The sequence below is a fragment of the Roseateles sp. P1_C1_2 genome (assembly GCF_056406535.1).
The window spans coordinates 109,863-164,255 of the sequence record NZ_JBFUAB010000014.1 but is presented as its reverse complement, the minus strand read 5'-3'; the positions used below and the strand labels follow the sequence as shown (position 1 = coordinate 164,255).

Annotated in this window: 53 protein-coding genes (1 of these 53 cut by a window edge); 24 read left to right on the top strand and 29 right to left on the bottom strand. The window is 69.3% G+C overall.

What is annotated here, in order from left to right:
• Window positions 1–1,564 carry the 5' portion of an alkaline phosphatase family protein gene (locus tag AC1D2H_RS15660; RefSeq protein ID WP_478011596.1) on the bottom strand. The gene continues 182 nt to the left of window position 1, outside the view, so only the first 1,564 of its 1,746 coding nucleotides appear in the window; it begins with the start codon at window positions 1,562–1,564; its stop codon lies off the left edge, out of view.
• A gap of 61 nt (window positions 1,565–1,625) precedes the next feature.
• Here AC1D2H_RS15660 and AC1D2H_RS15655 point away from each other — a divergent pair, with 61 nt between their 5' ends.
• From AC1D2H_RS15655 to AC1D2H_RS15645, 3 genes are all read left to right on the top strand, one after another.
• Window positions 1,626–2,801, top strand: a complete 1,176-nt coding sequence (locus AC1D2H_RS15655) for a hypothetical protein (RefSeq protein ID WP_478011595.1) — start codon at window positions 1,626–1,628, stop codon at window positions 2,799–2,801.
• Window positions 2,798–3,559: an enoyl-CoA hydratase/isomerase family protein gene (locus tag AC1D2H_RS15650; protein ID WP_478011594.1), complete on the top strand. Its 762-nt coding sequence runs from the start codon at window positions 2,798–2,800 to the stop codon at window positions 3,557–3,559. The genes AC1D2H_RS15655 and AC1D2H_RS15650 overlap by 4 nt, the downstream gene beginning before the upstream one ends.
• Window positions 3,560–3,654: 95 nt before the next feature.
• Window positions 3,655–3,891 carry a hypothetical protein gene (locus tag AC1D2H_RS15645; RefSeq protein ID WP_056266878.1) on the top strand — a complete coding sequence of 79 codons (237 nt, stop codon included), beginning with the start codon at window positions 3,655–3,657 and terminating at the stop codon, window positions 3,889–3,891.
• Between the two features lie 81 nt (window positions 3,892–3,972).
• Here AC1D2H_RS15645 and AC1D2H_RS15640 read toward each other — a convergent pair whose 3' ends face one another.
• Complete coding sequence (locus tag AC1D2H_RS15640; RefSeq protein WP_478011593.1) at window positions 3,973–4,533, bottom strand: thymidine kinase; 561 nt, start codon at window positions 4,531–4,533, stop codon at window positions 3,973–3,975.
• A gap of 167 nt (window positions 4,534–4,700) precedes the next feature.
• Here AC1D2H_RS15640 and AC1D2H_RS15635 point away from each other — a divergent pair, with 167 nt between their 5' ends.
• From AC1D2H_RS15635 to AC1D2H_RS15625, 3 genes are all read left to right on the top strand, one after another.
• The gene (locus AC1D2H_RS15635; protein WP_056266871.1) at window positions 4,701–4,904 is read left to right on the top strand and encodes a hypothetical protein; all 204 of its coding nucleotides are present in this window, start codon (window positions 4,701–4,703) and stop codon (window positions 4,902–4,904) included.
• Between the two features lie 171 nt (window positions 4,905–5,075).
• Window positions 5,076–5,552, top strand: a complete 477-nt coding sequence (locus AC1D2H_RS15630) for a MarR family winged helix-turn-helix transcriptional regulator (RefSeq protein WP_478011592.1) — start codon at window positions 5,076–5,078, stop codon at window positions 5,550–5,552.
• The gene (locus AC1D2H_RS15625) at window positions 5,549–6,217 is read left to right on the top strand and encodes a GNAT family N-acetyltransferase (protein WP_478011591.1); all 669 of its coding nucleotides are present in this window, start codon (window positions 5,549–5,551) and stop codon (window positions 6,215–6,217) included. The genes AC1D2H_RS15630 and AC1D2H_RS15625 overlap by 4 nt, the downstream gene beginning before the upstream one ends.
• Here AC1D2H_RS15625 and AC1D2H_RS15620 read toward each other — a convergent pair.
• The 4 genes from AC1D2H_RS15620 to AC1D2H_RS15605 form a co-directional block, all read right to left on the bottom strand.
• A complete protein-coding gene (locus AC1D2H_RS15620) occupies window positions 6,204–7,571 on the bottom strand; it encodes an efflux transporter outer membrane subunit (protein ID WP_478011590.1) in 1,368 nt (455 codons plus the stop codon). The two genes, AC1D2H_RS15625 and AC1D2H_RS15620, sit on opposite strands and share 14 nt — an antisense overlap.
• A gap of 8 nt (window positions 7,572–7,579) precedes the next feature.
• Window positions 7,580–10,804, bottom strand: coding sequence for an efflux RND transporter permease subunit (locus AC1D2H_RS15615; protein ID WP_478011589.1), 3,225 nt, complete (start codon window positions 10,802–10,804; stop codon window positions 7,580–7,582).
• 75 nt (window positions 10,805–10,879) lie between these two features.
• Entirely contained in the window at window positions 10,880–12,085 is a 1,206-nt protein-coding gene (locus AC1D2H_RS15610; RefSeq protein ID WP_478011588.1) for an efflux RND transporter periplasmic adaptor subunit, read from the bottom strand.
• Window positions 12,086–12,112: 27 nt separating this feature from the next.
• Window positions 12,113–12,898 (bottom strand): alpha/beta hydrolase fold domain-containing protein, encoded by a 786-nt coding sequence (locus tag AC1D2H_RS15605; RefSeq protein ID WP_477930159.1) that lies wholly within the window; start codon window positions 12,896–12,898, stop codon window positions 12,113–12,115.
• Window positions 12,899–12,981: 83 nt separating this feature from the next.
• Here AC1D2H_RS15605 and AC1D2H_RS15600 point away from each other — a divergent pair, with 83 nt between their 5' ends.
• Window positions 12,982–13,917: a LysR family transcriptional regulator gene (locus AC1D2H_RS15600; RefSeq protein WP_477930161.1), complete on the top strand. Its 936-nt coding sequence runs from the start codon at window positions 12,982–12,984 to the stop codon at window positions 13,915–13,917.
• A 5-nt stretch (window positions 13,918–13,922) separates the two neighbouring features.
• On the opposite strand, the gene AC1D2H_RS15595 is transcribed toward AC1D2H_RS15600, so the two are convergent.
• The 7 genes from AC1D2H_RS15595 to trpE all read right to left on the bottom strand — a co-directional run bounded on the left by AC1D2H_RS15595 (window position 13,923) and on the right by trpE (window position 20,125).
• On the bottom strand, window positions 13,923–14,081 hold the full coding sequence (locus AC1D2H_RS15595; RefSeq protein ID WP_477930163.1) for a hypothetical protein: 159 nt from the start codon (window positions 14,079–14,081) through the stop codon (window positions 13,923–13,925).
• A gap of 398 nt (window positions 14,082–14,479) precedes the next feature.
• Window positions 14,480–15,181, bottom strand: a complete 702-nt coding sequence (locus AC1D2H_RS15590) for a uracil-DNA glycosylase (RefSeq protein WP_478011587.1) — start codon at window positions 15,179–15,181, stop codon at window positions 14,480–14,482.
• Window positions 15,178–15,969, bottom strand: coding sequence for an indole-3-glycerol phosphate synthase TrpC (trpC, locus tag AC1D2H_RS15585; RefSeq protein ID WP_478011586.1), 792 nt, complete (start codon window positions 15,967–15,969; stop codon window positions 15,178–15,180). Before trpC ends, AC1D2H_RS15590 begins: the two co-directional genes overlap by 4 nt.
• Window positions 15,969–17,003 carry an anthranilate phosphoribosyltransferase gene (gene trpD, locus AC1D2H_RS15580; RefSeq protein WP_477930168.1) on the bottom strand — a complete coding sequence of 345 codons (1,035 nt, stop codon included), beginning with the start codon at window positions 17,001–17,003 and terminating at the stop codon, window positions 15,969–15,971. The genes trpC and trpD overlap by 1 nt, the downstream gene beginning before the upstream one ends.
• Before the next feature lie 3 nt (window positions 17,004–17,006).
• Window positions 17,007–18,056, bottom strand: a complete 1,050-nt coding sequence (gene ltaE / locus AC1D2H_RS15575; RefSeq protein ID WP_478011585.1) for a low-specificity L-threonine aldolase — start codon at window positions 18,054–18,056, stop codon at window positions 17,007–17,009.
• Window positions 18,053–18,637 (bottom strand): anthranilate synthase component II, encoded by a 585-nt coding sequence (locus AC1D2H_RS15570; RefSeq protein ID WP_477930171.1) that lies wholly within the window; start codon window positions 18,635–18,637, stop codon window positions 18,053–18,055. Before AC1D2H_RS15570 ends, ltaE begins: the two co-directional genes overlap by 4 nt.
• The gene (trpE, locus tag AC1D2H_RS15565) at window positions 18,638–20,125 is read right to left on the bottom strand and encodes an anthranilate synthase component I (protein ID WP_477930173.1); all 1,488 of its coding nucleotides are present in this window, start codon (window positions 20,123–20,125) and stop codon (window positions 18,638–18,640) included. It lies immediately after the preceding gene.
• Between the two features lie 273 nt (window positions 20,126–20,398).
• Between trpE and AC1D2H_RS15560 the strand changes: the two genes are divergently transcribed.
• The gene (locus AC1D2H_RS15560; RefSeq protein WP_477930175.1) at window positions 20,399–21,001 is read left to right on the top strand and encodes a chalcone isomerase family protein; all 603 of its coding nucleotides are present in this window, start codon (window positions 20,399–20,401) and stop codon (window positions 20,999–21,001) included.
• On the opposite strand, the gene AC1D2H_RS15555 is transcribed toward AC1D2H_RS15560, so the two are convergent.
• The 3 genes from AC1D2H_RS15555 to AC1D2H_RS15545 all read right to left on the bottom strand — a co-directional run bounded on the left by AC1D2H_RS15555 (window position 20,979) and on the right by AC1D2H_RS15545 (window position 24,202).
• The gene (locus AC1D2H_RS15555) at window positions 20,979–21,647 is read right to left on the bottom strand and encodes an HAD-IA family hydrolase (RefSeq protein WP_478011584.1); all 669 of its coding nucleotides are present in this window, start codon (window positions 21,645–21,647) and stop codon (window positions 20,979–20,981) included. The genes AC1D2H_RS15560 and AC1D2H_RS15555 overlap by 23 nt on opposite strands.
• A gap of 41 nt (window positions 21,648–21,688) precedes the next feature.
• Window positions 21,689–23,302, bottom strand: coding sequence for a DUF3455 domain-containing protein (locus AC1D2H_RS15550; RefSeq protein WP_478011583.1), 1,614 nt, complete (start codon window positions 23,300–23,302; stop codon window positions 21,689–21,691).
• 66 nt (window positions 23,303–23,368) lie between these two features.
• Complete coding sequence (locus tag AC1D2H_RS15545) at window positions 23,369–24,202, bottom strand: class I SAM-dependent methyltransferase (protein WP_478011582.1); 834 nt, start codon at window positions 24,200–24,202, stop codon at window positions 23,369–23,371.
• 141 nt (window positions 24,203–24,343) lie between these two features.
• Between AC1D2H_RS15545 and AC1D2H_RS15540 the strand changes: the two genes are divergently transcribed.
• On the top strand, window positions 24,344–25,354 hold the full coding sequence (locus AC1D2H_RS15540) for an AraC family transcriptional regulator (RefSeq protein WP_478011581.1): 1,011 nt from the start codon (window positions 24,344–24,346) through the stop codon (window positions 25,352–25,354).
• On the opposite strand, the gene alaC is transcribed toward AC1D2H_RS15540, so the two are convergent.
• The gene (gene alaC, locus AC1D2H_RS15535; protein WP_478011580.1) at window positions 25,351–26,574 is read right to left on the bottom strand and encodes an alanine transaminase; all 1,224 of its coding nucleotides are present in this window, start codon (window positions 26,572–26,574) and stop codon (window positions 25,351–25,353) included. The two genes, AC1D2H_RS15540 and alaC, sit on opposite strands and share 4 nt — an antisense overlap.
• A 91-nt stretch (window positions 26,575–26,665) precedes the next feature.
• On the opposite strand from alaC, the gene AC1D2H_RS15530 reads away from it, so the two are divergent.
• The 5 genes from AC1D2H_RS15530 (at window position 26,666) to AC1D2H_RS15510 (ending at window position 33,590) form a co-directional block, all read left to right on the top strand.
• The gene (locus AC1D2H_RS15530) at window positions 26,666–27,358 is read left to right on the top strand and encodes an alpha/beta hydrolase family protein (protein WP_478011579.1); all 693 of its coding nucleotides are present in this window, start codon (window positions 26,666–26,668) and stop codon (window positions 27,356–27,358) included.
• Window positions 27,359–27,375: 17 nt separating this feature from the next.
• Window positions 27,376–28,284: a carbohydrate kinase family protein gene (locus AC1D2H_RS15525; RefSeq protein WP_477930188.1), complete on the top strand. Its 909-nt coding sequence runs from the start codon at window positions 27,376–27,378 to the stop codon at window positions 28,282–28,284.
• A 6-nt stretch (window positions 28,285–28,290) separates the two neighbouring features.
• Window positions 28,291–29,199 (top strand): pseudouridine-5'-phosphate glycosidase, encoded by a 909-nt coding sequence (locus tag AC1D2H_RS15520; protein ID WP_478011578.1) that lies wholly within the window; start codon window positions 28,291–28,293, stop codon window positions 29,197–29,199.
• A gap of 105 nt (window positions 29,200–29,304) precedes the next feature.
• Window positions 29,305–30,492, top strand: coding sequence for an efflux RND transporter periplasmic adaptor subunit (locus AC1D2H_RS15515; protein ID WP_478011577.1), 1,188 nt, complete (start codon window positions 29,305–29,307; stop codon window positions 30,490–30,492).
• Window positions 30,489–33,590 (top strand): efflux RND transporter permease subunit, encoded by a 3,102-nt coding sequence (locus AC1D2H_RS15510; RefSeq protein ID WP_477930194.1) that lies wholly within the window; start codon window positions 30,489–30,491, stop codon window positions 33,588–33,590. The genes AC1D2H_RS15515 and AC1D2H_RS15510 overlap by 4 nt, the downstream gene beginning before the upstream one ends.
• 11 nt (window positions 33,591–33,601) lie before the next feature.
• Here AC1D2H_RS15510 and AC1D2H_RS15505 read toward each other — a convergent pair whose 3' ends face one another.
• The 5 genes from AC1D2H_RS15505 to AC1D2H_RS15485 all read right to left on the bottom strand — a co-directional run bounded on the left by AC1D2H_RS15505 (window position 33,602) and on the right by AC1D2H_RS15485 (window position 36,730).
• The gene (locus AC1D2H_RS15505; RefSeq protein WP_477930195.1) at window positions 33,602–33,967 is read right to left on the bottom strand and encodes a hypothetical protein; all 366 of its coding nucleotides are present in this window, start codon (window positions 33,965–33,967) and stop codon (window positions 33,602–33,604) included.
• Between the two features lie 4 nt (window positions 33,968–33,971).
• A complete protein-coding gene (locus AC1D2H_RS15500) occupies window positions 33,972–34,445 on the bottom strand; it encodes a low molecular weight protein-tyrosine-phosphatase (RefSeq protein ID WP_477930197.1) in 474 nt (157 codons plus the stop codon).
• Window positions 34,446–34,447: 2 nt separating this feature from the next.
• Window positions 34,448–35,140, bottom strand: a complete 693-nt coding sequence (gene rpe, locus AC1D2H_RS15495) for a ribulose-phosphate 3-epimerase (RefSeq protein ID WP_478011576.1) — start codon at window positions 35,138–35,140, stop codon at window positions 34,448–34,450.
• A gap of 11 nt (window positions 35,141–35,151) precedes the next feature.
• Window positions 35,152–35,772: a DNA-3-methyladenine glycosylase I gene (locus AC1D2H_RS15490; protein WP_478011575.1), complete on the bottom strand. Its 621-nt coding sequence runs from the start codon at window positions 35,770–35,772 to the stop codon at window positions 35,152–35,154.
• A gap of 211 nt (window positions 35,773–35,983) precedes the next feature.
• Complete coding sequence (locus AC1D2H_RS15485; protein ID WP_478011574.1) at window positions 35,984–36,730, bottom strand: substrate-binding periplasmic protein; 747 nt, start codon at window positions 36,728–36,730, stop codon at window positions 35,984–35,986.
• Window positions 36,731–36,791: 61 nt separating this feature from the next.
• On the opposite strand from AC1D2H_RS15485, the gene apaG reads away from it, so the two are divergent.
• From apaG to mltA, 3 genes are all read left to right on the top strand, one after another.
• The gene (gene apaG / locus AC1D2H_RS15480) at window positions 36,792–37,166 is read left to right on the top strand and encodes a Co2+/Mg2+ efflux protein ApaG (RefSeq protein WP_478011573.1); all 375 of its coding nucleotides are present in this window, start codon (window positions 36,792–36,794) and stop codon (window positions 37,164–37,166) included.
• 151 nt (window positions 37,167–37,317) lie between these two features.
• Window positions 37,318–39,294 carry a site-specific recombinase gene (locus AC1D2H_RS15475; RefSeq protein ID WP_478011572.1) on the top strand — a complete coding sequence of 659 codons (1,977 nt, stop codon included), beginning with the start codon at window positions 37,318–37,320 and terminating at the stop codon, window positions 39,292–39,294.
• Between the two features lie 102 nt (window positions 39,295–39,396).
• Entirely contained in the window at window positions 39,397–40,494 is a 1,098-nt protein-coding gene (gene mltA, locus AC1D2H_RS15470; RefSeq protein ID WP_478011571.1) for a murein transglycosylase A, read from the top strand.
• On the opposite strand, the gene AC1D2H_RS15465 is transcribed toward mltA, so the two are convergent.
• On the bottom strand, window positions 40,478–40,759 hold the full coding sequence (locus AC1D2H_RS15465; RefSeq protein ID WP_478011570.1) for a DUF427 domain-containing protein: 282 nt from the start codon (window positions 40,757–40,759) through the stop codon (window positions 40,478–40,480). The two genes, mltA and AC1D2H_RS15465, sit on opposite strands and share 17 nt — an antisense overlap.
• Window positions 40,760–40,785: 26 nt before the next feature.
• Between AC1D2H_RS15465 and AC1D2H_RS15460 the strand changes: the two genes are divergently transcribed.
• The 3 genes from AC1D2H_RS15460 to AC1D2H_RS15450 all read left to right on the top strand — a co-directional run bounded on the left by AC1D2H_RS15460 (window position 40,786) and on the right by AC1D2H_RS15450 (window position 42,143).
• Window positions 40,786–41,025, top strand: a complete 240-nt coding sequence (locus AC1D2H_RS15460) for a hypothetical protein (RefSeq protein WP_478011569.1) — start codon at window positions 40,786–40,788, stop codon at window positions 41,023–41,025.
• A complete protein-coding gene (locus AC1D2H_RS15455; protein ID WP_478011568.1) occupies window positions 41,022–41,669 on the top strand; it encodes a glutathione S-transferase family protein in 648 nt (215 codons plus the stop codon). Before AC1D2H_RS15460 ends, AC1D2H_RS15455 begins: the two co-directional genes overlap by 4 nt.
• A gap of 99 nt (window positions 41,670–41,768) precedes the next feature.
• Window positions 41,769–42,143: a zf-TFIIB domain-containing protein gene (locus tag AC1D2H_RS15450; RefSeq protein WP_457351238.1), complete on the top strand. Its 375-nt coding sequence runs from the start codon at window positions 41,769–41,771 to the stop codon at window positions 42,141–42,143.
• Here AC1D2H_RS15450 and AC1D2H_RS15445 read toward each other — a convergent pair.
• The 4 genes from AC1D2H_RS15445 to AC1D2H_RS15430 all read right to left on the bottom strand — a co-directional run bounded on the left by AC1D2H_RS15445 (window position 42,140) and on the right by AC1D2H_RS15430 (window position 46,661).
• Complete coding sequence (locus tag AC1D2H_RS15445; protein WP_478011567.1) at window positions 42,140–43,840, bottom strand: NAD(P)/FAD-dependent oxidoreductase; 1,701 nt, start codon at window positions 43,838–43,840, stop codon at window positions 42,140–42,142. The two genes, AC1D2H_RS15450 and AC1D2H_RS15445, sit on opposite strands and share 4 nt — an antisense overlap.
• A gap of 85 nt (window positions 43,841–43,925) precedes the next feature.
• Entirely contained in the window at window positions 43,926–44,090 is a 165-nt protein-coding gene (locus AC1D2H_RS15440) for a hypothetical protein (protein ID WP_477930219.1), read from the bottom strand.
• 71 nt (window positions 44,091–44,161) lie between these two features.
• The gene (locus AC1D2H_RS15435) at window positions 44,162–46,270 is read right to left on the bottom strand and encodes a putative bifunctional diguanylate cyclase/phosphodiesterase (RefSeq protein WP_477930221.1); all 2,109 of its coding nucleotides are present in this window, start codon (window positions 46,268–46,270) and stop codon (window positions 44,162–44,164) included.
• A 22-nt stretch (window positions 46,271–46,292) separates the two neighbouring features.
• A complete protein-coding gene (locus tag AC1D2H_RS15430) occupies window positions 46,293–46,661 on the bottom strand; it encodes a methylglyoxal synthase (RefSeq protein ID WP_477930222.1) in 369 nt (122 codons plus the stop codon).
• Between the two features lie 191 nt (window positions 46,662–46,852).
• Here AC1D2H_RS15430 and AC1D2H_RS15425 point away from each other — a divergent pair, with 191 nt between their 5' ends.
• Complete coding sequence (locus AC1D2H_RS15425) at window positions 46,853–47,647, top strand: isocitrate lyase/PEP mutase family protein (protein WP_478011566.1); 795 nt, start codon at window positions 46,853–46,855, stop codon at window positions 47,645–47,647.
• Here AC1D2H_RS15425 and AC1D2H_RS15420 read toward each other — a convergent pair.
• Window positions 47,638–48,258 carry a hypothetical protein gene (locus tag AC1D2H_RS15420; protein ID WP_478011565.1) on the bottom strand — a complete coding sequence of 207 codons (621 nt, stop codon included), beginning with the start codon at window positions 48,256–48,258 and terminating at the stop codon, window positions 47,638–47,640. The two genes, AC1D2H_RS15425 and AC1D2H_RS15420, sit on opposite strands and share 10 nt — an antisense overlap.
• Before the next feature lie 10 nt (window positions 48,259–48,268).
• A complete protein-coding gene (locus tag AC1D2H_RS15415; RefSeq protein WP_478011608.1) occupies window positions 48,269–49,156 on the bottom strand; it encodes an EamA family transporter in 888 nt (295 codons plus the stop codon).
• A 52-nt stretch (window positions 49,157–49,208) separates the two neighbouring features.
• Between AC1D2H_RS15415 and AC1D2H_RS15410 the strand changes: the two genes are divergently transcribed.
• The 3 genes from AC1D2H_RS15410 (at window position 49,209) to AC1D2H_RS15400 (ending at window position 54,233) form a co-directional block, all read left to right on the top strand.
• Window positions 49,209–50,822: a response regulator transcription factor gene (locus tag AC1D2H_RS15410; protein WP_478011564.1), complete on the top strand. Its 1,614-nt coding sequence runs from the start codon at window positions 49,209–49,211 to the stop codon at window positions 50,820–50,822.
• 184 nt (window positions 50,823–51,006) lie between these two features.
• Entirely contained in the window at window positions 51,007–51,642 is a 636-nt protein-coding gene (locus AC1D2H_RS15405; RefSeq protein WP_478011563.1) for a hypothetical protein, read from the top strand.
• Entirely contained in the window at window positions 51,642–54,233 is a 2,592-nt protein-coding gene (locus AC1D2H_RS15400; protein ID WP_478011562.1) for a hypothetical protein, read from the top strand. Before AC1D2H_RS15405 ends, AC1D2H_RS15400 begins: the two co-directional genes overlap by 1 nt.
• Window positions 54,234–54,393 lie beyond the last annotated feature (160 nt).

Below are 54,393 nucleotides of genomic sequence, written 5' to 3'. Positions count from 1 at the left end.
GGGTGCTGCCGCCGGCGCGGTAGCTGAAGATCCAGCCACGCTTCAGCACGATCTGCAGCTGGGCGGCGCGCGTCGGGTCGAAGGACTTGCGCATGGCTTCCAGGTAGGGCGTCGTCTTGTCATTGCCGAGCAGTTGCTCGCGCGTGAAGACGGCCGCAACGCCGSGCAGCTTCAGCAGCTCCTCACGCGCCGTGGCCTGCACGTCGGCGAACTTCAGGCCCTTGTCGGCGGCGAGCTTCTCGTTGAGCAGCAGGCCAGAGGCGGAGAAGCTCCAGGCCAGCTTGTCGACGCCGAACTTCGCGGCCAGCGCGCCATTCACGGCCGCCAGCGACGGGGCGTTGGTGAAGCGGCCGGCATCGCGGCCCTGGGTGACGGCCCATTCCGGCGTGTCGGTGAAGCCATGGTCGGCCGTCAGCGCGAGCACGTAGTTGCCGGCGCCCACTGTCTTGTCGAGGAACTGGAAGAAGGCCTGCAGATGGCGGTCCAGGTGCAGGGTGTGGTCCTGCGACAGGCGCGACTCGGGGCCGAAGGCGTGGTTGATGTAGTCGTGGCTGGACAGGCTGACGGACAGGATGTCCTGCACGCCGCGCTGGCCCAGCTTCTCGTTCGTGACGGCCGCGCGCGCAAAGGCCAGCGTCAGCTCGTCGCCGAAGGGCGAGGCCAGCAGGCCGCCGTAGAAGCGCGGGCCCGGGCCGTCCATCTTGTCGCCGATGACGGCCGGCAGCTTGTTGCCGTTGCCGCTGGCGATCTGCCAGGACTGGCCATCCGGCACCGAGCGGGCGTAGGCGCACGCCGGCGACGGGCCGCCCCTAGCCGGTGTAGCCCCCTCGGGGGGTTGGAGCGACGAAGTCGCGAACTGGGGGCAGTCGTAGCCTTGCAACAGCGGCGCCCAGGTCTTCTGGAAGAAGGCATCGGCGGGCCTGGCGGCGTTGAAGTCCGTCACCCACTGCGGATGGGCCTGCATGTAATAGGTGCTGGACGCGAAACGGCCCGTCTCGGTCATATACATATAGGCCGTGCCCTTGTGGCCGGCCGGCAGGATGGCGCCGCGGTCCTTGCCCGAGATGCCGATGACCTTGGACGTGGGCGAGCCCGTGCGCAGCACATCGCCCAGCGTCTCGACCTTGAGGTTGCGCGGGCTGGTGCCGGACAGTGGCGCGGTCGGGCTGTCGATGTACTGGTAGTCCGGATCGCCGGTGTTGTAGACCTGCTCGCCCGTGACCGGGTTGCGCCACTCGTTGCTGATGATGCCGCTGCGCTGTGGATAGGCGCCCGACAGCATCACCGAGTGGCCCGCCGCCGTGACGGTGTGGCCATGGCCGTAGTGGGCGTCGGCGAACCAGCGGCCGCGGTCCAGGAAGCGGGCGAAGCCGTCCGGTGCGAGCTGGTCCCGGTAGCCCGTCACCTGGCGCATCGGCAGGCCGTCGATGACGACGAGGACGAGGAGCTTGGGCTTGGTCTGCGGCGCCGCGGCGGGCGGCGGCGTCGTGCTGCAGGCGCTGAACAGGGGCGAGGCGGCGGCGGCGAAGGCCAGGCTCAACAGGCGACGGCGAGTGTGCAACATGACGTTTTTGTGACAGTGAGTCCGCGAGCTTACGTCGTCACAATGTCTGGCTTGTAAAGCCATGGCCGAGCCCGACGCATTCGATCCCACCCACGCGCTGGACGGCTGGCGCCCACCCGCGCGCGCGCCGCTGCAGAGCCTGGACCTTGGCGCGCTGCTGCATGACGGCAGCCAACCGGCCCGGCTGCCGGTGCTCGGCGCCGAGCCGGGCGCCTTCGACCCCACCCATCTGCTGGACGGCTGGCGTCCCCCCACGCCGGCGCCGCTGGACCTGGAGCTCGGGTCGCTGGCGCGTGCCGGCCGCAGCGGGCCGGACGAGGCCAAGAAGGCGCGGCTGAAGGCGCGTGGCTACGAGATGCATGACGTCGAGGACATCGAGCTGTCCGAGGTGCCGCCGCCCGCGCCACGGCCTGCTGTCGAAGTCATCGAGCCAGCCGTTGCGCCGCCGCCCGAAGTGCCCTGGCCCCTTTTCACGGCGGAGGCGCAGGTCCTGGATGCCGGAGCTCCCTCGCTCGCCGAGTCCGGGCCTGAAGCCGGGCGCGGGTCGCCTGCGCACCCGCCGGAGCTGCAGCAGTTCTTCGACGACATCAAGCTGCCCCAGGTGCCACCTCCGCCCGCGGTCGTCGAAGCGCCGGTGCTGGACTTGCGGGTGGCGCCCCCACCGCCCACGCCCGATCCGCAGCAGGTCATCGCCGACATCGAACTGCCCGAGGTGCAGCCCGTGCCGGCTGTCGCCGAGGCACCCGTGCTGGATGTCCATGCCCGCGCGCCGCGCGCCGATCCCGACCCCAGGCTGGTTGCCGGCTGGCAGCCGCAGGCATGGACGGCGCTGACTCGCCGGGTCGCGGACGCGAGCACGGAGGTGTCGCAGGCGCCGGATGGCCCGCAAGTCGACAGCCACGCGCCGCAATGGCTGTGCGCGATCTGGCCGCCGCAGCAGGCCGACCTGCCCCTGGGCCGCTGGCCGGAACTCGCCGCCCTGGTGGCTGCCGAAACCGGCGCTGCAGCCTTGCAGCAGTTGCTCGTCGAGCTGCCGGGCGACGACCCGCTGTGGTTCACCGAGCTGGAGGCGGACTGGGGCCTGGTGGCCGAACTCGTGCTGCGCCAGGACACCGGCCTGAGGCCGACGCAAGCCCGTGCGCTGCACGCGCTGGTGGCGGCGGAGCGCGATGCCCACCTGGCGCGGCTCGACGCGGCCTATGCGCTGCAGGGGCACGTGGCGAGGCGGCGCGAGTGAGCAGCGGACAGGCGCCGCTGCTGGAGGTCGACGCCGGTGTGGCGCGCATCACGCTGCGCCGGCCGCGCCAGGCCAACCGGCTGGCCGTCGACGACCTCGGTTGCCTGCACCGCCTCATCGACGAGGTGAACGCGAACGAGGCCGTGCGCGTCCTCGTGCTGGCCGGCGAAGGCAAGCACTTCTGCAGCGGCTTCGATCTCGTCGCGCTGGGGGCCATCGACGCCGGCGCCCGCTTCGGGGAGCTGGCCGATGCGCTGGAAGCCGCGCGGCCCATCACCATCGCCCGCCTGCATGGTGGCGTCTATGGCGGCGCGGCCGATCTCGCGCTGGCCTGCGACTTCCGGCTCGGCGCGCCGGCCGTCGAGATGTTCGTGCCGGCCGCGCGCATCGGCCTGCACTTCTATGCCGGCGGTCTGCAGCGTTTCGTCGACCGCCTCGGCCTCGCGACGGCCAAGCAGGTGCTGCTGGCCGGGCGCACGCTGGATGCCGCGGCCCTGCTCGGCTGCGGCTACCTGGACCAGTTGCTGCCGGACATCGAAACGCTGGACGCCGCCTTGCAGGCGCTGACCCGGGAACTGCTGGGCATGGCGCCGCTGGCGCTGCTGCCGATGAAGCAGCATCTGAACGCGATTGCGGCCGGACGGCTCGACGCGGCGCAGCTTGCGCAGGACGTTTTGCGTGCCCGTGATTCGGCCGATCTCGCCGAGGGCCAGGCGGCCTGGGCGGGCAAAAGACCGGCGCAATTCAAGGGGGGTTGAAAGCCCTAGGCCGGGGCTTTCGCCACATCGTGGAAAATACGAGGCTTGCGCCTCTGCCCGGCGCCCCTTTTCACACACTCTTCGACAGGACCAGCGTGGCCAAAGAAACCACCAAGACCACCATCGAAGCGGATGGTCTGCGCTACCGCTCCAAAGCTCCCGGTTCGCCCTTCGCGGCAACCTCTTCTTTCGGCGCAGCAACGATGTCTTGCTTCCTCTGCGGCAAGCACCGCCCGCGTGCGATGCTCAAGTCCAAGAAACTGCTGGGCAAGTCCCAGCCGGTCTGCTCGCCGTCCTGCAAGGAACTCGACGCTCAGATCGCCGCCAAATAAGGCTTCGCCGCCTCGCCACGCGCGAGGTTCATGAACGACAAGTGCCGCCACCGGTCCCGTGCCCGTGGCGGCGCTTTGCATTCACCCCTGGCGAAAGCAGCGGCCGCAGACGGACCGGTAGCGGGCATTGCCGCCGATCTCGACCTGGGCGCCCTCGGTGACCTTGCGGTTGTTGGCGTCCACCCGCATGTTCATCGTCGCCTTGCGACCGCAGTCGCAGATGGTCTTCATCTCGTCCATCTCGTCGGCCAGGGCCAGCAGCCTGGCCGAGCCGGGGAAGAGCTCGCCCTGGAAGTCCGTGCGCAGGCCGTAGCAGATGGCCGGCAGATTGCGCAGATGCGCCAGCTCGTGCAGCTGCTGCACCTGCTGCTTGGACAGGAATTGCGCCTCGTCGACCAGCAGGCAGGCGATGCCGGGGGTCTCGGCGACCAGGGACAGGAAATCGGTGCTGGCATCGAATTGCTCGGCCTGGCGCTGCGGCCCCAGGCGTGACGTGACGAAGCCATGGCCATAGCGGTCGTCCAACCGCGCCGTGAAGATGCGCACCCGGTGGCCGCGTTCCTCGTAGTTGTGCGCCACCTGCAGCAGGGCGGTGGACTTGCCGGCGTTCATCGCGGCGTAGCGGAAAAAGAGCTTGGCCATGTCGTGTTCTCGAGCGGAGCGGCATTGTCCTCGTTCGCTCACCCCGCAGATCGAGGTAGGGAAAGCCCGCGTTTTTGCCTTCTGGAGGCGGCAACCTCGGGCTTGCGAGATGGCGCTGTCATCTTCGCCATGAGTCAATTCACGTTTCGTCCCGACCTGTCTGAAGAATGAGCAAAGACACCGTCACCGCGGTCCGCCAGGATGGCTTGCGCTACCAGTCGAAAATCGGCGGTTCGCCCTTCCTGGGCAGCGGGCACACCCGCTCCTGCTTCAAGTGCGGCAAGCACCGCGCGCCGGCCAGCCTGCAGTCCATCCGGCTGCTTGGCCGCAACGAGGTGGTCTGCAAGCCCAACTGCAAGACGCTGCCCTGATCGCAGCGCCTAGGCGGCGCTGAGGCGCCGCCGCCTTGGGAAGACCGCTGAAAACCGCGCGCGCCGCGGTTGCGGTCTCGTCTCCACCCGAATTCCCGCTTTTTGGCCCGCCCTGGACAAGTTGCGACGTCATGCATAGCATGGTATGCATATCGGATGGCAGGAGTTGCCGTGGTCGAAGACGTTGTCAGGGAGTTGGGCCATCTGAGCCTGGGCACGCGGCTCAAGCGCATCGGCGAGACGCTGCAGGCGCAGACCCAGGTGGTGCTCGCCGCGCATGGCTTCGAGCAGCCGGCGGCCTGGTTCCCACTGCTGGCGGCACTGGACCGGCTCGGGCCCTTGAGCGTCGGCGAGCTGAGCCAGGCCGTGGGCGTCAGCCAGCCCGTCGTGACGCGCTCCCTGCGGGGGCTGGAGGACGAGGGCCTGGTGGCGTCGGAGGCTTCGGAACAGGACCGGCGCGTGCGCCGGGTGGCGCTGAGCGGCAAGGGCCGGGGGCTCGTCGAGCGCTCGCAGCGTGAGGCCTGGCCGGCCATCGCGGCGGCCGTGGCCGAAGCCTGTGCGGGGCTGGAGGGCGATCTGCTCAGGCAGCTGGCGATGCTGGAAGACGCGCTGGTGGCGACGCCGCTGCCGCAGCGGGTGAAGCCATGAGCGACCTCGACCGACCCGTCTGGGCCAGCCTGCTGCACCAGCCGCAGTGGGCGCTGGGCGACCCGCGTGCGCGGCGCTTCAAGGCCGACATCAACCGCTTCGCCGCCGCGCGTGACGACAGCGCGGAAAGCCTGGCCGCCCTGGCTGCGCTCGTGCAGCCCGGCGATGACGCGGTCTACCTCGCCCAGGTGCCGCCCATCGCCGTGCCGCCGGGGCTGGTCGCCGTGAAGGAGGCATTGGGCGTGCAGATGGTGGCGATGCAAGCACTCGAGCCCGACGAGGACGTGCAATTGCTCGGCGACGCCGATGCGGCCGACATGCTGGCCCTGGCCACGCTGACCGAGCCGGGGCCCTTTCTGCCCCGCACCCACACCATGGGCCGCTTCATCGGCGTCCGCATCGGCGGGCGCCTCGCCGCGATGGCCGGCGAGCGCATGCGCTTCCCCGGCCACGTCGAGGTCAGCGCCGTCTGCACCCATCCCGATTTCCGCGGCCGGGGCCTGGCACGCCGGCTGTCGGCCGCGGTGACGGCCGACATCCAGCGGCGCGGCGAGCAGGCCTTCCTGCACGCCTGGACGGCGAACACCGCCGCCATCGCGCTCTACGACAGCCTGGGCTTCGTGCAGCGCGCGACGCTGAACATCGCCGTCCTCAAGCGGGGCTGACCCAGCCCCCACCCAGCGCGCGGATCAGGCCGACCGTGGCCTGGTACTGCGCCGAGCGCACCTGCAGCGCGGCGCGCTTGTTGGCGAGTTCGCTGCGGCGCGCGTCCAGCAGTTCGAGCTGGCTGACCAGGCCGTTGCGGTAGCGCGTGTCCGACAGCTTCAGGGCTTGGCTGGCCGCGCTGACCGCGCGGGCATTGGCCTCGCCCTGTTGCTGCAGCAGCGTCAGCGCACCGAGCTGGTCCTCCACGTCCTTCAGCGCCAGCAGGAACTGCTCGCGGAAGGCGATGGCCGAGCCGTCGAGCTGGGCCTTGGCCGTGTTGACGCCGGCCTCGCGGCGGCCACCGTCGAAGATCGGCAGCGCCGCCAGCAGGCCGATACCCCAGGTGCTGGCACCGCTCTTCAGCAGGTTGGACACCTCGTTGGACACGCCACCGCCCTGGGCCGTCAGCGACAGGCTGGGCCACCAGGCGGCCTGCGCCACACCCACCCGTGCCTGCGCGGCCTGCAGCTGGCTGCGCGCGGCGGCGAGGTCGGGGCGACGTTGCAGCAGCTCGCTCGGCAGGCCGGCGGGCACGCTGGGCAGGGCCGTGGCCCATGCGGTGGGCGCGAGGCGGAAGTTGGAGGCCGGCTCGCCCAGCAGCACGGCCAGCGCCGTTTCCAGTTCCAGGCGACGGCGGTCCAGCGCCAGCGCTTCGGCTTCGTTGGCGGCCAGCTCGGCGCGCACGCGAGCCAGGTCCAGGTCGGCGACGTCACCGGCGCGGGCGCGCTTCTCGGTCAGAGACAGCGTCTCGCCATAGGCAGCGACGGTGCCCCTGACGATCTCGCGCTCGGCATCCAGCGCACGCAGCGCCAGATAGCCGCGGGCGACATTGGCTTGCACCAGCAGGCGGGCGTCGGCCAGCAACTGCTCGCGAGCCCTGACGTCCAGGGCGCTGGCATCGCGCTCGTGCAGCAGGCGGCCGCCGAGGTCCAGCTCATAGGCCAGGTTCAGGCCGGCGCTGTATTGGTTGGCGCCGCGTGCGCCAGGATCGGCGAAGCGACCTGCGCCTGCGGAGGCGCCGAGCTGCGGCAGCCGCGAAGCCTCGGCACCGCCCAGCGCAGCGCGGGCCTGGGCCAGGCGATTGGCCGCCGCCTGCACGCTGGTGTTGGCCGCCATCGCGCGGCCGACGAGATCGTCGAGCACCGGATCGGCGAAGGGCTGCCACCAGCTGGCGGTCAGCGCAGCTGCGCCGTTCGCGGAGGTCGTCTTGTAGGCCGCAGGTGCCTGCGGCAGCTGGGCCGGGTCGACGCTGCCGACCGAGGCGCAACCGGCCAGCAGCAAGGCTGCAAAAAGTGGGGTCAGGTTCAATTTCATGGGGAAGCTCACTTTCCTCGTTGCGGCAGGGCGTCGATGACGGGCCGCGCGGGAGCTGCGGGGGCCGCAGGCGATGCCACCTGGCCACCGTGGTGGCGCAGCGGTGCATTGCCGGTGACGCGGCGCACGATGACGTAGAACAGCGGCGTCAGGAACAGGCCGAACAGCGTCACGCCGATCATTCCGGCGAACACCGCGATGCCCATGGCCTGGCGCATCTCGGCGCCGGCGCCGGTGGACAGCACCAGGGGCAGCACGCCCATGACGAAGGCCATCGACGTCATCAGGATGGGGCGCAGCCGCAGCCGCGCCGCCTCCAGTGCCGCCTGCATCGGCGTGCGGCCGGCGAACTCCAGCTCGCGGGCGAACTCGACGATCAGGATGGCGTTCTTCGCACTCAAGCCGACCAGCACGATCAGCCCGATCTGCGTGAAGACGTTGTTGTCGCCGTGGCTGAGATACACGCCGGTCATCGCCGCCAGCAGGCCCATCGGGACGATCAGCAGGATGGCGATGGGCAGGGTCAGGCTCTCGTACTGCGCGGCCAGCACCAGGAAGACCAGCAGGATGGCCAGCGGGAAGACCCACGCACCCGAGTTGCCGGCGATCTTTTCCTGGTAGGTCAGGTCGGTCCACTCATAGCCGATGCCCGGGGGCAGGGTCTCGGCGGCGATGCGCTCGACGGCGGCCTGCGCCTGGCCCGACGAGAAGCCGGGCGCGGCGCCGCCGTTGATGTCGGCGGACAGGAAGCCGTTGTAGCGCAGCGCGCGCTCGGGGCCGAAGCTGGGCGTGACCTTCATCAGCGCGGACAGCGGCACCATCTCGCCGGCGGACGAGCGCACCTTCAGCGCGCCGATGTCCTCGGCACGGGCGCGGTAGGCGGCATCCGCCTGCACGCGGACCGAGTAGGTGCGGCCGAACTTGTTGAAGTCGTTCACATACAGGCTGCCGAGGTAGATCTGCATGGTGTCGAACACGTCCGTCACGGCGACACCGAGCTGGCGGGCCTTGGTGCGGTCGAGGTCGGCGAACAGCTGCGGCACATTGACCTGGAAGCTCGAGAACAGGCCGGCCAGTTCGGGCGTCTTGTAGGCCTTGGCCATGAAGGCCTTCAGCGCCTGGTCCAGCGCCTCGTAGCCGAGGCCGCCGCGATCCTGCAGCTGCAGCTTGAAACCACCCGTCGTGCCCAGGCCCTGCACGGGCGGCGGCGGGAACATGACGATGAAGGCGTCCTCGATGGCGCCGTACTGGGCGTTCAGCTTGCCTGCGATGGCATCGGCCGACAGGTCCTTGCTCTTGCGCTCGTCGAAGGGCTTGAGCGTCGCGAAGACGATGCCCGAGCTGGCGCTGTTGGTGAAGCCGTTGATCGACAGGCCGGGGAAGGCGACCGCGTGTTCGACACCCGGCGTCTTCAGCGTGATGTCGGTCATGCGGCGGATGACGTCCTCGGTGCGGTCCAGCGTCGCGCCGTCGGGCAGCTGGGCAAAGCCGATCAGGTACTGCTTGTCCTGGCCCGGCACGAAGCCGCCCGGCACGGCCTTGAACAGACCGGCCGTCGCCGCGACGAGCACGAGGTAGACGACCATCATGACGGCCTTGCGCGACATCAGCGTCTTCACGCCGCTGCCGTACTTGGCGGAGCCGCTCGAGAACAGCCGGTTGAAGCCGCCGAAGAAGCGGCCCAGCACGGCGTCCATGCCGCGGGTCAGCGCGTCCTTGGGGGCGTGGTGGTCCTTCAGCAGCAGGGCGGCCAGGGCCGGCGACAGCGTCAGCGAGTTGATCGCCGAGATCACCGTCGAGATGGCGATGGTCAGCGCGAACTGCTTGTAGAACTGGCCGGTCAGGCCGGTGATGAAGGCCAGCGGCACGAACACCGAGATCAGCGTCAGTGCGATGGCGATGATGGGGCCGGACACCTCGCGCATGGCCTGGTAGGTCGCTTCACGCGGACTCAGGCCCGCGGCGATATTGCGCTCCACGTTCTCCACCACCACGATGGCGTCGTCCACGACGATGCCGATGGCCAGCACCAGGCCGAACAGGCTCAGTGCGTTGATCGAGAAGCCGAAGCCGTGCATGACGGCGAACGTGCCGATGATCGACACCGGCACGGCCAGCAGCGGAATGATGGAGGCGCGCCAGGTCTGCAGGAACAGGATGACGACCAGCACCACCAGGGCGACGGCTTCCAGCAGCGTGTGGATGACCGACTCGATGGAGGCGCGCACGAACTGCGTCGGGTCATAGACGATGGTGTATTCCACGCCCTCGGGCATGCCGGCCTTCAGCTCGGCCATGGTCTCGCGGACGTTCTTGGAGATGTCCAGCGCATTGCCGCCCGGGGCCTGGAAGATGGGCACGGCCACGGCGGACTTGTTGTCCAGCAGCGAGCGCAGCGCGTATTCGCTGGCACCCAGCTCGACGCGGCCGAGGTCGCGCAGGCGCGTGACGGCACCGGTCGAGCCCGTCTTGACGATGATGTCGCCGAACTCCTCCGCCGTCTGCAGGCGGCCCTGCGCATTGACGGACAGCTGCAGGTCGATGCCCGCCAGGCCCGGGGAAGCGCCAACGACGCCGGCCGCGGCCTGCACGTTCTGGCCGCGGATGGCTGCCACCACGTCACTGGCCGACAGGCCATGCTCGGCGACCTTCTGCGGGTCCAGCCAGACGCGCATCGCGTAGTCGCCCGAGCCGAACATCAGCACCTGGCCCACGCCCGGGATGCGCGCGAGGCGGTCCTTGACGTTGAGCAGCGCGTAGTTGCGCAGATAGGTCATGTCGTAGCGGTCGTTGGGCGAGGTCAGGTGCACGACCATGGTCAGGTCGGGGCTGCTCTTGACCGTCGTGACGCCCAGGCGCTTGACCTCCTCGGGTAGGCGCGCCTCGGCCTGGCTGACGCGGTTCTGCACCAGCTGCTGGGCCTTGTCGGGGTCGGTGCCGAGCTTGAAGCTGACGGTCAGCGTCATCAGGCCGTCGGTGGTTGCCTGGCTGCTCATATAGAGCATGTCCTCGATGCCGTTGATGGCTTCTTCCAGCGGCGTCGCCACCGTCTCGGCGATGACCTTGGGATTGGCGCCGGGGTACTGGGCGCGCACGACGACCGAGGGCGGCACGACGTCGGGGTATTCCGAGATCGGCAGCGCGCGGATCGACAGCAGGCCGCCGATGAAGATCAGCAGCGACAGCACGCCCGCAAAGATGGGGCGGTCGATGAAGAATTTGGAGAGATTCATGAGGTGCTCCGGCAGCACACCGCCCGCAGGCCGGCTGAACCGGCCCGCCGAGCGGGGTTTCTGTGAGGGAAGGGCTTAGGAGTTCTTGGCCGCGGCTTGCTGGGCCGCGAGTTCAGGCTTTGCATCCATGGCGACGTCCTTGGGCGCAAGGACCGAACCCGGTCTGACGCGCTGCACGCCGCCGACGACGATGCGCTCGCCGCCCTTGAGGCCACTGGTCACGACACGCAGGCCGTTGACGTTGGCGCCCAGCGTCACGCCGCGCCATTCGGCCTGGTTGCCCGCGCCGACGACGATGACATAACGCTTGTCCTGGTCGGTGCCGACAGCGCGCTCATTCACCAGCAATGCCGGCTCGTTCTTCGCCTGGCCCATGCGCAGCTTGGCGAACTGGCCCGGCAGCAGGCGGCCGTCCTTGTTGTCGAAGACGGCGCGCACACGCAGCGTGCCGCTCTTGGCGTCCACCTGGTTGTCGACCAGTTGCAGGCGGCCGGTCATCGCGTCCGCACCATTGCTCATCTCGACCGGAATGCGGTCCAGGCCGCGGCGGTCAGCGGGAAGGGTTGCCAGCGCGCTGCTGACGATCTTCTCGTCGGCGTCGAAGCTGGCGTAGATGGGGCTGACCGACACCAGGTTGGTCAGCACCGGCGCACCGGCGCCCGCGGCAACGAGGTTGCCCGTCGTCACCTCGATCCGGCCGACGCGGCCGGCCACCGGGGCGCGCACCTGGGTGTAGCCGAGGTTGAGCTGGGCCGACTGCAATGCGGCCTGCGCAGCGCGCAGGTTGGCGGCGCCTTCACGCGCGGCGTTGTCCTTCTCGTCGAACTCGCGACGGGCCACGGCGCGCTCTTCCAGCAGGGACTTGGCGCGCTGGGCCTCGCTCTGCGTGTAGGTCACGCGGGCCTGGGCGGCGGCCACCTGGGCTTCCAGGCGCTGCACCTCGGCCTGGTAGGGCGCGGGGTCGATGGTGACCAGCAGATCGCCCGCTTTCACGAGGCTGCCCTCGCGGAAGTGCACGGCCTGCACGGCGCCCGACACGCGGGCCCGCACGTCGACGCGGTCCACGGCTTCGAGGCGGCCGGAGAACTCGTTCCAGGCCGAGACCTCCTGGCTGACGACCTGGGCCACGGACACCGGCGTGGCCGGTGGCGCCGCGGGACCGGAGTTGGCCTGGGCCGCGCCCGAGCCGAACTGGGCGAAGCCCACGGCGCCCAGGGCGACGAGGGCGGCGGCACCGGCAATCAGGCCGGCACGACGGTTGAAACGAGGGGTGGACTGCATTTCTATTTCTCTCCGAAGGTCAATCAATCAAGCGGGAAGCGACAGCGCACGGCGGGCCGCCTCGCGCAGGAACTCGTGGATGGGATTCAGCGCATAGCCGGGCGCGATGGCGGGCAGCGTCAGTTCCTTGGCGGCACCACCCTGCTCGCGCAAGGCGATGGCATAGCGGCGCGACTCGTCGTTCAGCGGGTGGCCGGCAGCGCTGAGGATCAGCGCGGGCGCCAGGCCTCCCAGGCGGCTGGCGTTCAGCGGCGCCGCGTAGGGGTGGTCGGCGCGTGTGCTGCCACCCAGATAGGCCTGCCAGCCCTTGGCGTAGATGCATTCACAGCCACCGCATTCGCCTTCGCGCATGGAGGCGCTGCCGAGGTGGGGATCCAGCATCGGCGAGATCAGCAACTGGCCGGCGAGCTTGGGCGCATGCTGGTCACGGGCCATCAGTGCGAGCGCGGCGGCAAGGTTGCCGCCCGCTTCCTCGCCGGCGACGAAGAGAGCGGTGTGCGGGCTGCCCGTCAGCTTGGCCGGCTTGGCGGCCAGGGCCTGCAGGGCCTCGAAGGAAGCGCTCAGGCCGGCGGGGAAGGGGTGTTCAGGGGCCAGCGGGTAGCTCAGCGCGACGACGTCGGCGCCGGCCGCGGCCAGCATCTCGCCGCGCGCCTGGGTGGCTTCCAGCGAACCGTCAGTGAAGCTGCCGCCGTGCAGCCACAGCAAGAGGGCGCGGTCGCCACCTTCCAGCGGGCGGCGTGCCGTGTAGACCTGGGCCACCAGGCCGGGCGCGGGGCCGAGGCGCAAAGTGGCAGGGGAGGCGATCTTGTCCATGGACCGAAAGATAGGGATCAATGGCTTTGGGATAAACGCCCCTTCAGGTGACTCACTTTTCCTTCACATGGAACAATGAGGGTATGGACCGACTCTCCGCGATGCAAGCCTATGTCCGGGTCGTCGAGGCCGGCACCTTCACCAAGGCCGCCGACTCCCTGGACCTGCCCAAGGCCACCGTCACCCGCCTGATCCAGACGCTGGAAGGCCATCTGCGCACCAAGCTGCTGAACCGCACGACGCGGCGCGTGACCGTGACGCCCGATGGCGCCGCCTACTACGAGCGCGCCATGCGTTTGCTGGGGGACCTGGAGGAGCTGGAAGGCAGCATGAGCCAGGCGCGCATGACGCCGCGCGGGCGCATCCGCATCGACGTCCCCGGCGTCGTGGGCCGCGAAATGATCATTCCGCACCTGCCGGACTTCTATGCGAAGTACCCGGACATCCAGATCGAACTGGGCGTCAGCGACCGCACGGTGGACTTGATCAGCGACAACATCGATTGCGTGATCCGCGGTGGCGAGCTGACCGACCAGAGCCTGGTGGCGCGGCGCATCGGCGAGTTCCGTTTCATCACCTGCGCGACGCCCGAATACCTGCGCCGCCACGGCATGCCGGCCCACCCGCTGGAGCTGAGCCAGGCGCCGCACCGCATGGTGGGCTATTTCTCGGCGCGCAGCGGCAAGGTCATGTCAGACACCTTCCGGCGCGGCGACGAAGAGGTGGAGGTGGTGGGCAACCATGTCATCGCCGTCAATGACGCCAATGCCTATCTGAACGCCGGCCTGGCCCATCTGGGCGTGGTGCAGGTGACCTGCTTCATGGCCGGGCCGCTGCTGAAGAAGGGCGAGCTGGTGCGGGTGCTGGAGGAGTGGGACGCCGACCCGGTGCCGGTCTACGTCGTCTACCCGCCCAACCGCCACCTCAGCAGCAAGCTGCGGGTGTTCGTCGACTGGGTCGTCGAGCTGATCGGCCGCGAGGCGCTGGGCGGCGTCAAGATGCGCTGTACGACGAGCTGAGGGTTTCAGGCCTCGTCGGCCGCGCTGCTGGCCACCAGGGCCGCCGGACCGAAGTCGGAAGCCGTGGGGGCAGGCGCACTGATCGCCAGCAGCATGCCCGCCGCCAGCGCTGCGACGGCCGTCGCGGCGGTGATCAGCGTGAAGAGGTTTCGGGTGGTGTTCATGGTGACTCTCCTGGTCGGCATCCTCTTGTTGGAATGGGGTGTGCCGATAGGTTGTCACTGTAGGAATTGCGCGCCTCGAGAAAAAGCGGGCCAGGTAGAACGGCGAGTTGCTGTCAGCGGAACAATCGCCGGCGCGGAAGGAAGTCTCCGCGGGGCCGTCTGGAAGCCTCCGGGGCAGATTTGGACACTGGGTTCGACTCAACAACCCGGTCAATCAATGTCTCCTCGCCGTTGGACTGTCGCCCTCGCCGTTGCCTTGGCTTTGGTGCTTGCCTTTGTGACGCTTGGGGCCAGCGCCCATGCTTTTGAACGCTACCGGTCGATAGGCGCCGCGGCCACGGAACAGACTGATTGAGTCTCTGCGGCAGTCGCCCTCGGCTGCTCAGACGGCGCTGACGTCAGTGGCCGTCTTCGCTGCGGGGCGACCGGGGCGCGCCGCGGCCGCGCTCTTCGAGCCAGGCCTTGGCGGTCGAGAAGTGGCCACAGCCGATGAAGGGCCGCGGCGGCTTCAGCGCCGACAACGGCGAAGGGTGGTTGGACTTCAGCACCAGGTGATCCCGGCGCGCGGCCTCGATCAGCGGCGCCTTGGCCTGGGCATAGGCGCCCCAGAGCATGAAGACCTTGGGGGCCGGGTCCATGGCCGCGGCCTTGATCAGGGCGTCGGTCAGCACCTCCCAGCCGCGGTTGGCGTGGCTGGCGGGCTGGCCGTCTTCCACCGTCAGCACGGCGTTCAGCAGCAGCGTGCCGCCTTCGGCCCAGCGCACCAGGCTGCCATTGGGCGGGAAAGGCTTGCCGAGGTCGCGCTGGATCTCCTTGAAGATATTGCGCAGGCTGGGCGGGAAGGGCACGCCCTCCGGTACGCTGAAGCTCAGGCCCTCGGCCTGGCCCGGGCCGTGATACGGGTCCTGGCCCAGGATGACGACGCGGGTCGCGGCCAGCGGCGTCAGCGTCAAGGCGCGCAGCGGCTCGGGCGGGTAGATGGTGGCGCCGGCGGCGGCGCGCTCTGCCAGGAAGGCTTGCAGCTTCTGGCCGACCGGCGAATCAGCCCAGGCTTCGACGACAGGTCGCCAGTCCGTGTCGGGGAGAGCCAGCGGCTTCATGCGAACAGCGTGGCCAGCGCCTGACCCGGGTCGGGCGCGCGCATGAAAGCCTCGCCGACGAGAAAGGCGTTGACCTTGGCGTCACGCATGCGCTTCACGTCGGCCGCGCCGAGGATGCCGGATTCGGTCACCAGCAGCTTGTCGGCCGGCACGCGCGGCAGCAGGGCTAGCGTCGTGTCCAGCGTCACGTCGAAGGTGCGCAGATTGCGGTTGTTGATGCCGACCAGTGGCGTCTTCAGTTGCAGCGCGCGGTCGAGTTCATCGCCGTCGTGCACTTCGACGAGCACGTCCAGGCCGAGGGCATGGGCCGTGGCCTCGAGATCGGCCATCTGCGAGTCGGCCAGGCAGGCAGCGATCAGCAGGATGCAGTCGGCGCCCATCGCGCCGGCTTCCATGACCTGGTATTCGTCCACCATGAAGTCCTTGCGCAGCACCGGCAGCTCGCAGGCGGCGCGGGCTTCGCGCAGGTAGGCGGCCGAGCCCTGGAAAAAGCGCTCGTCGGTCAGCACGCTGAGGCAGGCGGCGCCATTGCGGGCATAGCTCTCGGCGATCAGCCCCGGCTTGAAATCCTCGCGCAGCACGCCCTTGCTGGGGCTGGCCTTCTTGATCTCGGCGATGACGGCCGCATGGCCCGCCGCGATGCTGGCGCGCAGCGAGCGCTCGAAGCCCAGGCGCTCGGCCTTGCGGGCTTCGGCCTCTTCACGCTGCGAGGCCAGCGAGCGCTTCAGCTTGGCCGCAGCAATCTCTTCCCACTTGACCTCGACGATGCGGTTCAGGATGTCGCTCATCACTTCGCCCCAAGGCCTTGAGTCTGCTTCACGAAGGCATCGAGCTTGGCGCGCGCCGCGCCGCTGTCCAGGGCCACGCGGGCGCGGGCGATGCCGTCGCTCAGCGTCGGCGCTACGTTGGCCGCATACAGCGTCGCGCCGGCGTTCAGCAGCACGATGTCGCGCGCCGGGCCGGGGTTGCCGTCGAGCACGCCGACCAGCATCTGGCGCGACTGCTCAGGGTTGTCGACCTTGAGGCTGCGGTTGCTGGCCATGGCCATGCCGAAGTCCTCGGGGTGGATCTCGTACTCGCGCACGGCGCCGTCCTTGAGCTCGCCGACCAGCGTCGTCGCGCCCAGCGAGATCTCGTCCATGCCGTCCTTGCCGTAGACGACCAGCGCATGCTCGGCGCCCAGGCGCTGCAGCACGCGCACCTGGATGCCGACGAGGTCGGGGTGGAAGACGCCCATCAGGATGTTGGGTGCGCCAGCCGGGTTGGTCAGCGGGCCCAGGATGTTGAAGATGGTGCGCACGCCGAGTTCGCGGCGCACCGGGGCGATGTTCTTCATCGCCGGGTGGTGGTTGGGCGCGAACATGAAGCCGATGCCGCACTCGTCCAGGCAGGCCGCCACGGCGCGAGGTGCCAGCTGGATGTTGGCGCCCAGCGCCTCCAGCACGTCGGCGCTGCCGGTCTTGCTGCTGACGCTGCGGTTGCCATGCTTGGCCACCTGGGCGCCACCGGCCGCGGCGACGAACATCGAGCAGGTCGAGATGTTGAAGCTGTGCGCGCCGTCGCCACCGGTGCCGACGACGTCCACCAGATGCGGCAGCGGACCCAGCGGCACCTTGTTGGACAGCTCGCGCATGACCTGGGCCGCGGCGGTGATCTCGCCGATGGTTTCCTTCTTCACGCGCAGGCCGGTCAGCAGCGCGGCGGCGATGACGGGCGACATCTCGCCGGCCATGATGCGGCGCATCAGCGTCAGCATCTCGTCGTGGAAGATCTCGCGGTGCTCGATGACGCGCGTCAGGGCTTCGGTGTCGGTGATGGCCATGGGTCAACCCTTCAGGAATTCGGCAGCGGAGGCAATCGCGTGGTCGATGCCGGCGGCGTCGACATCGAGATGGGTCACGAAGCGCAGGCCGATGAGGCCGGTGGCCAGCACGCCACGCGACTTCAGATGCTCCAGCAGCGCCGGCGTGCGGCCGCCCTCGACCTGGGCAAAGACGATATTCGTCTGCGGTGGCGTGACCGTGACACCCGGCAGGGCCGCCAGGCCCTCGGCCAGGCGCCTGGCCAGTGCATGGTCGTCAGCCAGGCGGTCGACGTGATGCGTCAGCGCATGGTCCGCCGCGGCGGCCAGCAGGCCGACCTGGCGCAGGCCGCCACCCACCATCTTGCGCACGCGGTGGGCCCGGGCGATCAGCTCCCTGGAGCCGACCAGCATGGAGCCGATGGGCGCGCCCAGGCCCTTGCTGAAGCAGATGGAGACGGAGTCGAAGGTTCGCGTGAGATCGGCCACCGTGCGACCCGAGGCGACGGCGGCGTTGAAGAGGCGGGCGCCGTCCAGATGCGTGGCCAGGCCACGCGAGTGAGCCAGTTCGCAGGCATCTCGCACATAGCTGGCCGGCAGCACATTGCCGCTCCAGGTGTTCTCCAGCGCCAGCAGCCGCGTTCGCGCGAAATGCGGGTCGTCGGGCTTGATGGCGGCAGCGATGTCTTCGAGCCTGATCGAGCCGTCGGGCTGATTGGGCAGCGGCTGCGGCTGGATGCTGCCCAGCACCGCGGCACCGCCACCTTCGTAGCGGTAGGTGTGGGCGAGCTGGCCGACGATGTACTCGTCGCCACGGCCGCAGTGGGCCAGAAGGCCGCAGAGATTGCTCTGCGTGCCGCTGCTCATGAAGAGGGCGGCTTCCTTGCCGAGCAGCGCGGCGACGCGCTCCTGCAAAGCATTGACGGTGGGGTCGTCGCCGAAAACATCGTCGCCGACCTTGGCGGCCTTGATCGCCTCCAGCATGGCCGGCGTCGGCCTGGTGACGGTGTCGCTGCGCAGGTCCACGACGGCGTCACCGCCGCTGCCACCGGACCCAGGTGCGTAGTCGCTCATGCCTTCAGCTCCAGGAAGTTGCGCAGCATCGCGTGGCCATGCTCGCTGAGGATGGACTCGGGGTGGAACTGCACGCCCTCGCACGGCGTGGCCGTGCCGGCCAGTTCGCGGTGGCGCACGCCCATGATCTCGCCGTCGTCGCTGCGCGAGGTGATCTCCAGCACCGCCGGGCACGTCGCTTCCTCGATGACGAGGGAGTGGTAGCGGATGACCGAGAAGTCCTTGGGCAGGCCGGTGTAGACGCCACGTCCGTCCGTGGTGATCGTGCTGGCCTTGCCGTGCATCTGGCGCTGGGCCCGGATGATCTTGCCGCCCAGGGCCTGGCCCATGGACTGGTGGCCCAGGCACACGCCCAGCAGCGGCTTCTTGCCGATGAAATGCTGGATGGCTTCCACGCAGACGCCGGCCTCGTTGGGCGTGCAGGGGCCGGGCGAGAAGACGATGTGATCGGGGTTCAGCGCCGCCATCTCGGCCACGGTGATCTCGTCGTTGCGCACCACCTTCACGTCGGCGCCCAGTTCACCGAAGTACTGGACGAGGTTGAAGGTGAAGCTGTCGTAGTTGTCGATCATCAGCAGCATTTAGAAGCCCTCCTCGACGAGTTCGGCGGCGCGCAGCAGCGCTCTGGCTTTGGCTTCCGTCTCTTGCCATTCAAGTTCCGGCACCGAGTCGGCGACAACGCCGGCGGCGGCCTGCACATACAGCATGCCGTTCTTGATGATGCCGGTGCGGATCGCAATCGCCAGGTCCATGTCGCCGGCAAAGCTGAGGTAGCCGCAGGCGCCGCCATAGATGCCGCGCTGCACGGGCTCGAGTTCGTCGATGAGCTCCATCGCGCGCACCTTGGGTGCGCCGGTCAGCGTGCCGGCGGGGAAGGTGGCCTTGAGCACGTCGAGCTGGCCGACCTCGGGCCGCAGCACGCCTTCGACGTTGCTGACGATGTGCATGACGTGGGAGTAGCGCTCGATGGTGAAGGCCTGCGTGACCTTGACGCTGCCGGTGCGCGCGATGCGGCCGATGTCGTTGCGGGCCAGGTCGATCAGCATCAGGTGCTCGGCGCGCTCCTTGGGGTCGGCCTGCAGCTCGGCTTCCAGCTCGAGGTCGCGCTCAGGCGTCGCGCCGCGCGGGCGGGTGCCGGCCAGCGGGCGGATGGTGACCTTGCGGCTGCCGTCGCCAATGTGTTCCTCGCGCACCAGGATCTCGGGGCTGGCGCCGACGATCTGGAAGTCGCCCAGATCGTAGAAATACATATAGGGGCTGGGGTTCAGCGCCCTGAGTGCCCGGTACAGCGCGATCGGCTCGGCCTTGTAGGGCTTGGAGATGCGCTGGCCCACCTGCACCTGCATCAGGTCGCCAGCGGCGATGTATTCCTTGGCCTTGGCGACGGCTTCCAGGTAGTCGGCCTTGGCGAAACCGCGCGTGACCGGGTGGGCCTCGCTGCGTTGCACCCGGGGCACGCTGACGGAGTAGGTCAGCTTGTCGCGCAGCTGCGAGAGCTTCTTCGTCGCACGGAAGTAGGCCTCGGGCTGGCGCGGGTCGGCCCAGACGATGAGGTAGAGGCGGCCGGACAGGTTGTCGATGACGGCGACCTCTTCCGACAGCAGCAGCACGATGTCCGGCGTGCCCAGGGACTCGCCCTTGTGCTCGCGGTCCAGGCGCTTCTCGATGGCGCGCACGGCCTCGTAGCCGAAATAGCCGGCCAGGCCACCGCAGAAGCGCGGCAGGCCGGTCGGGATCTTGGGCTTGATGCGCTCCTGGTAGGCCGCGATGAAGTCCAGCGGGTTGCCCTCGTGCGTCTCGATGACGGCGCCGTCGGTGACGACCTCACTGAGGTGGCCGCTGGCCCGGATCAGCGTGCGCGCCGGCAGGCCGATGAAGGAGTAGCGCCCGAAGCGCTCGCCGCCGACGACGGATTCGAGCAAGAAGCTGTTGCGGCCATGGCCGGAGCCTGAGCAGAGCTTCAGGTAGAGGGACAGCGGGGTTTCAAGATCCGCAAAGGCCTCGCTGATGAGCGGGATGCGGTTGTAGCCTTCGGCGGCGAGGCTCTGGAATTCGAGTTCGGTGATCACGTCTCAAACCTTGAAAAAGCAAGTTTCAGGGCTTGGCGTGCAGCCCGTGGAGAACGGGCAACGCAGGAAACAAGCGCGTCAGGGCGCGCCAAGCAGCATCAGTCGGCAGTGACCCAGCGACGCCAGGGCCAGGCTCCCCGGTCGCTCGACCCCGTGATGTACTTCCGCGTGATGAACATGATCGGATCAGTGTATCAGCGGGTTTTTGAGCATGTCGCGCCATACTTCGGCTCACGAAGATGCCGCCATCGCGGCACAGCAACGGAGCGAGACATGCGCGCATTCATCGTCGCGGCCCTGGTGGCCGTGGGGAGTCTGGGGGGAGCGGCAGCTTGGGCGGAAACCGTCGAAGTGGCCAATGTGAAGTACGAGACGGCCATGGACCTGGCCGGCCAGAAGCTGGTCCTCAACGGCGCCGGCGTGCGCTACAAGGCCATCTTCAAGGTCTACACGGCCGGGCTTTACCTGACGCACAAGGCCAGCACGCCGCCGGAGGTGCTGAGCGCCGCCGGCCCCAAGCGCATCCACATCCAGATGCTGCGCGACATCGACGGCAATGAACTGGGCAAGCTCTTCACCAAGGGCATGGAAGCCAACTCGCCGCGCGAGGAGTTCATCAAGTGCATCAACGGCGTGCTCAAGCTCAGCGAAGTCTTCGCCAGCCGCAAGCAGCTGAACAGTGGCGACAGCTTCTCGGTGGACTATGTGCCGGGCTTGGGCTCGACGCTGTTGCTCAACGGCAAGCCGCTGATGACCGAGCCCATCAAGGAACCCGAGTTCTTCACGGCCCTGCTGCGCATCTGGCTGGGCGACAAGCCGGCCGACGACGCGTTGAAGGACGCTCTGCTGGGCATCAAGAAGGAACGTCGACGCTGATCTGGTCGAGCCGGCCCAGGTGCTGCAGGGCCGGCACGGCGCGGGTGTCCTCGCCGTGGTTGTAGCCATAGGTCATCAGCACCAGCGGGCAGCCGGCTGCGCGCGCGGCCTCGGCGTCGTTGCGCGAGTCGCCCACCATCCACGTCGCTGAAGGCGGCGTGCCCAGCGCTTCGCAGGTCTTGACCAGCGGCAGCGGGTCGGGCTTCTTGCGCGCAAAGTCGTCCCCGCCGAAGACGTGGCTGAAATACCCGTCCAGGCCCTTGCGCCTGAGCAGCTCACGGGCCGGCGCGCCGGGCTTGTTGGTCAGCACGGCCAGCGGCAGGCCGTGGCCGCGCAGCAGCTCCAGCCCCTCGACCACGCCTGGGTAGATGACGGCGTGCTCGCCATTCAAGGCCGCGTAGTGTTGCTGATAGAGCGGCCAGGCGCGGTCGAAAAGGGCGGGATCGGCGCCCACATGGGCCAGCGTCGTCCGCACCAGATGCTCGCTCCCGCGTCCGATGGTGTGCTCGATGAAGTCGCGCGTGACGCCGCGCAGGCCCAGGTCGGACAGCACGCTGCCCAGCACGGCGACGAAATCGCCCAGGGTGTCGATCAGCGTGCCGTCGAGATCGAGGATGCAGGCCTGGGGCGGCAGAGGGGCGGGCATGGTATTCAATGGCGGGGCGGAGTTCCCCGCCATTGTCATGGTCAGGACGCCAGCATCAGATAGTCCGCCGTGTAGGGCACCTTCTCCAACTGTCCCACCTCGGCGGTCGAGCAGGCGCGTTGCGGCGCAGCGCCGCCCTGGGTGTTGACGCGCTGGATGGCCGTCACCGCGGCGAAGCGGCCGTTGGCGCCGACCGAGCTGGCCGACAGCAGCAGCCACGGGATGGCGCCCGGCTGGGTGGCATCCGCCTTGGCCTGCACCGCGCCGCGCACACGGCTGCCGTCGACGGCTTGCCAATGCGGACCGGCGTCATGGCTGCCGATCTGTTTGCCGCTGGCGTCGAACAGCGTCGCCTGCGGTGCGACGAACTGCCAGGCGTCGGCGCGGCATTCGTAGATCTGCACACCGCGGGCGCTGATGCGCTCCAGCACCTTGGCGCCGCCGCCCGCCGCGATCGCCACCGGCAGGCCGGCGTCGACGGGCGCCGCGGCGACCCGCTGCGCCGCCAGCGCCCCGACACGCCGGCCCATGGCCAGGCCGACCTCGGTCGAGGTCCGGTAGTGAATGCCCGCCCAGATGCGCGCCAGGGACACCTCTTCGCTGAAGGCCTCCACGGAGGGCCAGCGGTGCGTCGCGCCGCCGGCCGTCGGGCTGCTCGTCGAGAGTTCGGGCCGGCGCCGGCCGGCGCTGTCGGCCTTCAGCACTTCGCCCATGGATGCCGCCAGGACGCTGTGGGCGCTGGGGTACTCGGGATGCATCGGTGTGTCGATCAGCGGCGCCCAGCCGCCTTCGATCGCGGTGTCTTCGCGGCCGTCGCGGTCGCCATTGCGGATGGCCGTGACGGGGCGCCAGAAGCCGTAGTGGTATTTGGCGTCCATGATGGCGATGAGACCGTCGTCCATGGCCTGGGTGGCGGCGGCGAACAGCCTGGCGTTCTGCGCGACGCTGCGCCCGGGGGCGTCCGCGACCGAGCGCAGCACGCCCATATAGATGGGCGGCAGCGAGAACTCCCAGAACTTCGCCACTTCGGTCTGCGCGGCCGTGCGCTGCGCACTGGTCTTGCCGCCCAGGGCCTTGACCTCGTTGAAGTCGCGCGCCCAGGCTTCGCTGTCCAGGGCCGGCGGCGGCGCCGGGCGGAACTGAGCGCCATCGTTCATCAGCCAGGGCTTGCGCTGGCCCCAGTGCGGCGTGGCGACCGATGCGGTCGGCACGTACTGGCCTGAAGTGGTGTGGGGACGGTAGGCGTCCTTGGCCGGGGCGCCGTCGCTGGCGCGCCAGGCCAGCACGCGGCGAGCGGCATGTTCGCCGGCGGCAGCGCCTTCAGCCACCGCAGGCGCGTTGCCGAGCTTGTCCATGGCCTTGCGGTAGGCCGCGTTGATGTCGGCCTCCTGCTGGGGCATCAGTTGCAGCAGCGTGGCGCGGTTGGCGGCTGCCACCGCGGCGTCGGGGTTGGCCTGCAGGCGCTGAGCGTCGGCGACGGCTTCGTGGACGGCGGTCTGCACGATGGCCATGGCGCGCACGGCGGGCGGCGTGCCCATGCGGGACTGGATCAGCAGCTCGCCGGCGGTCAGGTTCCAGGCGGTGACGACGTCGGCGTGTACCGGCAGGGCGGCCGCGAGAGCCGCGAGGGTGCAAATCGAGAAATAGGTTTTCATGGTGGGGAGTCGATGAGCCATGCAGCGGCCCGGCCCGGAGGCACGGACTGCATGGCAGAGAAGGGATCAGGCAGTGGTGACGACGATCTCGGCGTATTCGCTGGGCACGACCAGGCCGCGTCCGCCGCCGATGTCGTGCTCATTCGTCAGCGCGAGGATGTCGCGCTCCAGCGCGGCTCCGGCTTCGGCGTCGAGCGCCGCGAAGGCCTTGTGCGTGGGGCCGTAGAAGGTCTTGAACACCTGCAGGAAGTGCTCCGCCGAGCGGTAGCGGAAGTTGAAGTGCTTGCGCATCACCTGAAGGTCGCTGGCCGACGGGCCGAACAGCGCGGTGATGTGGGCCTCCGAGCCCCACAGCGCCGGTGAGCGCAGGCCGGCGGGCGGCGGCAGATGCTTGCCCAGGGTCTTGAACAGCTGGCCGATGAAGCCCTCGGGCGTCCAGTTGGCCAGCGCGATGCGGCCGCCCGGGCGCACGACGCGCAGCATCTCGCGCGCCGACGTCGCGTGGTCAGGAGCGAACATGACGCCGAAGGTCGACATGACGACGTCGAAAGTGCCGGCCTCGAAAGGCAGGGCTTCCACGTCGGCGACTTCGAAATGCACGGCCAGGCCCTCGGCCTCGGCGCGCTGGCGGCCCTTGTCGAGCAGGCCGGCCACATAGTCGGTGGAGGTCACGCGGGCGTAGCGGCGCGCGGCGGCCAGCGTCGCGTTGCCGTTGCCGGCAGCGACATCGAGCACGCTTTCGTCGGCACGCACATCGGCAGCCTCGGCGAGCTGCTCGCCGACGATCTGCAGCGTGGTGCCGACGACGGCATAGTCGCCGCTGGCCCAGGTGGCCTGCTGGCGTTGCTTGATGGCGGCATAGTCAGGGGTTGCCGGGGTCGGGGTGCTGGGGGTGGTCATGACAGGTATTTCCTTGGTGGTGAAGAGAGCCCGATGTCATCTGCATCGGTGCCTGCATGTTTCGTCTTCAGGGCTTTTTGCGCTTCACCCGGCGTCGCCGGCGTTTGCTCGAGCGTCCGTGCAAATTACCGGCGGGCCGGCATGAGTGGCATGGACCCGCTGTCCGACGTGCTGCGCAGCGTGCGGCTGCGCGGTGGCGTGTTCTTCCATGTCAGCTGCCGGGACGAGTGGTCCGCCCAGGCCGCCTCGGCGAGCGAACTGGGCCCGGCGGTGATGCCGGGCGCCGAGCACCTCATCGAGTACCACCTGTTCGTCAAGGGCGCCGGCTGGGTGGCCGTGGACGGCGAGCCGCCGATGCGCCTGGAACCGGGCGACCTCATCATGCTGCCGCATGGCGACGCGCATGTGGTGTCGAGCGCGCCCGGGCTCAAGCCTGTCGAGGATGACGGCGGCTGGCTGCTGGAGATGCGCGATGCGCCCAAGCCGATTCCCATCACCTACCGTGGCGGCATGTTCCTGCCGGGCCAGGGGCTGCCGAGCGAGGACGCCTCCACCGTGCTGCTGTGCGGCTTCGTGGCCTGCGACCTCAAGCCCTTCAATCCCCTGATCGACGCGCTGCCCCGGCTGCTGCGGCTGCGGGCGGCCGATGTCGGCGCCTGGGTCGCGCCCATCATGGAGCAGGCGGTGGCGGAGTGGGACACGCCCCGTGCCGGTGGTGGCGCGCTGCTGCAGCGGGTCAGCGAAATGGTGTTCGTGGACGCCACACGCCGCTACCTCGACTCGCTGCCCGCGCAGGCCCAGGGCTGGCTGGGCGCCCTGCGCGACCGCCAGGTCGGCCGCGCCCTGTCGCTGATGCACGCGGAGCCCGGGCAGCCCTGGACCATGGACGAGCTGGGGCGCCGCGCCGGGCTGTCGCGCTCGGCCCTGCACGAGCGCTTCGTCGCCTTCACCGGCCTGCCGCCGATGCAATACCTGACCAACTGGCGCATCCAGTGCGGCGCGCGGCTGCTGCGCGAGAGCCCGGCCAACGTCGCCGACGTGGCGGTGCAGGTGGGCTATGAGTCGGAAGCGGCGTTCTCGCGTGCCTTCAAGCGGGCGACGGGTTTGCCGCCCGCCGCGTGGCGCCGAGAGCAGGCCGCGGCGGCGAACTAGGCCTTCAGCAGCCCATCCGCCTTGAACATGGCCTTGATGCCGCGCACCGCCTGGCGGATGCGCGACTCGTTCTCGATCAGCGCGAAGCGCACATGGCCGTCGCCGTGGTCGCCGAAGCCGATGCCGGGCGACACGCAGACCTTGGCCTTCTCCAGCAGCTGCTTGGCGAACTCCAGCGAGCCCAGCTCGCGGTAGGGCTCGGGGATAGGCGCCCAGATGTACATGCTGGCCTTGGGGCAGTCGACCTGCCAGCCGGCTTCGATGAGACCCTTGTAGAGCACGTCGCGGCGGCGCTGGTAGCTGGCGCAAATGTCCAGCACGCATTGCTGGTCGCCCTCCAGCGCGGCAATGGCCGCGACCTGCAGCGGCGTGAAGGTGCCGTAGTCGTGATAGCTCTTGATGCGGGCGAGTGCTGCGACGAGGTCGGGGTTGCCGACCATGAAGCCGACGCGCCAGCCGGCCATGTTGTAGCTCTTGGACAGCGTGAAGAACTCGACCGCCACGTCCTTGGCGCCGGGCACCTGCATGATGGACGGCGCGACATAGCCGTCGTAGACGATGTCGGCATAGGCCAGGTCGTGCACGACGAGGATGTCGTGCTTCTTGGCCAGCGCCACGACGCGCTCGAAGAAGCCCAGGTCCACGCACTGCGCCGTCGGATTCGACGGGAAGCCGAAGACCATCATCTTGGGCTTGGGGTAGCTGCCGCGGATGGTCTTCTCCAGCTCGGCGAAGAAATCCACCTCGCTGCTGACCGGAATCGCGCGGATGTCGGCGCCGGCAATGACCGCGCCGTAGATGTGGATGGGGTAGCTGGGATCGGGTACCAGCACGGTGTCGCCACGGTCCAGCGTCGCCAGCATCAGATGCGCCAGGCCCTCCTTGGAGCCGATGGTGACGATGGCCTCGTTGTCGGGGTTGATGTCGACGCCATAGCGGCGCTGGTACCAGTGCGAGATGGCGCGGCGCAGGCGCGGGATGCCCTTGCTGGCCGAGTAGCCGTGGGTGTCGGGCCGTTGCGAGACCTCGTTGAGCTTGGCGACGATGTGGGCCGGCGTGGCCCCGTCGGGGTTGCCCATGCTCATGTCGATGATGTCCTCGCCACGCCGGCGGGCCGCGAGCTTGAGCTCGGCCGTGATGTTGAAGACGTAGGGCGGGAGGCGGTCGATGCGCGCGAAACGGCGCTTGCCGCCGGAGGCGGAAGAGGAAGAAGAAGTCATTGCAGTGTCACGTGAGCGCCCGGAACCGTCCGAGCGACGTGGGCGGCTCGGCGCCGCACCGCGGTCGACTCTAGCGCACTAAGCTCGCGATATGAGCGAAGCCGAGCCCCTCAAGTTGAAGGTCGACGACGACACCACCGTGTCCGCGCTTTGGCTGCAACCGCCACAGCCGCAGGCGGTCTATGTGTTCGCCCACGGCGCGGGGGCCGGCATGCACCACAGCTTCATGGCGGAGGTGTCGCAGGCCTTGTTCGACCACTCGGTGGCGACGCTGCGCTATCAGTTTCCCTATATGGAGCGAGGCTCCAAGCGGCCCGACGCCCCCGCCGTCGCGCATCCGGCCGTGCGCGCCGCGGKCGCCGCGGCACGCAAGCGCCTGCCCGACACGCCGCTGTTCGCGGGTGGCAAGTCCTTCGGTGGCCGCATGACGTCTCAGGCCCAGGCCACCGAGCCCATGCCCGGCGTGTGCGGGCTGGCCTTCGTCGGCTTTCCGCTGCATCCGGCCGGCAAGCCGGGCACCGAGAGGGCGGCGCACTTGGCGCAGGTGCAGCGGCCGATGCTGTTTCTGCAGGGCACGCGCGACGAGCTGGCGGAGCTGGCCTTGCTGCGGGGCGTTGTCCAGCAGCTGGGCGAGCCGGCCACGTTGCATCTCGAGGACGATGCCGACCATGCCTTCCATGTGAGGGCGCGCAGCGGGCGCAACGACGCGCAGGTGGTGCAGGCCTTGGCGCAGACGATGGCGGTGTGGTTCCTAGCGCAAGCCCGCGCACGCGCGGCGGGGTGACTTCCTAGAATCGGGCGATGAACACCACCGCCGCCCCCATCGTCTGCATCGGCGGCCTCAACATCGACCGCAAGCTCAAGCTGCTGGCGAGCTCCTGGGGAGGATCGTCCAACCCCTGCGAATCGCATGAGACGCCAGGCGGCGTCGTGCGCAACGTGGCCGAGAACCTGGCGCGCCTGGGCCTGCCCGTGGCCCTGGTCGCGACCGTGGGCGACGACGCTGGCGGCCGCATGCTGCTGGAGCAGGCCGCCGCCGTCGGCATGGACACCCGCGCCGTCATCCGGCTGCGGCGGCACGCCAGCGACAGCTACACGGCCGTGCTGGCGCCCGACGGCAGCCTGGAGCTGGGCCTGGCGGCCATGCCCCTGGTCGAAAGCCTCAACCCCTGGGCGCTGGAGGCCAGCAAGGCGCTGCGGGCCGGCGCGGCGCTGGTCATCGCCGACGGCAACCTGCCGACCGACGCCTGGCCGCTGCTGCTCGGCGAAGCCCGGGCCAATGGCATCCCCCTCGTTTGCGTCGCCGTGTCCGAGGCCAAGATGGGGCGCCTGCCCGAGTCGCTGGCCGGCCTGCACCTGCTGATCCTGAACGTGGGCGAGCTCACGACCGTGGCCGCAGATCCGCTGGAGGCCTTCGCGGCCCTGCATGCGCGCGGCGTCGCCCGCGTGCTCGTGTCCAAGGGCGCGGAAGGCCTGCTGCTCAGCGAGCCCGACCACGCACCGCGGCATTGGCCGGCGCCCGACGTGCATGTCGTCGACGTGACCGGTGCCGGCGACGCGCTGTCGGCCGGCGTCTGCGCGGCCCTGCTGCGCGACTGCGACGACTTCGACGCCGCCGCCCGCCTGGGCCTGGACCTGGCCGCGCTGACGCTGCAGACCACGGACAGCGTCCACCCCGAACTGACCCCCCGTTTCCTGGAAGAACGATAGAAGAAGATGAACGAACTGATCCAGCTCTCGCCCGAAGTCGCCGCCGCCAAAGCGGAGGGCCGGCCCGTCGTGGCCCTCGAATCGACCATCATTGCCCATGGCATGCCCTGGCCGCAGAACCTGGAGACGGCGCGCGAGGTCGAGGACGTCATCCGTGCCGAGGGCGCCGTGCCGGCCACCATCGCCGTCATCGGCGGGCGCATCCGTGTCGGCCTGACGGATGACGAGCTGAAGCAGCTCGCCCAGGCGCCGGATGCAATGAAGCTCAGTCGCCGTGACCTGCCCTTCGCCATCGCCACCGGGCGCCTGGGCGCCACGACGGTGGCCGCCACGATGATCTGTGCCCACCTGGCCGGCATCGAGGTCTTCGTGACGGGCGGCATCGGCGGTGTGCACCGCGGCGGGCACGAGAGCTTCGACATCTCGGCCGACCTGCAGGAGCTGGCGCGCACGCCGGTGGCCGTCGTCTGCGCCGGTGCCAAGTCCATCCTCGACCTCGGCCTGACGCTGGAATACCTGGAGACCCATGGCGTGCCGGTGCTGTCCGTCGGCCAGGACAACTTCGCCGCTTTCTTCACGCCCGACAGCGGCCTCAAGGCTGACTTCCGCATGGATGACGCCGACACCCAGGCCCGTTTCATCCGCGCCAAGTGGGCGTTGGGGCTGTCCGGCGGTGTCGTTGTCAGCAATCCCGTGCCGGCAGCCCAGGCCATGCCGCGTGAGGAGATCGACGCCATCACGGCCCAGGCCCTGACCGAGGCCGATGCGCAAGGCATCGCCGGCAAGGCCATCACGCCCTTCCTGCTCGCCCGCATCAAGGCACTGACGGGCGGCCGCAGCCTGGCCACCAACATCGCTCTGGTGAAGCACAACGCCGTTGTCGGGGCGCGGCTGGCGGGCGCGTTGCAGAACTGAAGACGAAAAACGCGCAAGCGGGGCCGGGCCAGCAATCTGCGAGCAAAACGGCCCAGGTAAGCTGACTCGTTTTTGCCGTCAATCCCCATTACTTTTGGCAGCCTCATGCGCTCGACTTCTTCCTTGATCCTCTGCAGCCTGGCCATCGCGGCTGGCCTGGGCGGCTGTGGCCGCAAGGCCGATGCCGATGGCGCAGCCGCGGCGGGCGCCTCCGCTCCCGCCGGCGCCCTGCCGCCGCAGAACGTCAGCGTCATGCCCGTGAAGCAGGCCGATGTGCCCATCACCGTGGAAGCCAGCGGCACGGTCACCGCCTTGCAGAGCGTGGATCTGCGTGCGCAGACGAACAGCATCGTGTCCCAGGTGCTGGTCAAGGACGGCCAGAACGTCAAAAAGGGCGAGCTGCTGTTCCGCTTCGACGACCGCGCCGACCGCGCCGCACTGGAAAAGGCGCGCGCCCAGGTCGCCCGCGACCGCGCCAGCCTGAGCGATCTGGAGCGCCAGCTGAATCGCGCCAAGGAGCTGAAGGCGCAGAACTTCATCGCCCAGAACGCCGTCGACACGGCCCAGGCCAACTTCGATGCCGGCCAGGCCCTGATCCGCAGCGACGAGGCCGCCGTGCAGGCCGCCCAGGTCACCACGGGCTACAACGAGTTGCGCGCGCCCATCAGTGGCCGCGTGGGCATCGTCAGCGTCTTCCCCGGCAGCCTCGTGCAGGCCAATGCCTCGGGCCTGCCCCTGGTCAACATCGCGCAACTCGATCCCATCGGCATCGCCTTCACGGTGCCCGAAACCCAGCTGGCCTCGCTGCTGACTGCCGTGCGGGCCGGTGAGCTGGATGTCGAGGCCCTGCCGCCCCCGGGTTCGCCGCGCGGCGCTGCCTCCATCAAAGGCCGCGTCTCGGCGGTGGATAACCTCGTCGACTCGGCCACCGGCACCATCAAGGTCAAGGCCGAGTTCGCCAACAAGGCCCAGTCGCTGTGGCCCGGCCAGTACCTGCGCGTGCGCGTCACGCTGCGCACCCTCAAGGGCGTGACGGTGGTGCCGCAGGCTGCCATCATCATGCGCGGCAACGAGCGCTCGGTCTACGTCGTGGCCGCTGACAACACGGCCAAGCTGGTGAGCGTGCAGGTGCGCCAGGCCATGGGCGAGCAGGCCGTCGTCGAAGGCCTGGATGCCACGGCCCAGGTCGTCATGGACGGCAAGCAGAACCTGCGTCCCGGCACGCCGCTGCGCATCACGATGCCTGCTGCGGGCGCATCGGCGTCGGCACCGGCTTCGGGCGCCAGCAAATGAGGCTCACCGAGGTCTTCATCCGGCGGCCGGTCATGACCGTGCTGCTGAACCTGTCCCTGGTCATCGCCGGCCTGGCGGCCTGGAGCAAGATCCCGGTCGCGGCGCTGCCGTCCTACAACACGCCCATCATCAATGTGGGCGCTTCGCTGCCGGGCGCGTCGCCCGAGACCATGGCTTCGTCCGTGGCCCTGCCGCTGGAGAAGCAGTTCTCCACGATTGCCGGCCTGCAGACCATCTCGTCGACCAACACGCTGGGCAACACGTCCCTCACGCTGGAGTTCGACCCCTCGCGCAATATCGACGACGCCGCCGTCGACGTGCAGGCGGCGCTGTTCCGCTCGCTGCGCGCGCTGCCGGCGGAGATGACCTCGCCGCCCAACTACCGCAAGGTCAACCCGGCCGACGCGCCGGTGCTGCTGGTGGCGCTGACCTCGCCGTCCATCGACCTGACCGAGCTGAACGACTACGCCGAGAACCTGCTGTCGCCGGGCCTGTCCACCATCGACGGCGTGGCCCAGGTGTCCATCTTTGGCCAGAAGCGCTATGCCGTGCGCATCAAGGTGCGCAACGACCTGCTGAACCAGCGCAACATCACGCTGGAAGAGCTGCAGACGGCGGTGCGCACCGCCAATGCCAACACGCCCGTCGGCGTGCTGGACGGCTCGCGCCAGACGCTCACCATCCAGGCCAACCGCCAGCTGCGCAATGCCGCCGAGTTCGGCCGCATCGTCGTCGCCTCGCGCAATGGCGCGCCGGTGCTGCTGCGCGACGTGGCCGAGGTGCAGGACAGCGTCGAGACGAGCAAGACCTACTCCACCTACCAGGGTGAACGCTCCATCGTGCTGGCCATCCAGCGCCAGCCCGACGCCAACACCGTGCAGGTGGTGGACAAGGTCAAGGCCCTGCTGCCGCGCTTCGCGGCGCAGATGCCGGCCTCGGTGCAGATGAGCACGCTGAACGACCGCTCGGTGTCCATCCGCGAATCGCTGCACGACGTCTATGTGACGCTGGCCCTGACCGTGGGCCTGGTGGTGCTGGTCATCTTCATCTTCCTGCGCCGCGCCGTGGCCACGCTGATCCCGACGGCCTCGCTGCCGATCTCGCTGATCGGCGCGCTCACGCTGTTGTTCGCGCTGGGCTATTCGCTGGACAACATCTCGCTGCTGGGCATCACGCTGGCCGTGGGCCTGGTGGTGGACGACGCCATCGTCATGCTGGAGAACATCGTCCGCCACGTCGAGGACGGCATGAAGCCCTTCGACGCGGCCGTGCGCGGCGCGCGCGAGATGGCCTTCACCATCCTGTCCATCTCGGTGTCGCTGGTGGCGGTGCTGATCCCCATCTTCTTCATGCCGGGCGTCATCGGCCTGCTCTTCCACGAGTTCGCCGTCGTCGTCGGCCTGGCCATCATGGTGTCGGCCGTCGTGTCGCTGACGCTGGTGCCCATGCTGTGCAGCCGCCTGCTCAAGCCCGACGCGCATCACGAGGACGGCCCCATGGGGCGTCTCTTCGAGCGCGGCTTCACCGCCACGCTGAACTTCTACACCCGCACGCTGGACCTGGCGCTGCGTCATCGTCCCTGGGTGCTGGGCGTGGCGCTCTTGAGTTTCGTCGCGACGATCTGGTTCTACACGACCATCCCCAAGGGTTTCTTCCCCGAGGAAGACATCGGCCAGATCCAGGCCAGCACCGAGTCCGCCGAGGACACGTCGTTTGCCGCGATGACGCTGCTGCAGGACCGCGTGGCCGCCATCGTGCGCAGCGATCCGAATATCGCCGCCGTCAGTTCCGCCGTCGGCGGCGGGCCTTCGGGCAGCGCGAGCAACACCGGTCGCATGTTCATCAACCTGAAGGCCCGTGGCAGCCGCGAGCCCATGCCCAAGGTGCTGGAAGGCCTGCGCAAGAAGCTGCGCGCCGTGCCGGGCATCGCCGTCTACCTGCGCCCGGTGCAGAACCTGCAGCTCGGCGGCCGCCAGAGCAAGAGCCGCTACCAGTACACGCTGCAGTCGGTGTCGGCCGGCGAGCTCAACACCTGGGCCCTCAAGCTGCAGGAGAGGCTGCGCAGCGACGAGCGCTTCCGCGACATCACCAGCGACTCGCAATTGCGCGGCCTGCAGGCCAGCCTCATCATCGACCGCGAGCGCGCCGCCATCCTGGGCGTGCAGATGCAGGACCTGCGCAATGCGCTGTACGGCGCCTTTGGTGAGCGCCAGGTGTCCAGCATCTATGCCGAGAGCAACACTTACCAGGTCATCATGGAAGCGGGCGAGGAGGATCGCAGCAGCGAGGCCGCCTTCGACAAGATCTATCTGCGCGGCAAGAGCGGCGCCCAGGTGCCGCTGACGGCCTTCGCCACCGTGCAACGCACGCTGGGGCCGACGGCCGTCAACCACCAGGGCCAGTTGCAGGCCATCACCATCAGCTTCAACCTCGCGCCCAATGTGCCGCTGGGCGACGCGACCAAGCAGATCGAGGCCTTCACCGAAGAGATCAAGCTGCCGCCCAGCGTCATCACGAGCTACGGCGGCGATGCGGCGGTGTTCAAGGATTCCCAGGGCGGCCAGCTGCTGCTGATCGGCCTGGCCGTGGCGGTCATCTACGTGCTGCTGGGCGTGCTCTACGAGAGCTATATCCACCCCATCACCATCCTGGCCGGCCTGCCGTCGGCGGCGGTCGGTGCGCTGCTGACGCTGCAGCTCTTCGGCATGGAGCTGACCATCATCGCGACCATCGGCATCGTCATGCTGATCGGCATCGTGAAGAAGAACGCCATCATGATGATCGACTTCGCGCTGGACGTGCAGCGCAGCCAGGGGCTGCCGCCCGCCGAGGCGATCCGCCAAGCCTGCATCCTGCGCTTCCGGCCCATCATGATGACGACGCTGGCCGCGTTGATGGGCGCCTTGCCCATCGCCCTGGGCCTGGGCGCCGGCGCCGAACTGCGCCAGCCACTGGGCCTGGCCGTGGTGGGGGGGCTGATCCTGTCGCAGGCGGTGACGCTCTACATCACGCCGGTCATCTTCCTGGCGCTGGACCGCTTCAGCGGCAAGGGGCCGGATGTGCGCGAAGTGGCCGACTTCGAGAGCAAGACGGCTTGATCAGTAGCGCTTCACTTGGCGATGTGCTCGACGAGCACGCCGTCGCATGACTGGCTCAGCGAGCCGACCGGGACGTTTGACGAGTGGGTGACGGCCAGGCGATTTGCGCCAAGCCACTCGACAGACACGGTGTTGCGCTCCAGCGGCGCCTGAAAGACCAGGCCGCTCGCCTTGTTGTCGGGCTGCACGCTGCGGATGTGCACTTCGATGGCTGGAGTCTCTCCGCCCAGGTGCGGCCCGTAGATGTGTTGCTCGACCGTGGCCTCGCGAAGCCCGTCGGGCGAGCGTGCCCGGCTCAAGACTTCGACCTCCGTGGCGCGGCCGCAGGAGACCAGCAGGGCGGCCAGCGCAACGAGCGACAGCCTGCGGGCTGACATGGCCTCAGCCCAGCCTGAGGCGGCCTTCGCGGCTCTCGGTGAGCAGCCGCTGGGCCGCGCGCTCGATCATGCCGATGACGGCATCGAAGCCCGCGACCGGGCCGAAGTAGGGGTCGGGAATGTCTTCACCGGCCATCTCCGGCACGAAGTCGGTCAGCAGCAGGATGCGGGCGTGGTGCTCGGGCGCTGCCTTCTTGCGCAGGGCCTCCACGTGCTCTACCTCCATGGCCAGCACCAGGTCGTACTGGCCCAGCTGCTCGGGCTCGACGCGGCGTGAGCGCCATTTGCGCTCGAGGCTGTATTTGTGCCGCTCCAGCGCCGCAGCGGCGCGCGCATCCACCGGGCCGCCGCGCGGGTCGGCATGCACGCCGGCAGAGGCGATGGTCTTGAACACATCGCCGAGGCGGGCCCTGAAGATAGCCTCGGCCATCGGCGAGCGGCAGATGTTGGCGGTGCAGACGAGCAGAACGGCAGCCATGGTCAGACCTTCGTCAATTCGGTCCGCATCGCGTCGATGACGGCCTGGTAATCGGGCTTGCCGAAGATGGCCGAGCCGGCCACGAAGGTGTCGGCGCCCGCCGCGGCGATCTCACGGATGTTGTCGACCTTGACGCCACCGTCGATCTCCAGGCGGATGTCGCGGCCACTGGCTTGGATGATCTCGCGCGCCTTCTTCAGTTTTTGAAGCGCCGACGGGATGAAGCTCTGGCCGCCGAAGCCGGGGTTGACGCTCATCAGCAGGATCACGTCGACCTTGTCGATGACCCACTCCAGCACGTCCAGCGGCGTGCCGGGGTTGAACACCAGGCCGGCCTGCTTGCCCTCGGCCTTGATGAGCTGCAGCGTGCGGTCCACATGGGCGCTGGCCTCGGGGTGGAAGGTCACCACGTCGGCGCCGGCGCGGCAGAAGGCCTGGGCCAGGCTGTCGACCGGCTGCACCATCAGGTGCACGTCGATGAGGGCCGGCGTGCCGTCGGGCTTGACTGCATGCTTGCGCAGCGCCTCGCAGACCATCGGCCCGAAGGTCAGGTTGGGCACGTAATGGTTGTCCATCACGTCGAAGTGGATCCAGTCGGCGCCGGCGGCCAGCACGTTCTTCACTTCATCGCCCAGGCGGGCGAAGTCGGCGGACAGCAGGCTGGGGGCGATGCGGTATTGAGGTGCGGCGGGCATAGCCGCGGATTCTAGGTTCCAGGCCTCTTGAAGCTGTCCCGCGCCTGCTGCGCTTCCTTCCAGTGGTGGCAGCCGGGCTGGTGGTCGTTGATCAGTCCCATGGCCTGGATCAGCGCATGCATCGTGGTCGGGCCGACGAACTTCCAGCCGCGCTTCTTCAAATCCTTGGACAGGGCCTCCGAGGGCACCGACGTGGCAAGGTTGTGGGCCACCGAGTTCTTGGGCGGCTCGAAGCGCCACAGATAGGCGGCCAGCGAGCCTTCGGCGGCCACGAGTTCCACGCAGCGCCCGGCGTTGTGGATGGCCGCCTCGATCTTGCCGCGGTGGCGCACGATGCCGGCGTCGGCCAGCAGGCGGTTCACATCCTTCTCGCCGAACTTCGCGACCTGGTTGTAGTCGAAGCCGGCAAACGCGGCGCGAAACGCCTCGCGCTTGTTCAGGATGGTCCGCCACGACAGGCCGCTCTGGAAGCCTTCGAGGCAGAGTTTCTCGAACAGCCGGAAGTCGTCGGCCACGGGGCGGCCCCATTCCTCGTCGTGATAGCGCAGATAGGACTCATCGCCGGGCGCGGCGGCGCACCAGGCGCAGCGCGGCCGGCCATCGGGAGGGAGGTAGAGGGGGCGAGTCGGCATAGGGAGCTGCTTCTTGCGATGTCCGGAGTGTCCATGCAGGCAGGTACAAGCGTGTCAGCTGTCCATCGGCATTTTGCGGGCCGAGCGCCGGGCCGCTCCCCAGCCGGCCCGCCTATGGCGATGCTTGCGGCTTGATGCCGCAAGCATCGCCGTCCCCACGGGGGACCGACCAGGCACGCCTGCGTTCAGCAGGGCGGGACTGGGCGAGGGGCTAACGATACTTTTCGGCGAGTTGGCGCAGCGTGCCGTCCTTCTCCAGCTTGCGCAGGGCCTGGGTCAGGCGCTCTTCGTAAGCGGCGGGCAGGTCGGCGCGCAGCGCCAGCCATTGCGGCTCTTCCTGGAAGACGGTGCGGCCGAACTTGACCTTGTCGCCGAGCTTGCTCTCGGTCACATGGTGCTGCAGATTGATGTCCTGGCCATAGATCGCATCGGCGCGGCCCAGCTGCAGCATCTGCAGGGCCTCGCGCTCGGAGCCCACCTCGGCGACCGTCACGTCGGCCGCCAGCAGTCGGCGTGCCAGCGCCGTGCCCCGCATGACCAGCACCGGCTTGCGCCGGCTCCAGGCCGCCAGCTCGGCCAGCGTGTCGGGCGTGCGCGGGTCGTTGGCGCGCTGCAGCACGACATGGCGGATGGTGTACAGCGGCACCGGCGCATAGCGCCATTGCTTCTCACGCTCGGGTGACTTCAGCAGGCAGAAGAAGGCGTCGACGAGGCCATCGGCCAGCAGTCGCTCCACGCGCTTGAGCGGCACCTGCTGGTCCAGGCCCGTGAAATGCAGGCCCGGGTCCTGCCTTTCGACGGCGCGCAGGATCTCCAGGCACAACCCCGGCTTGAGCGGGCTGCCTTCGGGGTCGTACTTGACGGTGGAGCTGGCCTGCTGCACCGTGCGCAACGTCAGCTCCTGGGCCGGCGCCGCCAGGCTCAGCAGCGCACTCAGCAGGCAGAGCCAGCGCAGCACTTAGGATCACACTCCCCGAAGAACATGCGGCAGCATAGCCCCCGAGACCGAGAATCACCTGATGGCGAACCCCCGTTTCAGTTGCAGCGTCACTGTGCAGTCCCTGCCCGAGCAGACTCATCTCGAGCAAGGCCTGTACGCCTTCAGCTACACCATCACCATCGAGAACAGCGGCGACGTGCTGTCCCAGCTCATCGGCCGGCATTGGGAAATCACCGATGCGCGTGGCCAGGTGCAGGTCGTCGATGGCCTGGCCGTCGTCGGCCACCAGCCCGTGCTCGCGCCCGGCCAGAGCTTCCAGTACAGCTCCTGGGCCCAGATCGGCACGGCCCAGGGCACGATGAAGGGGCGCTTCCTGTGCGTCACAGAGGCCTGCGAGGTCTTCCACACCGAGGTCGACGAGTTCCTCCTCGCCGATAGCGCCTCCCTGCATTGAAGTTTTTGAAGCCCCTCGGCCAAGGCGTACCTCGGCCGGTCCCCCGCGGGGACGGCGATGCTTGCCGGATTGACCGGCAAGCACATCGCCCAGGGCGGGCCGGCTAGGGAGCGGCCCGGCGCTCGGCCCGCGAATGCCACGGACAACTGAATTGACCAACCGTACTTGGGATCTCACCGCCCTCCTGAACGCGGCCGACCCGCAGGCCGCGCTCGCCGAGCGCAATCTGTGGCTGGTGCGCCTGCTCGAATGGCTGCGTCATGCGCCGCGTGAAGAGAGCTCATCGGGCACGCCGCTGCCCATCGTGCGCCTCAAGCACCTGCTCAATGTGCTGGAGCGCCATCCCGACCACGCCTGGGCGTTCGCCAATGTCATCGGCGGGGTCTGGAACGATGTCGACGCGGTCGCGCTGTTCGCCGAGGTGGGCTTTGCGCCGCGCATGGCGCTTTGGCACGAGTTCCTCGGCCGCCTGCGCCGCCGCCTGCTGCCGGCCACCACCGACACGCGCGACCTCGCCGCGCTGTTCGAGCTGCTCTTCGGCGACGAGCGCGACGAGGACTGGATCGCCGCCATCGACGACGAACTGCTGGCCCGCCTGAGCCTGCTGTTCGCCGCCACGCCCGACGATGGTTGGCGCATCGAGGCGCGTGCCGCCATCACCGTGCTGGTCAGCAGCGTGCACGCCGCCGGCCTGGCCGGACCGATGCGGGTGCGCATGGACGGGCCGCTGCTGCAGGACAAGCCCTTCCACCAGCTGCCCGCCGCCTGGGAGGCCGTCGAGCGTGCACTGGGCGGGGCGGCGTCGGATGCGGCCGCGCTGTCCACGGCCATGCAATACCTGCACGCGCTGCTGGACCGTTGCCGCGCCGCCGCGCTGACCGTGCCCGAGCATCTGGAGGCCCACGGCGTGTCGGTGGACCTGATGTTCTCCGTCGAGCAGCTCACCGCGCGGCTGGACCGCATCGAGGCGCTGCTGGCCTGCCTGCTGTCCCATGAGCCGCGGCGCGAGCTGCTGCGCCTGGTGGCCGGTCTCGTGCGCGTCGTGCACGAGCGGCGCAGCCTGCGCACGCTGTTCGCGCGCCATTACTCGCTGCTGGCGCGCAAGGTGGCCGAGCGCGGTGCCGAGACGGGCGAGCACTACATCACCCGCAGCCGCGAGGAATACCGCGACATGCTGCGTCGCGCGGCTGGTGGTGGCGCCGTGCTGGCGGGCACCACCTTCCTCAAGTTCGGCATCGCCCTGCTCGGTTTCACGGCCTTCTGGGGCGGTTTCTGGGCCGGTGTGAACTACGCGGCCTGCTTCGTGCTCATCCACCTGCTGCACTGGACGGTGGCGACCAAGCAGCCCGCAATGACGGCGCCGGCCATGGCGGACAAGCTGCTGACCATCGACCGCGACGACGGCGTGCTGGCTTTTGTCGACGAGGTGACCCATCTCGTGCGTTCCCAGGTCGCCGGCATCATCGGCAATCTCACCGTCGTGGCGCCCCTGGTGCTGGCCGTGCAGGGCCTGTGCTGGCTGGCCTTTGGCGCGCCGCTGGTGGGCGTGCAGGACGCCGAATACGTGCTGCACTCGCTGAGCCTGTTCGGCCCCTCGCTGCTGTTCGCCGCTTTCACCGGCACGCTGCTGTTTGCGTCCAGCATGATCGCGGGCTGGGTGGAGAACTGGTTCGTCTTCCACCGCCTGGACAGCGCCATCGCCTGGAACCCGCGCATCGTCGCGACCCTCGGCCAGACGCGCGCTCAGCGCTGGTCACATTGGTGGCGGGCCAATATCTCGGGCTTGACGGCCAATATCAGCCTGGGCCTGATGCTGGGCCTGGCGCCGGCACTGCTCGGCTTCGTCGGCCTGGGCCTGGAGGTGCGCCACGTGACGCTGTCCACCGGTCAGCTTGCCGCGGCCGTGGGTGCGCTGGGTATCGGTGTCATGACGACCTGGGCTTTCTGGTCCTGCGTGCTGTGCATCGCGGGCATCGGCATGCTCAATGTCGGTGTCAGCTTCTTCTGCGCCTTCAAGGTGGCCATGCGCTCGCGCGGCGTGCGCCTGACCGATCGCAAACGCGTCTACGCCGCCATCCGTGCGCGGCTGCGGCGCCAGCCGCTGAGCTTCTTGATAGCGAAGAACTAGTCGTCCTTGCGCTCGCCCTTGTTGCGGCCCGAGAACATGGTCCACCAGATGATGAAGACAAAGATCAGCAGCGCGCCGAGGGCTTCGAGGGCAAGGAGCAGCATGGGGTGGTGGGCGCGTGGTGGGCTGGCCGTCATTCTAGGAAGCCTCGCTGCCTGTTCATCGCCACCGCTGCAGCCGCCCGAGCCGGCGCCGACGGTGCCGGCCACGCCGCGGCCGGCAACACAACGCTGGGTCGCCGTCGACTGGAAGGAACTGCCAGGCTGGGGCGGCGACGACCTGCTTGCCGCCTGGCCGGCGCTGCTGGCCGGCTGCCAGCGCCCGGCGCCCGGCTGGGCCGAGTTCTGTGCCCGCGCCGCGCTGCAGGCACCCGCCGACCCGATGGAGGCCACGCTCTTCCTGATGAAACATCTGCGCCCCTGGCGGCTGCAGGCCGACGGCGGCGAGGCCACGGGCCTGCTGACCGGCTACTTCGAGCCCCAGCTCAGCGCCAGCCGCACGCGCCAGGGCGCCTTCCAGTGGCCGCTGCATGCCCTGCCGGGCGACGCCGCGCTGCGCCGCACGCCGCGCCGGGACATCGAGGCCAATCCGCGCTTCGCTGCGCTGGAAATGGCCTACCTGGACGACCCCTTCGGCCTGCTGCAACTGCAGATCCAGGGCTCGGGCCGTCTCGTCGTGCGCGACGCGGCAGGCGCCGAGCGCATCAGCCGCGTCGCCTACGCCGGCCACAACGACCAGCCCTTCCAGTCCGTCGCACGGGCAATGCTGGACCGCGGTGAGGTCGGCGACGCGACGCCACGCACGCTGAGTGACTGGGCGCGCCGCAACCCCGCCAAGGTGCGCGAGGCCCTGGCCGTCAATCCGCGCGTCGTCTACTTCCGCGAGGAGGCCCTGCCCGACCCGGGCCGTGGCCCGCGCGGCGCCCAGGGTGTGCCGTTGACGCCGGGGCGCTCCGTCGCCATCGACCGCAGCTTTGTCTCGTTGGGCACGCCGCTGTGGCTGGACAGCACCGAGCCGCTCAGCACGACACCCATGCGCCGCCTCGTGCTGGCCCAGGACACCGGCAGCGCCATCACCGGCGCCGTGCGCGCCGACCTGTTCTGGGGCTGGGGCGACGAGGCCGCGCTGCAGGCCAGCCGCACCAAGCAGGCGCTGCGGCTGTGGGCGCTATGGCCCGACGGAGCTACTCCGAAACCTTGACGCCCTTCCAGAAGGCGTAGCGGCCCTTGATCTCGGTCGCGGCGGGCAAGGGGTCGGCGTAGTACCAGACCGCATCCGGATTCATCTCGCCGTTGATGAACAGGCTGAGGTATTGCGCCTGGCCCTTCCAGGGGCAGCCGCTGCGGTGGTTGGAGAAGGTCGTGTATTCCTTCTTCAGCGAATCGGCCGGGAAGTAATGGTTGCCTTCGACGACGACCGTGTCATCGCTCTCGGCGATGGTCACGCCGTTCCAAACTGCCTTCATGTGCGGTCTCCGTGAGAATGGGTTGGATGCGACGCTATCACTCCCACCTCGGCCGCGACATCGTCATCACCGGCGGCAGCGCCCGGGATCTCGACCCGGGACAGTTCGGCGTGCTTGCCATCGACGGCGGCGCGGGCGGCTGGTCGGTCGTGCACAAGGGGCCGGATGGCGGCGTGGACGAACTCAACAACGAGATGCACTTCGAGACGTGGGAGGAGGCGCTGGCGTTTGTGAAGGAGTTGATCGGGATGATGACCGCACCATGAACTCTCCCGCTGCCCCGCTCACCCTCTATGGGGCTGCTGCCTCGGGGTCCGTGGCTGTCGAAGCCGCGCTGACGCTGCTGGGCCTGCCTTACCAACTGATCGAAGGCGCCACCTGGGCCGAGGCCGCCGCGCGTGATCGCGTTGCGCCGACGAATCCGATGCGCCAGATCCCGACGCTGGTGCTGGAGGGCGGCGAAGTCATGACGGAGAGCGCGGCCATCCTGATCTATCTGGCCGACCTGCATCCCGAGGCGCGGCTGGCGCCTGCGGCGGACGACCCGCGGCGGCGGCAGTTCCTGCGCTGGATGCTCTATGTGTCGTCGGCGATCTATTCGCTGCACTGGATCAAGCCGGACGTGAAGCGCATTGGCGCGCCCGACAGCGCTCGCGACGCCGTGGTCGATGCCGTGCATGAACGCATTGCCTTCTGCTGGGCCAATATGGATCGCCAGCTGACTCCGGGGCGCTGGCTGCTGGGTGAAGAGCTGACCGTGCTGGACCTCTACGTCGCCGTCATCTCGCGCTTCGGACCGTGGCGGGAGCGGTTCTACGCGGCGGCGCCGCGCATGGCGCAGGTCATCCGCCGTGTCGATGAAGAGCCTCGGTTGGCGACGCTGTGGCGCGAGCGATTTCCTGACGATTGACTCCGACGCCGTCTTGCCATGCCGCTCAAGCGTGGCGCGGTGCACAAGTCTCGGCTGGCATACTGGTTGCGTGAACAACCTTCCTAACCCGCTGCCGCTATGAACTGCCCCAAGTGCCAAGCATCCATGGTCTCCGTCAGCACCGAAGCGGGGGCGGTCGATCAGTGCAGCGCTTGCGGCGGGCTCTGGTTCGATCGGCTCGAAGACAAGAAACAGTTGGACTTCGCCGAGCAGATTGACACCGGAGACGCCGAACGCGGGGCCAGGTTCAACACGGTGGATCGCATCTCCTGCCCCGTGTGCGCCAACACGCCGCTGACACGGATGGTGGACAACGATCAGCCGCATATCTGGTTCGAAGCCTGCCCGTCGTGCAATGGGCGATTCTTCGATGCTGGCGAGTACAAGGACCTTGCCGATCGATCGCTTTCTGACTTCGTCAAAAGCTTCAGGGCAAAGGCGCGCGGCGCCTAGACCTGCCCACCCGCCTTCGCCCCCTTGCCCTGCAGCACCGGCGCGTCCGGCATGCCCAGCAGATCGGCCGCCAGCGCCTCGGCCACCTCGATGCCGTCAACGCCCGCGCTCATGATGCCGCCCGCATACCCTGCCCCCTCGCCGGCCGGGAACAGGCCGCGCACATTGACGCTCTGGTAGTCCCGTCCACGGTTGATGCGCAGCGGCGATGAGGTGCGCGTCTCCACGCCCGTCAGCACCGCATCCGGCCGGTCGAAGCCGCGGATCTGGCGCGCAAACGCAGGCAAGGCTTCGCGGATGGCTTCCAGCGCATACGACGGCAGCGAGCCGCGGCCCTTCTGCTGCAAATCGGTCAGCGTGACGCCCGGCTTGTAGCTCGGTGCCACGTCGCCGAACTCCTTGCTGACCTGGCGCTTGACGAAGTCGCCCACCAGCGAGCCCGGTGCCAGGTAGCCGCCGCCGCCCAGCTCATAGGCGCGGCTTTCCCAGATGCGCTGGAAGGCCATGCCGTCCAGCGGGTTCACGGGGCTGCCGTCGCGCTTGCCGTCCTGACGGTAGTCCTCGGGCGTCAGGCCGACGACGATGCCGGCGTTGGCGTTGCGCTCGTTGCGCGAGTACTGGCTCATGCCGTTGGTGACGACGCGGTTCTCCTCGCTCGTCGCCGCGACCACCGTGCCGCCGGGGCACATGCAGAAGCTGTAGACCGAGCGGCCGTTCTTGGCGTGGTGGACGAGCTTGTAGTCGGCAGCGCCCAGGATCTCGTTGCCGGCATGGACGCCGAAGCGGGCCGCGTCGACCAGGCTCTGCGGGTGTTCGATGCGGTAGCCGATGGAGAAGGGCTTGGCTTCCATCTGCACGCCGCGGGCATGCAGCATCTGGAAGGTGTCGCGGGCGCTGTGGCCCAGCGCGACGACGACGTGGGTCGTGCTGATCTGCTCGCCCGACTCCAACGTCACGCCGCGCACGGCGCCGTCTTCGATGAGCAGATCGGTCATCTTCTGCTGGAAGCGGATCTCGCCGCCCAGCGCCTCGATGTCGGCCCGCATCTTGATGATCATGCTGACCAGGCGGAAGGTGCCGATATGGGGCTTGCTGACGAAGAGGATCTCGTCCGGCGCGCCGGCCTTGACGAACTCGGTCAGCACTTTGCGGGTCAGATGGCGCGGGTCGGAGATCTGGCTGTAGAGCTTGCCGTCCGAGAAGGTGCCGGCGCCGCCTTCGCCGAACTGCACATTGCTCTCGGGGTGCAGCTTCTGCTCGCGCCACAGGCCCCAGGTGTCTTGCGTGCGCTCGCGCACGGCCTTGCCGCGTTCCAGCACGATGGGGCGCAGGCCCATCTGCGCCAGGATCAGCGCGGCGAACAGGCCGCAGGGCCCGAAGCCGACGACGATGGGCCGCGGGCCGGTGTGCTCACCGACCTGGGCCAGGAAGTGATAGCCGGTGTCGGGCGACGGGCGGACCTGGTGGTCGCCGGCGAAGCGGGCCAGCACGGCGGCTTCGTCGACACCTTCGGCCAGCGTGCAGTCCAGCGTGTAGACGAGCTGGATGTCGCTGCGCTTGCGGGCGTCATAGCCGCGGCGGGCGATGTGGATGCCTGCCAACTCGGCGTCGGCCAGCTTCAGGCGGGCCAGCGCCGCGGGGCGCAACGCCTCTTCGGCGTGGTTCAACGGCAGGCGGAGTTCGTTGATGCGGATCATGGTGGTCAGTAGTTATCCGACGACAAAAACAAACAGGCCCCGCGGGGCCTGTGTGCATGGAACCGTCAGGCGGTCAGCCTGCGACTCAACCCGAATGGGGGCGCTTGCCCGGGTTCTTCTTGGAGCGGGTGTGGGAACCGCGCTCCAGGCTGCACAGCTGGCCCTTGCCGGCCGTGAAGGTCACGCCCTTGGGGGCGGCGGGACGGGGGGTGGCGCGGCGATCCGCTTCGGTGACGATCTTGTTGCCCATGAATGGCTCTCCAGTGAAACAAAAAGCCCGCAGGGCAGGCAAGTCGCAAAAAGCGACGAAAGGCAGGGATTTTAGCCTGTACGGCCCAACCAGGTCTCGAAGTCGGGCAGATCCATCGGTTTGGCCAGCAGATAACCCTGGATCAGGTCGCAGCCGCAGGCCGTGATGCAGGCCAGTTCGGCGGCGTTCTCCACGCCCTCGGCCGTCACGGTCAGGCCCAGGCCCTGGCCGACGCCGACGATGGATTTCAGCAGGGCCTGGCGGCGCGGGTCGCCGTCGACGTCCTGCACGAAGCTGCGGTCGATCTTGAGCTCATCCACCGGCAGGTGCTGCAGATAGGCCAGCGACGACTGCCCGGTGCCGAAGTCGTCGATGGCCAGGCTGACGCCCCAGGCCTTCAGCGCGTTCAGCACGGCGATGGGGTCGGTGCCGCTGGACATCAGGCCGGTTTCGGTCACTTCCAGCTGCAGTTGCCCGGGGTCGACGCGGTATTCGGCCAGCAGGGCGGCGAGGCGGGCCGGCAGCGTCTGGTCCTGGATGTCCAGCGTCGAGATGTTGACGGCGATGCTCATGGGTTTGCGGCCCTCGGCCTCCCATGCGGCCAGCGTGCGCACGGCACGGGCCAGCATCCAGTCGGTGATCTGGCGGATGCGGCCGCTGCGCTCGGCGAAGGGCACGAAGTCGCCGGGCGGCAGCCAGCCGCGCTGCGGGTGCTGCCAGCGCACCAGGGCCTCGGCGCCGGTAATGCGGCCAGTCTTCAGGCAGCGCTTGGGCTGCAGGAACTGGCGCAGCTGGTCCTGCTGGATGGCGGTGGCCAGGTCGGACAGCAGGCTCAGGTGCAGGGCGCGCGCGGCCTCGGCGCTGGGGTTGAAGACGGCCACGTCCTGGCGCAGCCGCTTGGCCTCGAACATGGCCTGCTCGGCGCGGCGCAGCAGGGCCTCGGTGTCGGCGGCATGTTCGGGCCAGTGGGCCACACCGAGGGACACGGACAGGTCCAGGGACTGGCCCTGCCAGCTGAGCTTGTGCTCGACCTCCTCGCGCAACTGGGCCGCGAGCGCGGTGCCGTGGTCCAGGCGCGCCACCGGAGCGAGGGCGGCGAAGGTGCCGCCGGCCAGGCGGCCATAGGCGGCCACGCCCTCGAACAGGCCTTCCAGCTTGGCCGCCGCGCCGCGCAGCAGCGCGTCACCGGCGTCGAAGCCCAGCACGCTGTTGACGGCCTTGAGGCGGTCCACGTCGATGCAGATCAGCACGGCCTGCTGCTCGCGCTCGGGCAGTTTGGCCAGCAGGCGGTCGCCGTCGGCGATGAAACGGGCGCGCTGCGGCAGGCCAGTCAGCAGGTCGATGTCGGCCAGGCGGCGCAACTCGGCCTCGCGCTCGCCGACGGCCTCGGCCATGGTGTTCATCGCGGCGGCCATGTGGCCGAGCTCGTCGGCCGAGTCGATCTCGATGCGGTGGCCGTACTGGCCCTGGGCGATCAGCTCGGCGCCGTCTTCGGCACGCTTGAGCGGGTTGACGATGGACCGCGTGACGCCGACGGCCAGCAAGGCGCCGGCGATCAGCGCGCCTATGCACAGGGCCAGCACGCGCGTGCGGTCGACGTCGATCTGGTCGCGCAGTTCGCGCGCCTGGGCGGTGCCGGCGCGCTCCTCGCTGGCCGCGAGTTGGTGGATGGCGCTGACGAAGAGGGACAGGGCGGATTCGGTGTCGCTGCCCAGCAGGGCCCGGGCGGCCTGGAAGTCGTCGCGCTCGATGAGGCTGCGCACGTCGACGTAGCTGGCGCGGTAGTCCGCCAGCCGCAGGCGCACCTCGGCCAGGCGCTCGCTGCGCGGCCCCGGCGGCAGCACCATGGCCAGGCGCTGCATCGCGTCGTCGAGCCGGTTGTTGGCGGAGGCGATCTCGGGATAGGCGCCCACGCGCAACTCGGCGTCGGGGCTCATCAGCACCAGCAGCTTGCGCGCGACGGCCTCGGCATTGCGGTTGATCTCGTTGACCGAGTCGCGGATGACGGCCTGGTCATCGACGATGCGGTTGAGCGCCTCCGACAGCCCCGTGAGCCGGTGCACCGACAGGGCCGCGAGGCCCATCAGCAGCAGCAGCAGCAGGCCGAAGGCCAGGCCCAGCCGGGTGCGGATGCGCAGCCGCCGCGACAGCCGGCTCAGGGGCCTGGTGGGGCTGCTCATGGGGTCGCCGGCACCTCGGGCGTCATGACTCGCTCCAGCGCGTCAGCAGCAGCCGTGCCGTGGCCACATTGGTAGCGCAGGGCACGTCGTGCACATCGCAGGCGCGCACCAGGGCATTGATGTCGGGTTCGTGCGGCTGGGGCGTCATCGGGTCGCGCAGGAAGATGACGCCGTCCAGCTCGCCCACGGCCAGCCGCGCGCCGATCTGCAGATCGCCCCCCATCGGGCCGCTAAGCACGCGTTCGATGGTCAGGCCATGGGCAGCGTTCAATCGCGTGCCCGTCGTGCCGGTCGCCATCAACTGGCAGCGGCGCAGCAGCGGCAGGAAGTCGGCGGTCAGGGAGATCATGGCGTCCTTCTTGCCGTCGTGGGCGATCAAGGCGAGCTTCATGGTCGGGGAGGCGGTGAGTTCTGCAAAGGATTGACGTTACACGCAAGACGTGACGACGAACGCGCAAGACTTGGCACATTGCGTCATTGGCTGGACCTGTTACTGCACGTACCCGCCGTCGGCCTGCTGCCATGGTCTGGCAGCGGCCCCGGGCAGCATCGCCAATCTATCTCGCCAACGGTACAAACGCCATGAACTTCCGCCAGCTCCACCAGGGCCCCGAGCTCCTGAAGATCGCCAATGTCTGGGACGCCGGCAGTGCGGTCCTGGTGCAGGCACAGGGCGTGCCCGCCCTGGCCACGACCAGTGCCGGCCTGGCCTGGGCCCTGGGCTACCCGGATGGCAATCACCTGCCTGTCGCCGAGCATGCTGCGGCCCTGCGGCGCATCGCCCGTGTCGCGCGGGTGCCACTGTCGGCCGACAGCGAGGCCGGCTACAGCGATGACCCGGCCACGGTGGCCGACAACATCCTGAAGTTCGCCGAGGCCGGCGCCGTCGGCATCAACCTGGAGGACGGGGCTGACGCGCCCGCCCTGCTGTGCCGCAAGATCGAAGCCATCAAGGCCGCCGCGGCCCGGGCCGGCGTGGATGTCTTCATCAATGCGCGTTGCGACGTCTGGCTGAAGAACCTCGCGCCGGGCCGCGCCGTCGAAGAAGTGCTGCTGCGCGCGCGTGACTACGCGGCGGCCGGCGCCGACGGCCTGTTCGCCCCCGGCGTGACGACGGTGGCCGACATCCAGGCCCTGGTGGGCGGCCAGCCCCTGCCCTTGAACGTGATGGCGCGGCCGGCCTTGCCCGGCCTGGACGAGCTGCGGCGCCTGGGCGTGCGCCGCATTTCGGCCGGCAGCGCCATCGCCGAGGCGGCCTGGGGCCGGGCGCAGCGGGCGGCGGCGGGTTTCCTCGAGCATGGCGCGGGCACCGAGCTGTTCGACGGCGCCGCGCCCTATCCGCAGATCAACGGCGCTTTGGCTTCGGCTCAAGGCTGAAGCGACACGCGCAGCTGCAATTCGCGCTCGGGCCGGCCGGCCGCATCGGCGCTGCTCAAGGTCCCCCGCGGCGCCGGTGGGGCGGTGCTGCCGCTGCGCGCCACGGTCTGCCAGCGCTCCAGCGGCAACTGCAGCGTCGACTGGAAGGCGCTGTCCCCTTGGTCGATGTCGAACTCGATCTGCACCGGCGCCCTGCCGCCGGGCCAGGTGGGCGTGACGGCGAAGCTCTGCGTCGTGCGGCGCTCGCCGCCGCGCGGGCTGGCGTAGACGCGCTGCGGGCTGCGGGAGGCCGGGTCGAGCTGGACGACGGCGTCCACCCATTGCAGCGGCTCGCGCGTGGTCAGCCGGGTGGCGGCGCGCTGGCCGTTCTGCACCAGCACGCGCTGGACCGGTTGGGGCGCTGACTGCACGGTCGATGTGACCACGCCGGGGCCGCGCGGCGACACCGTGCCGGCCGTACCGACGACGACGGCGCCATCGCGCACGCCAGCCTGGGCGGCGGGCGGCAGGTTGCTGTCCACCCAGCGCCACTCGACGATCAAGGCGACGGCCGGCGGCGCCGCGGCGGCAGACAACGGCAGCAGGCTCAACAGCAGGGCGCGGCGCTCCATGCGCCCAAGCTTAGTCCTTGATCGGCCTGAGGTTGGCCGGCAAAAGCCGCGCTCCGAACAGGTTGATCGCCAGACCGGCCAGCACCAGCGCCGCGGCGATCAGCTTCCAGGACGGCAGCGGCTCGCCGAGCAACAGGCTGGCCGAGCCCATGCCGAACACCGGCACCAGCAAGGCCATGGGCACGATGCGCCCGGCCGGGTGGCGGGCCAGCAGCCAGCTCCAGACCCCGTAGCCGAACAGCGTGTTGCCGATGGACTGCCACAGCACCGCCGCCCAGGTGCCGGCGTCGGACGCGGCCAGGCCGGCGGCCACCTGCGCCGGCCCGTCGACCAGCAGGGCCAGCAGGATCAGCGGCGGCAGTGCGAAGGCGCTGCTCCAGACCACATAGGCCAGCATGTCGATGCGGCCGGCGCGCTGGGTCAGCAGGTTGGCGCAGGCCCAGGACAGGGCCGCCGCCAGCACCATGCCCAGGCCCAGGGCCGTCGTCGTGCCATCGGTATGCGAGGCGATGACGATGACGCCGCCTGCGGCGAGGGCCAGGCCCAGCCAGGTCGACGCCGCCACGCGTTCGCCGCGCAGGCCGACCGCCAGCAGCAGCGTGAAGAAGACCTGGGTCTGCACCACCAGCGAGGCCAGGCCCGGCGAGATCTGGCTGCGCATGGCCAGGTAGAGCAGGCCGAACTGCCCCACGCCGATGAGGACGCCGTAGCCGCCCAGGTTGCGCCAGCCCACCTCGGGTCGGCGCAGGAAGAAGCAGGCCGGCACGAAGGCGAAGCCGAAGCGCAGCGCCGCCAGCGTCATCGGCGGCAGCGTGTGCAGGGCGTACTTGATGACGACGAAGTTGCTGCCCCAGATCGCCACGACGGCCAGGGCGAGCAGGAAGTGGCGCAGGGGCAGGGGAGGGTGCATGGCCCCAGTCTAGGCAGAACGGGCTTCTACAATTTTTTGCATGGAATTCCTGGTTCCCGCCAGCGCGCTTGCCGCTCTCGAATCCGCCGCAGAGTCCGGTGACGCCGAGGCGCGGGTCGCGCTCGCCTGGCAACTGCGCCAGCGTGATGGCGGGCGCGCGCTGGCCCTGTGCGAACAGGCCGAGCCCGGCCTGGCGGGGCCGCTGTTGGCCCGGCTGGCGCTGACCCGCTGCGAGATCGCCGCGCTGCAAGGCCGCTTCGACGCCGCCGAGAGCCTGCTGGCCCAGGCGCGCGCCGGCGACCCTGGGCTGGAGGGCGATGCGCTGCTGGCCGAGGCCTGCGTGGCCAAGGCGCGTGGCCAGCGCGAACGCGAGCTGGACGCGCATGCCCGCGCCGCCGCCTGCCATGCACGCGGTGCCGACCCACGCCGCCAGGCCGTCGCCCAGGCCTGGCTGGCCTATGAGCGCAGCTTCGCCAACCCTGCCGACGCGGCCGATGCTGTCGCCGACCCCGCAGCCGCGGCCTTTGTCGACGCGGCCCTGGCCTTGCCGCTGTCGCGCCGCGACCCGGCGCGCGCGGCCGAGCTCTTCCTGCGCGCCGCCGATACGGCCCGCCACTGGGGCCTGCTGCGCCATGCCCTGGTCTGCACCATCAATGCCGGCACGGCCCTGCAGGGCCTGGGCGAGTTCGACCGCGCCGCCGCCTGCTACGACCAGGCGACGCTCGACTCACGCGCAGCCGGCTGGCCGGCACTGATAGGCGCCTGCGAGACGCGGCTGGGCGCGCTGCTGAAGGAGATCGGGCGGCTCGACGAGGCCCTGGTGCTGCTCGGCGATGCGCTCGCTTCACTGGCGAGCGTGCCGCCCGGCATCAACAAGGCCAATGCCTGTGCCGAGCTGGCCCAGACCCTGCTGGCCCTGGGCCGCGGCGTCGAGGCCGTCGGCCCCATGGCCGAGGCCATCGCGATGTATCGCGTGGCGCGTTCGACCGACAACCTGACCGTCAATCTGCTGGGACTGGCGCGGGCGCTGTCGGCGGCCGGGCAGATCGAGGCGGCCCAGCAGGCCCTGGCCGAGGCCGAGCAGCTCATCAACCGGCATGGCTTCAATGCCCTCGTCATCGGCGTGCAGGAGGTGCTGACGGAGATGCACCGCCGCCACCCGCGCCTGCCGCCCCCGCCCGGCCTGGCCCTGCCGAACGCGGCCCTGCATCATGGCGAGGCGACGCTGGCCGAGGGGCTCAAGATCGCCGGATGGAAGGCGCCGGCGTCCCTGCATGTCGCGCTGGCCGAGGACTGGGCGGCGGTGGGCGACATGGCCCGCGCCTATGGCCATGCCCGCCAGGCCCTGGCCTTGAAGGACGGCGAGGCCGAGCGCATGCGCCTGAGCCAGACGCCGGCGGCCCTGCGCCGCGGTCCGGTGCCCATGCGGGCCGGCGCGACGGCGGCCGAGCGCCTGCTTAGCCCCAAGGAGCGCGAAGTGCTGGTGCTGGTGGCACGCGGCTATGCGAACAAGGAGATCGCCACCGCGCTGGCGGTCAGCGATGAGACCGTCAAATCCCACCTGAAGAAGATCTACGCCAAGCTCGAGGCCGGCTCACGCAAGCATGCGGTGACGCGGGCGCGCGCCCTGGGCGTCATCGGCGTCGCGGGTTGACGAGCTGAGGGAATCTCCTCCCCGCGCTCGCGGGTCCCCCGCCGCGGGGGATGGGCGGGGTCGGGAGGCGGCCGCACAGTGGCCTCACCCCGGACAGGACGACCACGAACCCGGGCCGGCGGCATGAGCGCGGGCCCTGGGTTGGCGGAGCGCTGTCCGCCCGCAAACCCAACCGCTTTTCGCCATGAACCGAGAACCCTTCTCCGCGCTGCGGCGCCTGGCCCTGCTGGGCGGCCTGGCCGCCTTGCTGGCGCCGGCTGCCCACGCCACCCAGCTGGTGCACCAGAACCTCAAGCAGATGATCGCGACCGCCGATGTCATCGTCAGCGGCGATGTCGCCAAGATCAGCGACGGCATCGACCGCGGCGTGCCCTTCACGGAGGTCACGCTCAAGGTCAAAGGCAGCGTGAAGCGCGAGCTGGCGACGGACAGCAGCTACCGCTTTCGCCAGTACGGCCTGCTGAAGAACCGCCGCATGGCCGATGGCAAATACCTGCTGGCCACGCGTATCGAGGGCCTGCCGGGCTGGACGGTCGGCGAGAAGGTCACCGTCTTCATGAACAAGCCCTCGGCGCGCACCGGGCTGACCAGCACTGTGGGCCTGGCCCAGGGCAAGCTGACCGGCAGCGGCGCCAAGCTGGCCAATGCCTTCGACAACCGCGGTCTGTTCCAGGGCATGAGCGTGGACCCCGCGGTGTTGAGCCCGCTGGAGGCCGAGATGCTGACCCGCAACAGCGGCGCCGTCGACGGTGGCGTGCTGAACCAATTGGTCAAGCGCGCAGTGCGCGAAGACTGGATCGCCAAGGGAGTGATGCGCTGATGAACGCCTTCCTCAAATTCCCGCTGGCCGCGCTGTTCGCGGCGGCTTCCCTGGCCCAGGCCGCCGGCCCGTTGCTGCTGACCGAGCACCCGCGCAACCCGCAGCCGCTGCGCTGGGACACGAGCAAGCCCATCCCCGTCTACACCGACATCGGTCCGCTGACCTACCGCGACAACGGCACGGAGTTCCTCAGCAACGCCCAGGCCGACAAGATCACCGCCTTCGCGCTGAAGCAGTGGAGCGATGTGCCGACGTCGATGTGGAAGGCCGTCACCGACCCGGCCAAGTTCAAGAAGTTCAGCCAGCTCGCCGGCGTGGGCGTGGACGTGAAGGACGGCGAGACCGCCAAGCGCGTCTATGGCCAGGCGCTGGAGGGCGGCATCTACGTCATCTACGACCAGCGCGGCCAGGTCATCGAGGAGTATTTCGGCGTGCCCAAGGACCAGGTGCTGGGCATCGCCTTCGCCGAGATCGCCGAGGACCGCGACGGCGACGGCTACCCCGAGACCATCGTCAAGGCCACGGCGGTCATGAACGGCTATGTCGTGCCGCACGAGCCGATCCCTGCCGACCAGCCCTGGATGCCGCCGCCCGATGTGGACGGCAAGCGCATTGCCGGCGTGTTCACGCACGAGTTCGGCCACGCCATCAACCTGTCGCACTCGCAGGTGAACGGCACCATGGCGTATTTCAGCCACCCCTATTACTACGAAGCTTTTCCCGGTGTGCCGGGCTGCGTGCCGGCCCTGCATTCCTGGCGTGACGACGACCCGGCGGCGAAGAAGATCGACCCGAAGTACATCGAGACGATGTTCCCCTTCATCGACCCGACCTACCCCGACGCCAACGGCCGCAATGCCGGCTATGAGCAGAGCACGGTGGACCGCAGCGACGACATGGCGGCGATCTCGGACCTCTACCCGAGCGCGACCTATCTGAAGACGCGTGGCTCCGTGGCTGGCACGCTGTTCCTGAAGGACGGCCGCACGCCCTATGGCGGCATCAACATCGTCGCCCGCAACATCGCCGACCCGCTGGGCGACGCGATCTCGGCGATGAGTGGCGACAAGACGCAGGGCCTGGTCGGCCCCGATGGGCGCTTTCGCATCAACAACCTGAAGCCGGGGCAGAAGTACCTGCTCTATCTGGAAGAGATCGTCGCCGGCGGCTATCCGACGACGCCGACCGCCCTGGTCTCGGAAGCCGAGTACTGGAACAGCAACGAGCAGTCCAACGCGGCCAACGACCGCGCCTGCACGGCCAGCGCGATCACGGCCGAGGCCGGCGTGACCAAGACGGCCAACTTCTACTTCAATGGCTACAAGGACGGCGTGCAGTACACCCCGGTCGTCTACGGCTTCCTGGGCAGCATGTCCAAGGACGGCGAGCGCGCGGCCGGCTGGATCGACAACAAGCCCTTTGTCTGGGACGCCAAGAACGGCGTGACCTGGGCGCCGGACGGTGTCGTCGGCGTCAACACCAGCATCACCCGCGACGGCCGCAAGCTCATCGTGCAGGCCGACCTGGACGGCCGCATCATCGGCACCGACGGCGAGGGCCAGCCCATCCGGACCAACTCGGCCACGATCTGGGACACCCGCACCGGCGGCCTGACCGACCTGGGCAGCCTCAATCGCGACCGCTGCGGCGGCAGCAGCCAGATCGGTGTCAGCAGCAGCTATGGCTGGGCGCTCGACGCCACCGCCCGCACGGCGGTGGGCACGGCCTATGTGGACCGTAACGGCGATGGTTCATGCGAAGGCGGCTGGTCCGGCGACGCCACCATCGGCGGCGAGGTCATTCCCTTCATCTGGACGGCGGGCCGCGGCATGCGGGCGCTGAGCCTGGAGGGCGTGGATCTGAGCGCCGAGCCCTGGCACCGGGCGCATGCGGTGTCATCCGACGGCCGCGTGGTACTGGGCAACAGCAACTTCATGAAGGCCTATGCCTGGGTCGATGAGGGCAAGCCCGTCGATCTCTACAAGGCCATCGGCGCCATCGACGGCTATGCGATGACACCCGATGCCAGCCGCGTGGCGCTGAACACGGAGCGCGACGGCGTCGTGTTCTGGAACGCCAACAAGGGCAGCAAGCTCGGCGCCTTCACGAAGTTCAGGCAGATGCAGTGGTGCGTGGACATGCCGCTGCTGGGCCTGGACGTCAGCTGCGAGAGCGAGGGCGCGGCGGCCATCCAGCAGCAGTTCGGTGCCATCCCCGTGCAGGTGGCCGACATCAGCGACGACGGCAAGATGATGATCGGCTCGGCCGGCGTCTGGTTCAGCGGCCTGCGCGGCGTCATGTGGCTGGAGGACATCGGCTGGATCCAGCTCGGCGACTTCTTCCGCACCCAGGGCGTGGCCGAGGCCTACCGTTATGGCCTGGACGGCCCGGCGTCGATGAATGCGGCGGGCAACGAGATCGTCGGCGGCATCCCGGGCTACCCGATGAGCTGGTATGTCGACCTGAAGAAGGCCTTCGTCTGCAAGCACGGCAACTCGACCGAGGTCAGCTTCCCGGCCGAGTTCGTCGACGAGGTCAAGCGCGGTGCCCGCATGGGCCGCTGCGAGCATCTGCGGCTGGCGGGGCACTGATTCGCTTCAGTTAGCCATTCCGCATTCGCGGCACCCGCGATGCATGTAGTTTGCGGGCTGAGCGCCGGGCCGCTCCCAAGCCGGCCCGCCTTGGGCGATGTGCTTGCGGCTCAATGCCGCAAGCATTGCCGTCCCCCCGGGGGCTGAGGCCGGACACATG

What these genes read in the sequence shown, in the direction of transcription:
- AC1D2H_RS15620 (WP_478011590.1), bottom strand. Translation starts at nt 7,571, where the DNA reads ATGAAATTGAACCTGACCCCACTTTTTGCAGCCTTGCTGCTGGCCGGT.
- AC1D2H_RS15430 (WP_477930222.1), bottom strand. Translation starts at nt 46,661, where the DNA reads ATGAAGCTCGCCTTGATCGCCCACGACGGCAAGAAGGACGCCATGATC.
- AC1D2H_RS15505 (WP_477930195.1), bottom strand. Translation starts at nt 33,967, where the DNA reads ATGTCAGCCCGCAGGCTGTCGCTCGTTGCGCTGGCCGCCCTGCTGGTC.
- trpD (WP_477930168.1), bottom strand. Translation starts at nt 17,003, where the DNA reads ATGGCCATCACCGACACCGAAGCCCTGACGCGCGTCATCGAGCACCGC.
- AC1D2H_RS15420 (WP_478011565.1), bottom strand. Translation starts at nt 48,258, where the DNA reads ATGGAGCGCCGCGCCCTGCTGTTGAGCCTGCTGCCGTTGTCTGCCGCC.
- AC1D2H_RS15595 (WP_477930163.1), bottom strand. Translation starts at nt 14,081, where the DNA reads ATGAACACCACCCGAAACCTCTTCACGCTGATCACCGCCGCGACGGCC.
- trpC (WP_478011586.1), bottom strand. Translation starts at nt 15,969, where the DNA reads ATGAGCGACATCCTGAACCGCATCGTCGAGGTCAAGTGGGAAGAGATT.
- AC1D2H_RS15500 (WP_477930197.1), bottom strand. Translation starts at nt 34,445, where the DNA reads ATGGCTGCCGTTCTGCTCGTCTGCACCGCCAACATCTGCCGCTCGCCG.
- alaC (WP_478011580.1), bottom strand. Translation starts at nt 26,574, where the DNA reads ATGACTTCTTCTTCCTCTTCCGCCTCCGGCGGCAAGCGCCGTTTCGCG.
- AC1D2H_RS15425 (WP_478011566.1), top strand. Translation starts at nt 46,853, where the DNA reads ATGAACTTCCGCCAGCTCCACCAGGGCCCCGAGCTCCTGAAGATCGCC.
- AC1D2H_RS15540 (WP_478011581.1), top strand. Translation starts at nt 24,344, where the DNA reads ATGAGTGGCATGGACCCGCTGTCCGACGTGCTGCGCAGCGTGCGGCTG.
- AC1D2H_RS15455 (WP_478011568.1), top strand. Translation starts at nt 41,022, where the DNA reads ATGAACTCTCCCGCTGCCCCGCTCACCCTCTATGGGGCTGCTGCCTCG.
- AC1D2H_RS15525 (WP_477930188.1), top strand. Translation starts at nt 27,376, where the DNA reads ATGAACACCACCGCCGCCCCCATCGTCTGCATCGGCGGCCTCAACATC.
- AC1D2H_RS15550 (WP_478011583.1), bottom strand. Translation starts at nt 23,302, where the DNA reads ATGAAAACCTATTTCTCGATTTGCACCCTCGCGGCTCTCGCGGCCGCC.
- AC1D2H_RS15435 (WP_477930221.1), bottom strand. Translation starts at nt 46,270, where the DNA reads ATGAGCAGCCCCACCAGGCCCCTGAGCCGGCTGTCGCGGCGGCTGCGC.
- AC1D2H_RS15515 (WP_478011577.1), top strand. Translation starts at nt 29,305, where the DNA reads ATGCGCTCGACTTCTTCCTTGATCCTCTGCAGCCTGGCCATCGCGGCT.
- AC1D2H_RS15610 (WP_478011588.1), bottom strand. Translation starts at nt 12,085, where the DNA reads ATGCAGTCCACCCCTCGTTTCAACCGTCGTGCCGGCCTGATTGCCGGT.
- AC1D2H_RS15450 (WP_457351238.1), top strand. Translation starts at nt 41,769, where the DNA reads ATGAACTGCCCCAAGTGCCAAGCATCCATGGTCTCCGTCAGCACCGAA.
- ltaE (WP_478011585.1), bottom strand. Translation starts at nt 18,056, where the DNA reads ATGAGCGACTACGCACCTGGGTCCGGTGGCAGCGGCGGTGACGCCGTC.
- AC1D2H_RS15555 (WP_478011584.1), bottom strand. Translation starts at nt 21,647, where the DNA reads ATGCCCGCCCCTCTGCCGCCCCAGGCCTGCATCCTCGATCTCGACGGC.
- AC1D2H_RS15410 (WP_478011564.1), top strand. Translation starts at nt 49,209, where the DNA reads ATGGAATTCCTGGTTCCCGCCAGCGCGCTTGCCGCTCTCGAATCCGCC.
- AC1D2H_RS15600 (WP_477930161.1), top strand. Translation starts at nt 12,982, where the DNA reads ATGGACCGACTCTCCGCGATGCAAGCCTATGTCCGGGTCGTCGAGGCC.
- AC1D2H_RS15570 (WP_477930171.1), bottom strand. Translation starts at nt 18,637, where the DNA reads ATGCTGCTGATGATCGACAACTACGACAGCTTCACCTTCAACCTCGTC.
- AC1D2H_RS15510 (WP_477930194.1), top strand. Translation starts at nt 30,489, where the DNA reads ATGAGGCTCACCGAGGTCTTCATCCGGCGGCCGGTCATGACCGTGCTG.
- AC1D2H_RS15460 (WP_478011569.1), top strand. Translation starts at nt 40,786, where the DNA reads ATGCGACGCTATCACTCCCACCTCGGCCGCGACATCGTCATCACCGGC.
- AC1D2H_RS15400 (WP_478011562.1), top strand. Translation starts at nt 51,642, where the DNA reads ATGAACGCCTTCCTCAAATTCCCGCTGGCCGCGCTGTTCGCGGCGGCT.
- AC1D2H_RS15640 (WP_478011593.1), bottom strand. Translation starts at nt 4,533, where the DNA reads ATGGCCAAGCTCTTTTTCCGCTACGCCGCGATGAACGCCGGCAAGTCC.
- apaG (WP_478011573.1), top strand. Translation starts at nt 36,792, where the DNA reads ATGGCGAACCCCCGTTTCAGTTGCAGCGTCACTGTGCAGTCCCTGCCC.
- mltA (WP_478011571.1), top strand. Translation starts at nt 39,397, where the DNA reads ATGGGGTGGTGGGCGCGTGGTGGGCTGGCCGTCATTCTAGGAAGCCTC.
- AC1D2H_RS15545 (WP_478011582.1), bottom strand. Translation starts at nt 24,202, where the DNA reads ATGACCACCCCCAGCACCCCGACCCCGGCAACCCCTGACTATGCCGCC.
- AC1D2H_RS15520 (WP_478011578.1), top strand. Translation starts at nt 28,291, where the DNA reads ATGAACGAACTGATCCAGCTCTCGCCCGAAGTCGCCGCCGCCAAAGCG.
- AC1D2H_RS15635 (WP_056266871.1), top strand. Translation starts at nt 4,701, where the DNA reads ATGAGCAAAGACACCGTCACCGCGGTCCGCCAGGATGGCTTGCGCTAC.
- AC1D2H_RS15625 (WP_478011591.1), top strand. Translation starts at nt 5,549, where the DNA reads ATGAGCGACCTCGACCGACCCGTCTGGGCCAGCCTGCTGCACCAGCCG.
- AC1D2H_RS15445 (WP_478011567.1), bottom strand. Translation starts at nt 43,840, where the DNA reads ATGATCCGCATCAACGAACTCCGCCTGCCGTTGAACCACGCCGAAGAG.
- AC1D2H_RS15560 (WP_477930175.1), top strand. Translation starts at nt 20,399, where the DNA reads ATGCGCGCATTCATCGTCGCGGCCCTGGTGGCCGTGGGGAGTCTGGGG.
- AC1D2H_RS15405 (WP_478011563.1), top strand. Translation starts at nt 51,007, where the DNA reads ATGAACCGAGAACCCTTCTCCGCGCTGCGGCGCCTGGCCCTGCTGGGC.
- AC1D2H_RS15490 (WP_478011575.1), bottom strand. Translation starts at nt 35,772, where the DNA reads ATGCCGACTCGCCCCCTCTACCTCCCTCCCGATGGCCGGCCGCGCTGC.
- AC1D2H_RS15655 (WP_478011595.1), top strand. Translation starts at nt 1,626, where the DNA reads ATGGCCGAGCCCGACGCATTCGATCCCACCCACGCGCTGGACGGCTGG.
- AC1D2H_RS15615 (WP_478011589.1), bottom strand. Translation starts at nt 10,804, where the DNA reads ATGAATCTCTCCAAATTCTTCATCGACCGCCCCATCTTTGCGGGCGTG.
- AC1D2H_RS15590 (WP_478011587.1), bottom strand. Translation starts at nt 15,181, where the DNA reads ATGAAGCCGCTGGCTCTCCCCGACACGGACTGGCGACCTGTCGTCGAA.
- AC1D2H_RS15440 (WP_477930219.1), bottom strand. Translation starts at nt 44,090, where the DNA reads ATGGGCAACAAGATCGTCACCGAAGCGGATCGCCGCGCCACCCCCCGT.
- AC1D2H_RS15605 (WP_477930159.1), bottom strand. Translation starts at nt 12,898, where the DNA reads ATGGACAAGATCGCCTCCCCTGCCACTTTGCGCCTCGGCCCCGCGCCC.
- AC1D2H_RS15465 (WP_478011570.1), bottom strand. Translation starts at nt 40,759, where the DNA reads ATGAAGGCAGTTTGGAACGGCGTGACCATCGCCGAGAGCGATGACACG.
- rpe (WP_478011576.1), bottom strand. Translation starts at nt 35,140, where the DNA reads ATGCCCGCCGCACCTCAATACCGCATCGCCCCCAGCCTGCTGTCCGCC.